Below are 57,671 nucleotides of genomic sequence, written 5' to 3' on the forward strand. Positions count from 1 at the left end.
GTTCGGGCATTCGAATCCTATTCAGCTAAGGAATCTTTCATAACCAGTTCGGTTCAGGTTGCAATAGGATACCGAAACGATTTAATACCGTTTGTTGGATATGATGGGAAAGTTCTGCTACGTTCTTTGCGGTGGCATGGCCTAGGTTTATCAGAACTAGGGCTTGCTTTTCGTGTACGGCCGCATCTCCGATGCGGTAACCTTTTAAACCGCATTGGTCGATTAACCAGCCGGCGGCTAACTTGGTAGTACCGTTGGGTTGAGGATAGTGGGGCATACTAGGGTATTTTTTTGTTAGTTTTGCGGCCAATTCAGATGGAATCACCGGATTTTTAAAGAAGCTGCCGACATTGCCTAATATTTTCGGGTCAGGTAATTTTTGGGATCGAATTTGGCATACTGCGTCTGAAACATCCTTGGCTGTGGCTTGCTGTTTACCACAAAGTTTTTGAAGTACGGCAGCAAGATCGCCATAGTGGATATTCGGTTTGAATATGGATTTTAAAGCAAAAACGACTGATAAGATGACGTAACGGCCTTTACCTTGTTGTTTGAATATGCTTTCTCTGTAGTCGAAGCGGCATTCGGCATTGCTTAGTTCTATGAATTGATTGGTTGTTAAGTCAAAGCAATGTACGGCATGGATGACATCTTTCACTTCGACGCCATACGCGCCGATGTTCTGTATCGGTGAGGCGCCCACGGTGCCGGGAATCAAGCTTAAATTTTCTAAACCGCTTAGACCTGCATTTATCGTATGCAATACGAAGTCGTGCCATATTTCGCCGGCCTGAGCTTCGATATAAACGGTTTCGTTTTCTCGTTTTATTTCTCGTATGCCTTTGTTGGCCATTTTAACAACCAATCCTTCGTAATCTTGCATGAGAAGGATGTTACTGCCGCCGCCGAGCCATAAAACGGTTTCGTGCTGGAAGCAGGGGAGTGTGCATAAATCGGGCAGGTCTGCTGCACTGGTTAATTCGATAAAATGGCGTGCGCGTGCGGGCAGGCCGAAAGTGTTGAAAGGTTTCAAATCGACATTATGCTGAATATTCATCATATTGTGTTCCGTTGCGTGAGGGTACGGCTGTGCTTTTCCAAAAGCCATACTAAAATGATTGCGGCAGAGCTGAGAGAAACGATTAATGTGGCCCAAAATCCGTAAATACCCATGCCGATATTGGCCAGCAGATAGCCGGGCAGCAAGCCGAAGCCCCAGAATGCGATGCCGTGCACAATCATCGGCGCTTTGGTTATTTTGTAACCCCTTAGTGCATAAGATGCAATACATTGAGTGAAATCAGCTAATTGGAATACGGCGGCGAAGAGTAATATGTTTGCTGCCAATGTGATTACACTCATATCTTTAGTATACATGCCTGCTAATGGGTAGCGTAATGTAATGAGGAGCGTTATTGTAAGGGCAGCCAATCCGAAACCGAGTATTAGGGATACGCCGGAGATATAGCGTGCTCGATTGGTTTGCCGCTTGCCGAGTGTATAGCCTACCCTTACTGTTGTGGCGGCTCCGATTGCTTGTGGAATCATATAAATAATGCTGGTCAGGCTGATAACAATTTGTTGGGCTGCAACGTGATCTGCGCCGAATTTGGCGATGAGAAAAACGATAAATGAAAACAAGCTTACTTCTAGGAAAAAAGACAAGCCTATAGGCCAGCCTAAGCGCCAGATTTGTTTAAGAACGGTTGTATTAGGTTTCGAAAAGCTACCAGACAAACCGAATGGTTTGAAATAATTTTGTTTTTTGATATAGAGCCATAAGGTCGATGCATTAAACCAGAATACGATTGCAGAAGCTAAGCCGCAACCGGCACCGCCAAACACGGGCATGCCGAACTTGCCGTATACGAAAACGTAGTTAAGTGGAATGTTTAAGAATAATGCGGCCCAACTTATCCACATGATTAGTTTGGGGCGGTTGAGGCTGGAAGCGTAGGCATGCAACGCGCGATGAAGCATGGCAGCAGGCATTGAGAGTGAAATAAAAAACAGATATTGCCCAAGCATGTTTTCCACATGTTCGGGCAAATTGAGATACCAGATAAAAAGCGGTGCTGAGACCATCAGTAAAACCATACCAATCAGGCCAAGCGCCATTCCGAACCATACCCCTTGTTTGCCTGTTTCTCCGACTTCGGTATGTTTTCCTGCTCCGAATAGTTGAGAAATCATCGGGTTGAGCGCGGTCATAATGCCAAGGAAGGTAATGTAGACGGTGGAGAATGCGGAGCTGCCTAAAGCCACTGCGGCCAAATCGTCTTTTCCGGCCGCGCCTGCCATCACGGTATCGACGAAGCCTACGCCTACCGAGGCGATTTGTGCAAGCATCATCGGTAGTGCAAGGGCTGCTAGCAGTCGGGCTTCTTTCCCTAAAACCGCCCATGAATGGCGGTTGATGTCTAATAACATAAACGATTCCACTGCAAAAATTTTCAGACAGGCATAATGCCTGTCTGAAAAGCTTTGTTATCCGTAATTGAATTATCGGCTGATTACAAACATGTAAAGCATTTCATCCATGAATACTCGGGCGATTTCTTTGTCTTCAAAATAACTTAGCAGAAGCTCGCGTCTTTCGGTTTGCCCTTCGTCATTTTTAAGTAGTACGACGATTTTACCCAGAGTGTAGTAATATTTTTCATGTTCTACATAGACATCCAAAACTTGATTCCACGGCATGTCTTGCTGAATGTAAACTCGATTGTCATCTTCTTTGTAATCGTAGATGGCTGCGGCATGGGCGTCGTAATATAGCCAGCGCAGGCCGATTTTATCCATCATAACCAATAGTCTCAGCCCGTCGGCTGCTTCACGATGTTTGCGGGCCGAGCGCCAGTTGGTAAAAGCAAAACACAGCAGAATCGTTAACAGGCCGAACAGCATGTATTTTTGCGGATGGCCGCCGCCGGCAAGAATGTTCAGCCCGACCAGTAACCACATCAAGCCGAAGCCGGTCGTGACTAAGCCGGATATCATTACGGCGATGGTTTGGTGGTGGGTAAGAGGGTAGATTCGGGGAGACATAAAACAACAAAAAATCAAAACACGTTATCATAACCCATTACAATACATTAAGTGAAAATTTCGATGAATGGATAGGCTCTCAGACAACCGTTTGACCATTATTGTCGGAAGAAAGCAGCAAGTGTCTGTTCAGACAGGCATCTGTGTTGATAAAAGCGGCTACAATATCTAAAACTAAATGACAAACCATTATGACCAATAACCTTACTCTTGTTTCCCTTTTTTTGATTGGCTTTTTTGGCGGCGGCCATTGCGTTGGTATGTGCGGGTCGCTTTCTTCCGCTTTCGCGTTGCAGCTGCCACCGCACATCAATCGCTTTTGGCTGATTTTATTGTTGAATTTGGGGCGAATTACCAGCTATACGGTTATCGGTCTCTTGTTAGGAGCGTTGGGGCAAATCGGTATTTCGCTTGACCAGACCCGTTTGTTGCAAAACGGTTTGTTTCTTGCCGCGCATATTCTTTTGATATTACTGGGTTTGTATTTGGCAGGGCTATCGGGAATGGTGCGCCGAATCGAAGATTTTGGCCGGCCTGTATGGCGCCGACTCAATCCGGTATTGGGTCGATTGTTACCTATCAAAAGCATACCTGCTTGTTTCGGGGTCGGGCTGTTATGGGGTTGGTTGCCTTGCGGTTTGGTTTACAGCGCTTCGCTTTATGCCTTGGGGAGCGGAAATACCGCTCTGGGCGGCCTTTATATGCTGGCCTTTGCATTGGGAACTTTGCCTAATTTATTGGCGATGGGTTGGTTTGCCGCGCAGTTGAAAGGTTTGCTGCAAAAACGCAGTATCCGTTTGATTACCGGCCTATTGATTGCTGTTTGGGCGGTTTGGCAGCTGGTTTGGTTTATTTGGGCTAATATACATTGAATTATTTGTTTCTAAGATAATAAATGTATGTTATGTGTATCCGAACTGAATCAGACTTGTATTTCAGATTGCTGAAACTTACCTAAACCCGTTTAAATTATCTTAAGATTAATATTTATTAACATAGAAAAGACTATGATTCTCAGCCGATAGTGCGTACAAACGCTACTATTTCATTATTAAACGAATAGAAAGAAACATCATGAAAAAATTAACTGCATTGATTTCTATGGCTTTGATTTCCGGTAGCCTGATGGCGGCTCCTATGCCTCCTGCCGAGCAAAACCATGAACCGGCCCAGCCTCAAGCTGCCAAGCCTATGAAACATGAAGCCGACAAGCCGATGAAAGAGCATAAACATCATGCTGCTCCGAAAAAAGCCATGCACAAAAAAATGGTTAAGGCGAAGAAAGTGAAAAGACATCATGCTCCGCGCAAACATGCCATGGCTCGTTAATCTTTAAATAGATTATTAATATTTCTAGATTTTTTAGCATCATGCCTGTCTGAAAATATTTTCAGACAGGCATGATGCTTTGCTATGGCTCGAATCATTTTAAGAGAATGTTTGCCTCTAAGGAAAAGCGGTGATTGAGCGTTTTTTACACATTGATGATATTGTTGCTTCGGCTTCATTTTCGTTACATGATCGGGTTTATTTTTCCTTGTCGCTTGGCTTTTTTTGATAAAGCCAATATAATTCGCTTCCTACGGCGGGTCTCCCTGCATGGTAATTCGGAGCAACGGGTCAGGAGCGGAAGCTAGCAGCCCACTCTGAAGCGTCAGTGCCAGGGGTTAGGCTCGCCGCCCTTATTTTATTAATGCCTGTCTGAAACGTTTTCAGACAGGCATTGGTTTTATCGGTGGTTTTGTTGGCATTGCTATTCGGAAAACCAAGCCTCCAGCTGATTTAAATCTGCCGTCAATTCTTGGGCGTTTTCTCCGCCGAATGCCCGCCATGCAGCCAGATATTTGCTGCCGTTGAGCAGGGTTAATACGGGAATGCCGGCCATGGCCAAATCCATAAATTCTTGGCAGAACCCGCCGCCGTCGGCTTCCATGATGCCAAAACGGTTGATGACGGCCAAATCAGGAGGGTTGTCTTGTAATGCCAGCAGTTCGCTTGCAGCCAGCACCAGTTTGGATGGGTCGAGCCGGCACGATTCCGAATTGTTACCCAAATCTTGAAATATGGGATACAGGCGGCCGCTTTCTATGGCGCGGATACATTTGTCTTTTTCTCCGTTTTCTTTGGTGTATTCTGCGGCAATCAATCCGCCCACCCGCAGCCCTTTTGCTTGTAGGAGTCGGATAAACGCTTCCAGCGCGGCTTGGGCTTCTCGGCTGTCTGCTTCGTGTACGATGGCGGCGAGTCGGATATTCATCGTATTTCTTTCATGATCAGGATTAATCGATTTTCGTTATAAGCCTGATGGGAAAGTTTGTCTATTGTGCCAAAGGCTTATGATATGAGCTGATGCCTGTCTGAAAATAAAAGCATAGGATTGAACGGAAGTCGGACGTTTCAGACAGGCATGGTGCTTAGAGAATCTTTTGGGAATCCAATAAGATGGTAACAGGGCCGTCGTTGCATAAATCCACTTGCATATGTGTTTGAAAATGGCCGGTTTGTACTGCCAATCCTTGCTTGTGCAGCATATCGGCCACTTGGTCGTACCAATGCCGCGCCTGATCCGGTTTGGCTGCGTTGGAAAAGGAAGGGCGTCGCCCGTTGCGAGCATCGGCATAGAGGGTAAATTGCGATACCAATAAAACCGAGCCGCCGATATCTTTCAATGAGAGATTCAGTTTGTCATTGTCATCGGCAAAAATCCGCAAATTGGCGGTTTTTTCGGCAATATAGCGAGCATCGGCTTCTGTGTCGCTTTGACATACGCCGAGCAAAACCATCAATCCGGTCTGGATACTACCGACGGTTTCACGGTGGTTCTGCGTGATAACGTCTACACTGGCTCTGCTGACTTTCTGAATGACCGCACGCATCGACTGTCTCCTATCTGTGCTCTGTTCCGCAAACGCGGCAGGAAGGGTTTTTCTCAAAAGCAAAACGCTGCCATTCGTTGGTTAGCGCATTATAGACTAGCAGGCTGCTATGGGCCGGCGCTCCGATGCCGGTTAAAATTTTCAACGTTTCGGCGGCCTGAGTGCTGCCGATGATGCCGACCAACGGCCCGAATACGCCAAAAACAGCGCAAGCGCCGTCGGAAGCGTTATCGCCGTCAAACAGGCAGGCATAGCAAGGAGCGTCAGGCAAATCCGGCCGATAAACCGCAAGCTGACCTTCAAAGCGAACGGCCGCACCGGAAACCAAGGGCGTCTTGGTGGCGACGCTGGCTCGATTAACCGCTAGTCGTGTCGCAAAATTGTCGCAACAGTCGACAATCACATCAGCTTGCGCAGCCAATTCGTGCAAGCGCGTTTCAGACAGGCGTTCGTTGAAGGCGCTAATCCGAATGCGGTGATTGATGGCAAGAAGGCGAGATCGGGTCGCTTCGACTTTTGCACGCCCAAGATCGGTTTCAGCAAAACAAACCTGGCGCTGCAGATTGGTTTCCGATACCGTGTCATCATCGGCGATGATGATGTGCCCGACACCCGCTGCCGCCAGATAAGGCAAAGCGGCGGAACCGAGTCCGCCGCAACCGACGACCAAAACTGTGGCCACCGAAATTTTTTCCTGCCCTTCAATACCGAGTTCGTCTAAAAGAATATGACGGCTGTAGCGCAGCAAATCATGGTCGTTCATCAGAAAGTAATGCCTTCGTAGCTTTCTTCAAATGAAAAATCACCGCTTTTGCCGCCGGTTTTACTTTCCAAACGGATGTGTGTCATGCTCATAGTTTTGTCTGCGGCTTTGAGCATGTCGTAAATGGTCAGCAGGGCCACGTTAACTCCGGTTAACGCCTCCATTTCCACACCGGTACCGGCTGTAGTGCTGGCCGTAACGGTGGCTTTGACCCGGCTGACATCTAAATCGATTTCAAAATCCACACGAACGTGGGTCAGCCCGATTTGATGGCAAAGCGGAATCAGCGAGCTGGTTTGCTTGGCACCTTGAATGGCCGCCACACGCGCCACACCTAGAACATCCCCTTTTTTAGCCGATCCCTCAGCCAGAATGCGTACTGCTTTTGGGCTCATATTGATATAACCGCTGGCGACTGCCACCCGTTCGGTTGGCGTTTTATCTCCGATATTCACCATATGGGCTTCAGCGTTTTCGTTGAAATGAGTCAGTTCATCAAACATGATCTTTATCCTAATTTGTAAATATTTTGAAATTTAATATGAATATTTAGCATAAAATTTAAGCATAATATTCTACTGGATTTTTGATAAGCCGCCTATGGCGTGGCAAACAAAACCAAGCCTTCTATGCCCTGATTTGCATTATGCTCTCACAACCTCAATGCAATTGTTGTATTTTTTACAAATCTAAAGTTCCGTTAAGCCTTGCCGTAGACCGTTAAGGCGGCTTAACGCCCCTTTTATCTGTTGAGGCGATAATATATTTACGACATTTCAACTGAAATTGTTTCTTTTAAGCTAGAATGCACAAATAAATATTACTTAAATGCTTTAATAAAACAGCGTCGATTCGGCGCTTGTTTTGCATTTTAAAGGCGAACCCTAAGTTTATCCTGTTTCAAGAATTGGCCTTATTACATATGAGATCTATCAGAAAAATTTCTATTTGCTTGGCTGCTGCCTTCTCCTGTATGCCGTTGACTGCCGCTGCACAAGATGTGAATGCCGAGCGAGAGCATTGGGCGCTGCACGCCCGCAACGGTCAGGCTGAATTAGCCGAATCAATCGCTGCTTTGCGCAAACTTTATGCACAAAGTAAAGATACGAAAGTGCGTGCCGATTTGATTGCTTTGTTGGTGCGCCAAGGCAAGCCGGCTGAAGCGTTGGCTGTATGCGGTAGTTGCAAGCCGGTTAATTATACTTCGGATGAGCTGGAAAATTTGGCTAAAGCAGCGCGGGACAATAAACAATTTGCACAATCCGCCGCGCTTTATGCTCAGCTGCAACAAATCGATTCTGGTAAGAAAATCGGCTTTCTAGGTGGCGCGCTGGCCTCTTCGGAAGCAGGAAAATATGCCGAAGCGCGAACCCAAATCAACGAATATCGGCAGCGGTTTGGGAATGATGCGGATATTACTCAGGCGGAAAACTATTTGAAAGACCGTTCGCAAACTTTATCCGAGCGCCTGTTTATCCTCCAAAAACAACTTGAGCAGAATCCGGATAATAAAGACTTGGTTTTGCAGACTTACCGTACGGCCGCACAGTTGCAAGCGTTCCCAGTGCAAGAGTCTCTGACCCAGCGTTACCCGCATCTTTTCACTCAAAAAGACCTGCTATGGTTGAAACTCAGTCAAGCGGTAGGCCAATTGCGTGCAAACCGTGAATCGGGCGATATGGCTCAGTTGGAAATAACCTATCAAAAATTGACCGATGTCGTTAATGAAGCACCCGAAGGCAGCGATTTGAAAATTCACGCCATGCGCGACCGTATGGCGGCGTCTATCGCTTTGGGTAAAGATAAGCAGGCGCTGGAAGATTACAACCTATTGCGCCGTATGGGCGAGCAACCGCAGTATGTTAAAGAACAATATGCCCAAGCTTTGTCGATGAACGGTAATCCGATTACTGCCCGCGCCATTTATGAAGAGATTGCGGCTCAGCAGAAAGCGTCAACAGGTGCCATCTCTCCAACATTGACCGGTCGATTGGTTGAATCCGATGCGGATGCCGGTTATTACACCAAAGCGCAAGAGCGCCTGAAGAATTGGAACCCAAAAAAAAAGGTCTCAGATTTCACACACACCCGAGAAGTAGATAATCCTTATTATAATCAACAGTTTTTCTGGAATGTTCGGCTGGAAGCTTGGAACGGCAATTATAAAAAAGCAATGCAGTTGATGGATTCATGGCTGGCCGAACATCCGGGTGATCCTTGGGCAATGGTTTTGCGAGGAGATTTATCTGCTTGGAACGACCATGAAGACGAGGCGGTTGAATGGTATACGCAGGCTAAAGATTACATTCCTCAGGAAAGCCGGATTTGGGTTGATACGAAGATAGCGGCCGTTTGGATCAATGACGGTAATTGGTCGGCCGTGAAAAAAATGGCTGCTCAGGCGGATCGAAACAATCCGGCATATAAGACATTTTGGGAGCAATATGATAAAGCGCGTGCCGCTCAACTGAGTATCTCGGCGAGCGCGATGAAAGCGACTTCACCTAAAGAGAGTACGGAGTGGGGGCAGAATGCGACGCTTTACAGCCCGCGCAGTATGGGCGGGCATCGGGCGTATATTACGGAGCAATCCGCTTATGTGCCTAACAAAGGTAATCCCTTGCGTGCAGGAAGAGTTGGGGTTGGTGCTGAAATCAGCTTGCATCCGGTGACTATCAATGCAGAAGCAGGCCATGGTACGCAGCTGAATGATAAGGCTTATGTCAACATTGGTGCGGACTACCATGTAAACGAAAGGTTGAGTTTGAGTGCCAAAGCGGCGCATAACAGTGCAAATGTGCCGACTAAAGCGTTGCAGCAAAAAGTTTATGCGGATGAATACAATATCGGTGCCACTTATAGCCATTCTGCGGGCACGCGAGCCGGTATCGGTGCTGGGGTCATGACCTTTGACGATGATAATGTGCGGAAGAGTGTGTATGGATGGGTGTCTCAGGCCTTATATCAACATAACCGCTGGAAACTGGATAGTTCCCTGTGGGCCGATTATAGCCATAATAAAGACATCCCTGCAGCTTATTATTACAACCCGAGAAACAGTAAAAGCCTGAGCGGCAGCGTGACGCTTTCTTACGCATTGCCGCTGGATCATGGTATTCGCCTGAATCAGCAATTGACGGCCGGTTTGGGTCGCTATTGGCAAGCCGGACAGAGCTCGGAAAATACTTGGTTGCTGAAATATGGCCACGATTGGTCTTTGGGTAAGAAGACCAGTATGGGTTATGAATTCGGCCGGAAACAGTCAATTTATGATGGTGCGCCGGAATTTCAGAATTTCGGCAATGTTAATCTGAATGTGAAGTTTAAATAAACTGGTCAGTTTATTATTCAGACAGGCATTGTGCCTGCCTGAAAGCCTTGGTTGTAAACCATCATCTTGATTATCTGATTGAATAGATTTTTATGAAATACGTACGTTTTTTATCTTCTTTAATTTTCATGCTTGGCGTGAGTGTTGCTGCTGCCTCCGAGAATAGCCAATATGGGGTTATGTGTTATCACAATATCGTTGATGAAAGCGTGCCACCGGATACCTCTGTTTCGGCATACGGAGGAATGGATAAGGAATTCAGGCGCCAATATTTTCCCCAGACGATGACGGCGCAGAAATTGGTCAGCCATCTTAACTGGTTGAAAAGCAATGGTTACACGCCAGTAAGTTGGCAGCAAGTGAAAGATGCACGTGCGGGCAAAAGCCGATTGCCGGCAAAACCGGTCTTGCTGACTTTTGATGACGGATACATCAGTTTTTACACAACCATTTATCCTATTTTAAAAGCTTATAATTATCCTGCGGTATTTGCTTTGGTAACCAGCTGGTTGGATGTTCCCGAGAATGGTTACGTTGCCTATGGTAAGCAGAAGTTACCGCGTAAGGCTTTTATTACTTGGGATCAGGTTCGGGAAATGCAGAAAAGCGGCCTGATAGAAATGGCTTCCCACTCACACGACTTGCATCACAGTATCATTGGCAACCCTTTTGGCTCTGAGTTTGCAGCAGCTTTGCCGGGCAAGTATGAAAACGGACATTACGAAACACCTGCGGAGTACCGTCAACGTATTGCCACAGATTTGAGGCGGTCTGCCGACATTATTCAGAAAAACACAGGAAAACGACCTACGGCATTGGTATGGCCATATGGACAGTTTAACCAAGAGGCAACCGAAATCGCACGGCAGGAAGGCTTTGACAGCGATTTTACATTGTATGATTTAAAGTTGAATCAGCCTGAAACTCAGCATGTCGGCCGGTTCTTATTGGAGCAGGAAACCGATTTCGGGGTTATTAAATCTTATTTGTCGGGAGATGGCTTGGAAGAGCCTCAGATAAAGCGGGCGGTTTACGTTAATCTGGATGATCTTTATAGCCCGGATGTCATGCAATTTAACCGTAATTTCGATAAACTGGTTAGTCGAATGGCTAAGCTGGGCGCGAATATCGTATATTTGCAGGCATCTTCAGACGAAAACGGTGACGGGTTGGTGGATTCGGCGTATTTTCCAAACCGTCATCTGAAAGTGAAGGCAGATTTGTTCAGCCGCGTTGCATGGCAGCTGATGACCCGTTCCGGAGTGAAAGTGTATGCCTGGATGCCCATGACGGCGGTTGATTTGGGCAGCGGCTATGATTATGTTTCATTGGGTAAAGGTCTGCGTCGCTTATCTGTTGCCAATGAAAAGAACCGCCGTGCCGTTGCTGAAATTTATGAGGATTTGGCATTTAGCAGCCGTTTTAATGGCATTCTTTTTCAAGACGATACTGTTTTTGCCAATTTTCAGAATACCTTGCCCGAGGGCGTGGAAAATAATGTTGAATACTGGCAGCAGGCGCAAAAAAATAGCGACGATTTAATCGCATATACTGATCAACTTAAAGCCGCGGTTATTAAGTACAGTTTTAATGGTGCCAACGAATTGAAAATTGTTCGAGGTTTATATGCAGGAGCAGCCCTGAGCGATAAATCGCAAGCGTGGTTTGCAGACAGCCTGTCTAAATTTGTAAATCACTATGATTACACTGCTTTGACTTTAACGCCTTATGCGCAAAATGACTTGCAATATAATGCTAAAAATACAGCCAAGTGGATAAACGATGTGGTGAGAAAAGTGAAGAAAACAGAGCTTCCTTTGACCAAAACCATTTTTGCACTTCCGGCTAAAAACGGATACACAGGACAGCCGACTCCTCCTGCAGAGCTGGCTGGTTGGATAAGCAATTTGAAAAAAGAAGGGGTAAAAAATATAGCCTATTACCCTGATGACTTTCTGCAGAATGAGCCAACGCTGAATCTTATAAAACCGGTATTTTCCGTTAAATAAATTTATCTGCCTCAATAAAGACTTTTCAGACAGGCGTTGCATGAAGCCTGTCTGAAAAAAGGCGCACAATGAGCACAAATGCCAAAATATTAAGAGCGAACAACCAATGAAATGGTATGACTATATAGCCGTTTTTGTCATGATGTATCCCGGTGTAATGGCCGTGTACTGGACGATATCCGGCATCATCTATTACATATTCTGGGAGCGCGGAATGCCTGATCCTGATTTTTCTGATCAGGAGGAAATCCCTATGGTTAGCGTATTGATACCGTGCTACAACGAAGCTGACAATCTCAACAGTTCCATACCGCACCTGTTGAACCTCACTTATCCCAATTATGAGCTGGTGTTTATTAACGATGGCAGTAAAGACGATACTTTGAAAATTATCCGTAGTTGGGAAAAAATCTCGGATAAAGTGGTTGGAATCGATCAAGAAAACGGCGGTAAAGCTTCTGCGATGAATAATGGCATGCGCCATGCAAGGGGAAAATACATTGTCGGTATCGATGGCGATGCCGTGCTGGATTATGGTGCCATCGAATACATGATTCAAAGTTTGGAAGATGATCCGAGCTTAGGTGCGGTAACGGGTAATCCGCGTGTACGCAACCGCAGCACCGTTTTGGGTAAATTGCAAGTTGCCGAGTTCAGCTCTATTATCGGTTTGATTAAACGTTCGCAAAGTATTCTGGGCACGCTTTTTACCGTTTCGGGTGTCATTATGTGTATTCGCAAAGATGTGATTGAACACATCGGCGGTTGGAGTGACAACATGATTACTGATGACATTGACGTTAGCTGGAAAACACAAGTGGCCGGCTACAATATCGCGTATGAACCGCGTGCACTTTGCTGGGTATTAATGCCAGAAACTGTGCGGGGACTTTATAAACAGCGTCTGCGCTGGGCGCAAGGCGGTGCAGAAGTCATTTTGAAATATTGCCGTGAAATTTGGTGTCTGAAAAATTTCCGCCTCTGGCCTTTGTATTGCGAATATTTTATTACCTTATTTTGGGCTTATGCCATGTTTGCCTTCATGATCTACGGTTTTATCCAAGTTCTAATGGGGCAGGCCAATTTCACATTGATAGAGGTAAGCGGTTTGATTACCTTTTTAATGTTTATGTTGCAATTCTCTATCAGTATGTTTATTGACAGTCGCTATGAAGGCAATCTCTTCCGTTATTTCATTAGCTGCATCTGGTATCCTTACGTTTTTTGGTTGATTAACAGCCTCACTTTAGTGCATGGCTTTCCAAAAGCCATTTTGCGCGATAAAAAACGCAAAGCAACCTGGGTCAGCCCTGACAGGGGAGTACAGTAGAAATGGGAAAAAACACCATGCCTCAAGAATACCGAAAAAATTTACGCGACCAAATGGTCATTAATAAAGCGCGCAGCGCAACACGGGCTATCAGTGTGAAAAGCTGGTTGATTTTCGCTCTGACATGGACATTATGGCTCGCTGCTGTATATTTCGTATTTAGTGACCATGAGGCCTTGATTTTTAAACCAATTATCGGCGCATGGACATCAATGGATCTGATAAAAGCCGTTGCGATTGTCACGCTTACTCAGCTTAATATTTTGTTTTGTTGGTCTATTCTTACCACATCCCGCATCAGTGCTTTGCGCAATAAACGGCGAACCGTAGCGAGAATCAAAAGTGCGGTTGAGACAACCCGTGAAAAAGTCAGGATTCAAGCGGAAAGTGAGAATCTAAAAAAATAATAATAGAAAATGCCTGTCTGAAACTTTTCAGACAGGCATTTTCTATTATTAAACTAAGCCTACCGTTTATATCTTATGGCAGCCCAAACCCAGATTAATACAAATCCGAAAAACATCAAGCTCCATACAGGTAATGGTATTCCCATTACATACTCACGTACACCGCAATCTCCGAAGCCTCTAATAACCGGTTCCCATAAATCAAATAACGGCCAATCATGCAAACGGAAAGTCCATGGCGCTCCACAGGAAGGTCGTTCTGTTTCGGGCAGGCTTTGCAACCAGATTTGGTAAATCGCCACGCCTAAGCCCCATAATGCAGGAATGCTTATCAAACCGGCGGCCGTAATGCGCCATCCTTTTCGTTTGGTAGGAAGGAGTAATGTCAGCGCAGCAACCAGAGTAACCGAAATCACCGCTACCCGTTGCAAAATACACAGCGGGCAAGGGTTTAGGCCCATAACATACTGTGCAAAGAATGAGCTTCCGGTGCAAAATAAACCTGCAACGAATACCACCAATAAAATCTTGCGATAAGACATGCTTTCCAACTTTCCAAAATTGTTTCAGGCAGGCATTTTACCATTCACTCAGCAAGGGCAGATACCTCTTAACCTATAATTTTCAGTAACAAAGCATTTCAATCAACTTGCTTACAAGATAGGGTGGGTACTGAAAACCACAAAAAATCAAAAATGTTGTAAACATGCAAATCTGTTTTTTGTTTTTTATAACTAATTGAAAAAATAGAATAAAATAAATTTTTGTGTAATAAAACCCACAAAAATTAAGCACTGTTCAGGTGGAAAAAATCGATAAAGTTTGTTTTTTCCAAACGAAGCATTTATATTAGCAGGCATGGAATCGCCGTTAATGGCGGTGAATTCACAGCTTGGGTGGTTTATTAAATACCATTTAAGTTTGTTTTTCTTAACGATAGAAAAGGAATACAGCAATGAAAAAAACTCTGATTGCTCTGTCTCTGATTGCTTTGTCTGGTGCTGCTTCTGCTGAAGTGATTCTGTACGGTCAAATCAAAGCCGGTGTAGAAGTTGCTCAAACAAAAGAACGCACTAACGGTGTTACAACAAAAGATCACACTAAAACTCAAATTGCTGACTTTGGTTCGCGCATTGGTTTTAAAGGTACTGAACACTTGGGTTCTGGTTTAAATGCAATTTGGCAAGTTGAGCAAAAAACCCCTGTTTCTGGTGGTGGTGAGTGGGGCACTCGCGATTCATTTATCGGTTTGGAAGGCGAAAGCTGGGGTAAAATCCGTGCCGGTAAATTGAGCACTCAATTGAATGACATGGATGCGATTGATCCTTGGGAATACAGCAATAGTGCTTTGGGTTTGGGCATGTTTACACGTACTGGTGAGCGTGTGGTTTCTGTTCGATACGATTCACCTGTATGGGCTGGTTTCTCTTTTAATGCTCAATATACACCCCGCGACAATCAAACTAAAGGACGTGGTTCAGCAGATGCTACAGGGCGTGCGTCAGATTCTGCAAATGCTAATGTTGGTGCTTTGAATGATACAGGTGCTTACTATGCGGGTGTGAACTATGAGAATTCAGGCTTCTTTGCTCAATATGGCGGTGCTTATAAGCGATCTGCATATGTAACTTCTAATAACCGAAGCAAATCTGGTCAAGCTCATCAGGTACAAGCAGGTTACGATGCAAACAATATCTTTGCAGCAGTAGGTTATCAATACACTAATGGGTGGGATAGTTTAAATAGCTATAGAGCAGCTTTGGCAGGTGAGAGTGATGCTTATAGTGATAGCACAGGTGATTACACTGCCACAGGAGCAGGCCGTGCAACAGATACTTCTCCTGGCCTGAAAACCCATGAAGTTGCAGCAACCGCCGCTTATACATTTGGTAACGTAACACCTCGTTTAAGTTATGCTCATGGCTTTAAAGGTAAAGGTGCTGGCTTAACTGCTGATCAGCGTCGTTCAACTCAGTATGACCAAGTTGTTGTAGGTGCTGACTATGACTTCTCTAAACGTACTACTGCTATGGTTTCTGCCGGTTGGCTGAAAGCTGGTAAACATGACAAAACCGAAACAACTGGTGGTTTAGTTGGTCTGCGTCATAAATTCTAATCTAAATTAAGGATTAGCTGAAAGAGAGCCTGTTTATAACAGGCTCTTTTCTTATTGTATTTTTGACTTTGAGTTATCCCAGCTAGTTAGAAATGAGAGTCATTAATCCGTTTATTTTGTAAGTTTTATTGAATAAATAGACTTATTTTTAATGAGGGCAGGAGGAAGTAAATTTATATATTTAATAAATTGATTTCATAGTTTTAATAGCTAAAATTTTAGAGTATAGTGAGTTCCGTAATAAAGCGGAATGGTTAGTCATTCAAATCATCTTTGTGTTTTGATGCTTGGATACTGCACCATAAGCGAACAAACCCTATAGCAACTCTGAAAAAGGAACATATACTATGAATAAATGTCCAGTAACTCATTTAACTATGAACAATGGCGCCCCTGTTGTAGATAATCAAAACAGCCTTACAGCCGGCCCTCGCGGACCTTTGCTTTCCCAAGATTTATGGCTAAACGAAAAATTGGGAAATTTTGTACGCGAGGTAATTCCTGAGCGCCGTATGCATGCTAAAGGTTCCGGTGCGTTTGGTACGTTTACTGTTACCCATGATATTTCAAGATATACCTGCGCTAAAATTTTTAGCGAAGTCGGTAAAAAAACAGAAATGTTTGCTCGTTTTACAACCGTAGCGGGAGAACGTGGTGCTGCGGATGCCGAGCGTGATATTCGTGGCTTTGCTCTGAAATTTTATACGGAAGAAGGCAACTGGGATATGGTGGGTAATAATACACCGGTCTTCTTTTTGCGTGATCCGCGTAAATTCCCTGATTTGAATAAAGCGGTAAAACGTGACCCGCGTACAAATATGCGCTCTGCTACCAACAATTGGGATTTTTGGACCTTGTTGCCCGAATCTTTCCATCAGGTAACTATTGTGATGAGTGAGCGTGGTATTCCTGCTTCTTATCGTCATATGCACGGTTTTGGTAGCCATACTTACAGCTTCTGGAATAAAGAGGGCGAACGTTTTTGGGTGAAATTCCATTTCCGTACTCAGCAAGGTATTAAAAATCTGACTAACGAAGAAGCGGCGGAGGTTATCGGTAATGACCGTGAAAGTCATCAGCGTGATTTGTATAATGCTATTGAGCGTGGCGATTTTCCAAAATGGACGATGTATGTACAGATTATGCCTGAAGCCGATGCAGAAAAAGTGTCGTATCATCCGTTTGATTTGACTAAAATCTGGCCGAAAAAAGATTATCCGCTGATTGAGGTTGGCGAGTTTGAATTGAACCGAAACCCGGAAAACTACTTTGCCGATGTCGAACAATCTGCTTTTGCGCCGAGTAATTTGATACCGGGTATTAGCGTTTCACCTGATAAAATGTTGCAAGCGCGCCTATTTAACTATGCCGATGCGCAACGTTATCGTTTAGGTGTGAATCTTAACCAGATTCCGGTTAATGCGCCGCGTTGCCCTGTGCATAGCAATGCTCGTGATGGTTATGGTCGTGTAGACGGTAATTACGGCAGTACCATTGCTTATGAGCCGAATAGTTTTCATCAGTGGCAGGAGCAGCCGCAATATGCTGAACCGCCGTTGAAAATCAACGGAGATGCCGCGCATTGGAATTATCGTGAAGATGATGCGGATTATTTCAGCCAACCGCGTGCATTGTTTAATCTGATGAATGATAAGCAGAAACAGGCATTGTTTAACAATACTGCTGCTGCGATGGGCGATGCTCTGGATTTTATCAAATATCGCCATATCCGAAACTGTTATGCTTGTGATCCTGCTTATGGCGAAGGCGTCGCCAAAGCATTGGGTATGACTGTATCGGATGCTCAAGCGGCTCGTGAAAGCGATCCTGCATTCGGTCTGCCCAGGTTTCTGTAATGTGGTTTGATGTCAGTGAAGTATTGACGGAAATTGTTGATCGTGTTTTATTAAAGCGATAACCATATAAAATGCCTGTCTGAATATATTCAGACAGGCATTTTATATGGTGCGGTTTATGATAAATTCTTTACGGTTTGGAAGGAAAGGAGGGTTTAGTTGTTTTTCAAACTTTCAAAGTTTTCGGGCTTGCATTTTTTAATAATCATGCCTGGCGAGGTCGAACAGGCATGCTTTTGAATCTGAAGATTTTCTGCCGATGTGAGCGTATCAAGCGTATAATAACCAACTATTTGCATCTTAACAGCACAGAGAGAAATTGATGAACCAAGCAACTAAATACAAACGTGTATTGTTAAAATTGTCCGGCGAAGCTCTGATGGGAGGTGATCCTTTCGGTATCAATCGTGAAACCATTATGCAGATTGTCGGCCAGATTAAAGAAATTACAGATATGGGCGTGCAGGTGGGCGTGGTTGTCGGTGGTGGGAATATTTTCCGCGGTGTTTCTGCACAAGCCGGCAGTATGGATCGTGCGACCGCTGATTATATGGGAATGATGGCTACGGTAATGAATGCACTGGCCTTGAAAGATGCGTTTGAATCTTTAGGCGTGAAAGCTCGTGTTCAATCGGCGCTTTCCATGCAGCAGATTGCGGAAACTTACGCTCGCCCTAAAGCCATTCAATATTTGGAAGAAGGTAAAGTAGTGATTTTTGCGGCAGGAACGGGTAATCCTTTCTTTACAACCGATACGGCCGCGGCTTTGCGTGGAGCAGAAATGAACTGCGATATCATGATGAAAGCCACTAATGTTGACGGCGTTTATAATGCGGATCCCAAAAAAGATGCTTCGGCAGTGCGTTATCAAACCCTGACTTTCGATGAAGCACTGATTAAAAATCTGAAAGTGATGGATGCGACTGCTTTTGCACTTTGCCGCGAGCGTAAACTGAATATTGTTGTTTTCGGTATTGGTAAAGAAGGTGCGCTGAAACGTGTTATTCTGGGGGAAGACGAAGGAACTTTGGTTCACAATTAAACGGAGGCGCCTTGCCTGGTTTCAGCTAGGTAAGGCTGACAGTATGAGGGTGTCAAATTGACACCCTAAATTGTATAATTGACAAACGAGCAGGAAGAAAGCTTTTTGATAAATGAAATTTATCTGGCATATTGGATGGTGGTGAAAGAAATTGTTAAGCTGGCATGCTGTTGATACTTGTTGTCAAGCCGAAGGCGCGTTATATTCGGCCTTATTATCCTATCTACAGACCTTTTCATTAGAGAACCAAAAATGATTAACGAGATTCAAAAAAACGCTGAAAACAAAATGCAGAAATCTTTGGAAGTATTGAAAGACAATTTGGCCAAAGTACGTACAGGTCGTGCGCATACCGGTCTGCTTGATCAAGTGGACGTGGAATATTACGGCAGCCCCGTGCCGGTCAGTCAAGTGGCTAACGTAACACTTTTGGATGCCAGAACCATAGGCGTGAAAGTGTATGAGAGCAATATGGCTGCCGCAGTGGAAAAGGCGATACGAGATTCCAACTTAGGCCTGAATCCCGCTGCAATGGGGGATGTGATCCGCGTGCCTATGCCTATGCTGACTGAAGAGCGCCGTAAAGACTTGATTAAAGTGGTGCGCGGCGAAGTGGAGGAAGGGCGTGTTGCTATTCGGAACGTTCGCCGTGATGCCAACAATGAAATTAAACACCTGTCAAAAGAGAAAGAAATTTCCGAAGACGAAGCACGTCGGGCCGAGGAAGCCATTCAAAAGCTGACCGATAAATACATTGCCGAAACCGATAAAATGCTTGCAGTTAAAGAAGAAGACTTAATGGCCGTATAATCTGCCCACCGCCTTATTTTCAGACAGGCTTGCCTGAAGGAGCGAACCGTGAAGAGCAGCACTCAGACCATTTTGGAACATACCCAGATTCCCCGCCATGTCGCCGTGATTATGGATGGTAACGGCCGTTGGGCTAAAAAACGCCTGTTGCCGCGCGTTATGGGGCACAAGCGCGGGCTGACCGTGTTGGAAAACCTGTGTCAACAGTGTTCTGACATGGGTGTGCAATACTTGACCGTGTTCGCTTTTTCAACCGAAAACTGGCGCCGTCCGGAAAGTGAGGTTTCCTTTCTGATGGGCTTGTTTTTGCAGGCGCTGAAAAAACAGGTGCAGAAAATGCATAAGAACGGTATGCGCCTGAAAATAATTGGCGAGCGCAGCCGATTTAATGCTGAAATCAGAAAGGGTATTGAAGAAGCCGAGGCGCTCACTGCAGGCAATGCCGGCCTTACTTTGGTTGTGGCTGCCGATTACGGCGGCCGTTGGGATATTCTGCAGGCGGCTAACCAAGCCATCCGTGCGGGTAAGACGCAATTAACCGAAACCGATTTGGCCGAATACTTGATGCTTTCCGATGCGCCGGAGCCGGATTTGTTCATTCGTACCGGTGGGGAAACCCGTATCAGCAATTTCTTACTCTGGCAAATGGCTTATGCCGAATTTTATTTTACCGACACCTTATGGCCGGATTTTGATGCCGCCGCTTTTAATGAAGCGATTGCTTCGTTTCAAAAACGTGAACGTCGCTTCGGCCGCACTTCCGAGCAATTGCCGCCGCAACAACAACGGAATTAAATCATGTTACAGCGCATTCTGACCGCATTGGTTTTGCTGCCCTTGATGCTCGGCATGTTGTTTTATGCCCCAAATGGCCTGTGGGCTATATTCAGTGGCCTGATTGCCTTGATTGCTTTATGGGAATACAGTCGTCTTTGTAAGATGGACTACGAGCAGAAAATGCCTTATCTCGCAGGTACCGCATTGTTTATGTTGTTTGCTTATTTAGGTAGCTGGCAACTGCCTGCTCTGGCTTGGTGCTTGGTGCTGTGCTTCTGGCTCGTTGCTATGCCTTTATGGTTGCAAAGGAAATGGGCTGTTAAGAATGACTGGAAAGGTATGTTTATCGGATGGTTGCTGATGCTGCCGTTTTGGTTTGCCTTAATCAGTTTGAGAACTGATACCGAATCTGCTTTGTCGCTTTTGGCTATCATGGGCTTGGTTTGGGTGGCGGATAGCTGTGCTTATTTTGTCGGCCGGTCGTTTGGTAAACGAAAAATCGCTCCCTCCATCAGCCCCGGGAAAAGCTGGGAAGGTGCGGCGGGCGGCTTGGTTGGTGCGGTGGTTTATATGCTGCTTGTGCATCGTGCTGGTTGGCTGGATTTCGACGTCGATTGGTTTGGCGTTGTCGGTATCGCCGTTATTTTGACGGTGGTCAGCATTTGCGGTGATTTGCTGGAAAGTTGGCTCAAGCGTGCTGCCGGTGTTAAAGACAGTAGTGCATTATTACCCGGGCACGGAGGCGTGTTTGACCGAACGGATTCTTTATTGGCTGTGTTGAGTGTTTACGCTGCCATGACATTTTTGCTTAGTTAGCTTTTTCAGACAGGCATTGGCTGGATATCAATGCCTGTCTGAAAATGTTAAACCCTTATTTCAGGCAAAAATTACATAATGCCTGCCTGAAAGCGAACCAATACCATGAAACAAGTTCTAACCATACTCGGTGCAACCGGCAGCATAGGTGTGAATACGCTGGACGTGATTGCCCGCCATCCTGAAAAATTTGAAGTATTCGCCTTGGCAGGGCACCGTCAAACTCATAAATTGGCCGAGCAATGTAAAGCCTTTCGGCCGAAATTTGCCGTTGTAGCAGACGAAGCGTGTGCCGCAGAACTGAATGCCTGTCTGAAAACTTTGGATGTGGATACTCAAGTATTGCACGGTGAGCAATCTTTGATTGATGTCGCATCCGCAGCAGAAGTAACAGGTGTAATGGCGGCCATCGTCGGTGCGGCAGGTTTGCCGCCGACAATGGCAGCCGCAGCCGCAGGAAAAACCGTTTATCTGGCCAATAAAGAAACGTTGGTTGTGGCCGGCGCATTGTTTATGGAAACCGCTCGCCGCTCGGGAGCCAGAGTGCTGCCGATTGACAGCGAACATAACGCAATTTACCAAGTTTTGCCCGAACATTACACAGATAGTCTGCACGAGCATGGAATTCAGTCTATTATTCTGACCGCTTCCGGCGGCCCGTTCTTAAACACGGATTTAAATGCTTTTCCCAAAATTACTCCTGAAATGGCTGTAAAACATCCGAATTGGTGCATGGGTAGGAAAATATCGGTTGACTCGGCCAGCATGATGAATAAAGGTTTGGAGCTAATTGAAGCCCATTGGTTATTCCATTGTCCGCCAGATAAGTTGGAAGTAGTGATTCATCCGCAGAGTGTTATCCACAGTATGGTGCGCTATCTTGATGGTTCGGTGCTCGCGCAAATGGGGAATCCGGATATGCGTACCCCGATTGCATACTGCCTTGGTCTGCCGGAGCGCATAGACGCAGGCGTAAAACCGCTTGATTTTCACATGCTTGGTGATTTAACCTTCAAAGCACCCGACTACGATCGGTTTCCTTGTTTGAATCTGGCCTACCAAGCGATGCGGGAAGGTGGCAACGCGCCATGCGTGCTCAATGCCGCAAATGAAGAAGCGGTTAGCGCTTTTCTTGCGGGAAAAATTCGTTTTACCGATCTGGTCCGCGTGGTAGCGTATTGTTTGGATCGGCCGTTTTCCAGTGATGGCGGGAGCGTTGAAAGCCTGTTGGCTCAGGATGCGCAAACCCGTGCCAACGCACAGCAGTTTATTGCGGCATTGAGCCGATAGGAGTTTGAGTTGCTAACGATTATTGCCTTTCTTGCGGCAATTTTATTTTTGGTAAGCCTGCACGAATTTGGTCACTATTTTATCGCCCGCCGCTGTGGGGTGAAGGTGTTGCGCTTCAGTGTCGGCTTCGGTAAACCCTTCTATACCAAGAAAATAGGCGACACGGAATGGTGCCTTGCTCCAATTCCACTGGGCGGCTATGTTAAAATGGTCGACACCCGTGAAGGTGAAGTAGCGGCAGAAGATTTGCCTTACGCTTTTGATAAGCAGCCTCCGGCCAAGCGCATCGCCATCGTTGCCGCAGGCCCGTTAACCAATCTGATACTGGCCGTTTTATTGTTTGGCATTAGTTTTTCTTTCGGCGTTACCGAAGTCAAACCATTTGTCGGTACTGTGGTTAAAGACAGTATTGCGGCCAAAGCGGGCTTCCATGAAGGTGATTTGATTCTGAGTGTCAACGGTGAGCCTGTGAAAGATTGGGTTGATGCTCGCACTAAAATCACCTTGAGTTTGGATGCCGGCAAAGTGGATGTAAGGGTGGTGGATAGCCAGAATCAACCGGCTTTGCGTAGTATTAACATCGCCGGAACGCCGGAAGCGGCGCAGGTTGCCAAACAAAATGGCAATATCGGCTTGGATGCGTTTAAACGTGCCAACCGAATCGGCAAAGTGGTGGATAACAGCCCTGCTGCCAGTGCAGGCCTGAAGAAAGGTGACAGCATCATATCGGTAGACGGTAAGATGACGCCTTCATGGCAAGACTGGAGTGAAATCATACGCAATAGCCCCGGGCAAAAGCTGTTGCTTGGCGTGGTGCGCAACGAAAATAACCTGCAAATCGCCATTCGGCCTGATTCGCAAGAATCCCGCGACCGAAGCCGGTTAACAGGTTACATCGGCGTTTTATCTGGCCTTGATGAAGCTTGGGAGCAAAAAATCAGCCGGAAATATGTCCCATCCGTTGCTGAAGCTTTTGAAATGGGTTGGAGAAAAACCGTAGAATTTTCTACGTTGACCGTCGGATTCTTCGGGAAGCTGATAACCGGTCAAGCATCTATTAATCATATTTCCGGCCCGCTGACGATCGCTGATATGGCGGGGAAAACTGCTGCTATTAGCGTTCAGGCCTATCTGGAATTTCTGGCTTTAGTCAGTGTCAGTTTAGGTGTGTTTAACCTGATGCCAGTGCCTGTGCTTGACGGAGGCCATCTGGTGTTTTATGCCGCAGAATGGTTGCGTGGCAAACCTTTAAGTGAACGTGTGCAAATGATGGGCATACGTTTCGGCATCGCTGCTATGCTGATGTTGATGCTGCTGGCCTTTTTTAACGATATTACCCGTCTGTTTGGATAGAGTTTATGAAACTGAAGAAGATTACCGCTGCTTTAATATTAATGGGTCTTGCGCCGATGGCCTTGGCCGATTTCACGATTAAGGATATACGCATCGAAGGTTTGCAAAGTACAGAGCCTGTAACTGTATTTTCCTATCTGCCTGTGAAAATAGGTGATACCTTTACCGATGCTCGCGGTGAAGAAATCATCAAAGAGCTTTATGCAACAGGATTCTTTGATGATGTCAGGGTAGAAACGCTGGGCGATCAAGTCTTGCTGACGGTGGTAGAGCGTCCTACTATTAGCGACTTGACCATTACCGGTGCCAAAGTGCTGCCTGCCGATACCATCAAGAAAAATCTGACTTCATTCGGCTTGGGCCAATCCCAGCCTTTTAGTCAAGCCAAATTGAATCAGGCTGTTGCCGGTTTGAAAGAAGAATATATCAATCGTGGCAAACAAATGGTCAGCATTACGCCGACTGTGAATAAGTTGGCGCGCAACCGTGTGGCCATTGACATTAAGATTGATGAAGGTAAAACCACTAAAATTGCCGATATCCATTTTGAGGGAAATGAAAAATATTCCGACCGCCGTTTGTTGAAACAGATGTCGCTTAGCGAAGGTGGTATGTGGAGTTGGCTGACCAAAAGTAATCAGTTTAACCAAGAAAAATTCAATCAAGACATGGAGCGCTTGAGCGATTTTTATCAGAACAACGGCTATTTTGATTTCCGTATCCTTGATGCGGATGTACAAACCGATGAGCAGGATAAAACCAAACAGACCATCAACATCAAGCTGCACGAGGGCGAGCGTTATCATTGGGGTAAAGTGACCATTGAGGGCGATACCAACGAAGTGCCGAAAGAAGACTTATATAAACTTCTCAGAATGAAAGAAGGAAAATGGTATGAGCGCGAGTTGATGGTGGAAAGCCTAAAAGATATCCAAAATAAAATGGGCAGTGCGGGTTATGCCTACAGTGAGGTAAACGTACAGCCCCGCCCGAACCCCGAAACCGGTAAGGTGGATTTCGTTTTGCTGGTTAATCCCGGCCGCAAAGTTTATGTAAATGAAATCAACATTACGGGCAATAACAAAACGCGCGACGAAGTAATTCGTCGTGAGCTACGCCAGTTGGAATCGGCGCCTTATGATACTTCTAAGCTGGAACGTTCGAAAGAGCGTGTTGAGTTGTTGGGGTATTTTGATAACGTGAAATTCGATTCGAAACCTGTTGAAGGTACGCCTGACCAAGTGGACATCAATATGAGCGTAGAAGAGCGTTCTACCGGCTCCCTTGATTTGAGCGCAGGTTGGGTGCAGGATACCGGTTTGGTGGTTTCGTTTGGTGTGGCGCAAGACAACTTGTTTGGAACCGGCAAATCTCTTTCTGCTCGGGTTTCTCGCAGTAAAACCACTCGCAATGCTTCTCTCTCCTTCACTGATCCTTACTTCACGCCCGATGGCATCAGTTTGGGTTATGATTTGTACGGTAAAATTTATGATCCGCGCAAATCGGATACAAGTACCCAGCAACAGTATAAAACGACTACGTTTGGTGCCGGCGTTAGAACAGGCATTCCTGTGACCGAATATGACCGTATCAACTTAGGATTGTCTCCGGAGCATTTGAAAGTAAATACTTATCCGAATGCGCCGAAACGTTACCGCAATTTTGTTGAAAAATACGGTACTTACAATAGTACATCGGATAGTGGTTCGTTTAGCGGATGGACATTGAAAGGTACTTTGGGCTGGGGGCGTAATAAAACCGACAGTGCGTTGTGGCCTACTCGTGGCTATTCGACCGATGTGAACCTTGAGGCCGGCTTGCCGGGCGGGGATTTGCAATATTATAGTTTGACCCACAACCAGAAATGGTTCTTCCCTCTGAGTAAGAATCTGACCCTGATGTTGGGCGGCAATATAGGTTATGCCGATGGTTATGGAAAAACCAAAGACTTGCCGTTCTTTGAAAACTTTTATGCCGGTGGTTTAGGTTCGGTGCGCGGCTATGAGAGCGGTACTTTGGGGCCTAAGGTGTATGATCGGGAAGGAAATAAAGTTAGTTATGGCGGTGACAAAATGGTTGCCGGTACAGCGGAATTGCTGTTCCCGTTCCCTGGTGTGAAAGACAGCCGTACGGTACGTTTGAGCTTGTTTGCAGATGCGGGTAGCGTGTGGGACGGTAAAACGTATACTGATTCCGATAACGACACTTACTATAGCAATAATAATACTCAAAATGTGTATGGCTTGGGCAGTTCGCATCATTCTACCTTTAAGGAAGAATTGCGCTATTCTGCTGGGGTTGCCGTTACTTGGATTTCGCCTTTAGGCCCAATGAAGTTTAGTTATGCCTATCCCATCAAGAAAAAATCTACGGATGAAATCCAACGTTTCCAATTCCAGTTAGGTACAACATTCTAAGTACAACTAAAAATGATAAAGGTTGATTTATGAGCAGAATCCATTCCGTTTTTCGGATTACGGCGATTGCGGTATTAGGCTATTGTTTTGCTGCCAATGCGTTGGCTGAAGGCGTGCAGAAGCTGGGTTTTATCGACACGGAACGTGTTTACCGAGAATCTAAACAGGCGCAGCGCATTCAGAGCACCCTTCAAAATGAGTTTGCTTCCCGCCAGAAAAAACTTCAGAAAATGCAGCAGGAAGGCGAAGCGCTAGAAAAACGGTTGGCTGAAGGAAAAATACCAGCAGCCGAGCGTGAAGCGGCTATGAAGAAGTTGGCCGAAATGATTCAGGAATTCCGGTTGGAGCAGGCAAAACTTACCGAAGATTATAATCTGCGCCGTAATGAAGAATTTGCCGCCTTACAGCAAAATGCCAATCGTGTTATTGTGGATTTGGCCAAAAGAGAAGGTTATGATCTCATTCTGCAAGAAGCGGTTTATGTGACCGGGAAATTTGATATTACCGACCAAGTTATTAAGCTGCTGAATCGGTAGTTTCAGACAGGCATTCGACCGCCAATGCTTTTCACAGTCGTTTCATATTTGGTTTGATGAAAAGCGGTTTATGATTTGTCGGTTTTGTTTTCTTGATTTAGAAGGCAGATATGAAGTCTTATACGTTATCTCAAATCGTTGCCGAACTGGGTGCTGAATACCGGGGTGAAGACGTTACTATTACCGGAGTGCGTCCGCTTGATAATGCTCAACCTGAACATATCGGTTTTTTGGCTAATCCTAAATACAAGTCAGCTGTTGTGGACAGTGCGGCAGGGGCGGTAATTGTCAGCTCAAAAATGGCGGATGAATTTTCCGAACGGAATCTGATTATTGCTCCAGATCCTTATTTGTATTTCGCCAAAGTTGCCAGGTTGTTTTCACCAGTGGTAAAAGCTCGAGCGGGCGTGCATCCCACGGCAGTGATCGAGCCGTCGGCCAGGGTTCCTGCAAGTTGTGAAATCGGTGCGCATGCTTATATCGGTGCCAATACGGTACTGGGTGAAGCCTGTCGAATTTTAGCAGGAGCAGTGGTGGAGCATGATTGCCAGTTGGGAGACGGGGTGGTTATTCATCCCAATGCCGTTATTTATTACGGCTGCAAACTGGGTAATCGCGTCGAGATTCACGGAGGCAGTGTTATCGGAGCAGACGGTTTCGGCTTGGCGTTTGCAGGAGATTCTTGGTTCAAGATTCCTCAGACCGGCGGCGTTACTTTGCACGATGACGTGGAAATCGGTGCCAATAGTATGATAGACCGCGGTGCGATGGCCGATACGGCGGTCGGCCGTGGTACCAAGATTGATAACCAAGTTCAGATCGGCCATAACTGTCAAATTGGCGAACATACCGTTATTGCCGCCTGTGCGGGGATTTCCGGTAGCACCAAAATTGGTTCTTATTGCATTATCGGTGGTGCGGCGATGTTTGTCGGCCATATCGAAATTGCCGATAAAACCACTATTGGCGGAGGGACGGCAGTAACCCATTCCATTAAAGAATCGGGTTACTATGCTACCTGCTATCCGTTGCAAACCCACAAAGATTGGGCGCGCAATGCGATACATATACGACATCTAAGTGAAATGTCTAAAAAAATTAAACAAATTGAAAAAGATATAACGATGTTACAGGCCGCATCAGAAAAAGCGTAATATGCGGCGGCCACTCATACTTTAGGATAAAAATAATGGAAATCAAATTACCAATTGATGTGCGCGACATTCAAAAAATTTTGCCACATCGCTTTCCTTTCCTGTTGCTTGATCGAATTACTGCCGTTGAGCCGGGAAAGACTTTGTCGGCTTATAAAAACGTCACGTTTAACGAACAATTTTTCCAAGGGCATTTTCCAGAATCCCCCGTTATGCCGGGTGTTTTAATGATTGAGGCTATGGCGCAAGCTTGCGGCGTATTGGCCGTTTTTACACAAGGAAAGACTGAGCGGAGGGAAGGTGAAATTACCTTGTTCGCCGGTTTGGACAATGTTCGTTTCAAACGCCAAGTTATCCCGGGAGATCGTCTTGATTTCCGCGTTGAGCTGCTTAACTATAAACGCGGCATCGGTAAATTTCACGCAGTTGCTACCGTAGACGGGCAGCTGGCTGTAGAAGCCGATATTATGTGCGCGCAACGCATTGTCGAATAATCTATGCTTGTCTGAAAAGATTTCAGACAAGCTTTCTACCGCGAATAAGGAAAAAGCATGAGCTTGATTCACCAAAGTGCGATCGTCGATCCGAAAGCTGAGTTGGATAGCAGTGTGAAAGTCGGTCCTTATACTGTTATTGGCCCGCATGTGCGTATCGGGGCCAATACGGAAATTGGCTCGCATGTCGTGATTGAAGGTCATACCACTATTGGCGAGAACAACCGTATTTTCCAATTCGCATCGCTGGGTGCCCAACCTCAGGATAAGAAGTATCAAAATGAGTCTACCCGCTTAATCATCGGCAACGGCAATACCATTCGTGAATTTACCACCTTCAATACCGGTACGGTTACCGGTATCGGTGAGACACGCATCGGCGATGATAATTGGTTAATGGCATATGTGCACATTGCTCATGATTGCGTTATCGGCAACCATACTATCTTTGCGAACAATGCCTCATTGGCAGGCCATGTTACTATTGGTGATTGGGTCATACTGGGCGGTTACACGCTGGTTTTCCAGTTCTGTATTATTGGGGAGCATGCCATGACGGCGTTTGCTGCCGGCGTGCATAAAGATGTTCCGCCGTACGTCATGGCGGCTGGTTATCGTGCCGAACCTTCTGGCCTTAACACCGAAGGAATGCGCCGTCGCGGTTTTACGCCCGAGCAAATTGCTAATGTCAAACATATATACAAGTTGATTTACCGTCAAGGCCTGGGCTTTGAAGAAGCTCGCCAACAAGTGCTCGCACTGAGCGACACTGCGGTTGAGTTGAATGTATTCAAACCATTTTTTGAAAATTCCACCCGAGGTATTATCCGTTGAATACAATTAAGGGTAATATGCCTGTCTGAATATCTTTATCTGTTAAATATCCTGCTTACTTAAAATGAACTATTCATAAAAAAAAGGTCTGTTATAAGATATGATGTAAATATCTATTATAGATAACTACGGCGTTCAATCGGATGCATCGTTCATGAATATGTCATGCAATAGCGTCAATATAATTTTTCAAATATATGATATAGAGTTTTTGGTAAGTCATTATAAAATCAGCGCCCGGAGTGTGGATGTGGGAATTGCTTTATAGTTTGTAAAGTATATTTTATTAGTTTATTGATTAATATATTATAATTATCGATATTTAAAATATCAATAGTGATATCTTTAGTAATTATTAATGCGTGTCGGTGCTGCTGGCATGTGATTTCAGGATAGTCATCATGACGAACATTAATGTTTCAGGAGCTCCTCTAAAAAAGCTAGCCATTATCGGAGCCGGCGGGCATGCTAAAGTGGTTATGGAAACCGCCATACTCATGAAACAATGGACTGAAATCGCTTTTATTGATGATTTTCACAATAGTCGTAAAGAATTTATGGGTTTCCCGCTGTTAGGTGATAGCAGTTTGCTTGGACAAAGTGTAATGCCTAATGAGTATGATGTGGTTGTCGCTATCGGAGATAATGATACTCGAGGTCGTGTTTTTGAATTGGCCGAGGAGCAAGGTTTTTCTTTACCTTGTATTTACCACCCCACCGCCGTCATTAGCATGTCGGCAAAAATCGGTGCGGGCAGTGTATTTTTTGCACAAACCGCCGTTAATGCGGAAGTCAGCATTGGAAAAGGCGCCATTATCAATACTTCTTCATCCGTTGATCATGACAGCGTTTTAGGCGATTTTGTTCATGTCAGCCCGGGTGCACGCTTGGCCGGCAATACTTCTGTCGGTGATTTTAGCTGGGTAGGCATCGGCAGCTGCACGCGTGAGGGCAGTGCTATCGGCCGTCATTGTGTGATTGGTGCCGGCGCGTCTGTGGTTAGTGATATTCCTGATGGCATGACTGCCGTTGGCATTCCGGCTAAACAGCTGGTCAAACGATAAGCGATTGCCTATTTCTTCATGGAATGACTTTCTTCTAGGGTAGCTGCTTGATAAAATACCCAATTATTTATTCAACATTTCCTTTATGACATTAGGCCCATCTCCTATTATTGCCATGTGTGCCGGCGAAGCCTCTGGTGATTTGCTTGGTGCGCATTTAATCCAAGCGTTAAAAGAGCGTTGCCCTGATGCCCGCTTTGTTGGTATCGGCGGGCCAAAAATGTTGGCGCTGGGTTTTGAGAGCTTGTATGAGCAGGAAAAGTTAGCCGTACGCGGTTTTATTGAAGTGGTTCAACGCCTGCCTGAAATCTTAAAAATCCGTACCGGTTTGATTCGGCAGATGCTGGATTTAAAGCCTGATGTTTTTGTTGGTATTGATGCGCCCGATTTCAACCTGGGCGTAGAGGCTAAACTCAAACAAGCCGGTATTCCCACCTTGCATTACGTCAGCCCTTCTGTGTGGGCATGGCGGCGCGGGCGCGTTAAGAAAATCGTACGGCAAACCAATAAAGTGCTTTGCCTTTTTCCGATGGAGCCGCAGCTTTATACCGATGCCGGAGGGCAGGCGGAATTTATAGGTCATCCTTTGGCAGAAACCATGCCGATGGATACCGACCAAAATGCTGCACGAGATGCCTTAGGATTACCACGGGAAATTCCCGTATTTGCTTTATTGCCCGGAAGCCGAGTCAGCGAAATCGATTATATGGCGCCGATTTTTCTTGAGGCGGCATGTTTGCTGCAGCAACGTTATCCTTTGGCGCGCTTTGTTTTGCCGGCGGCTACCGAAGCAACCCGCAGTCGTTTGCAACATCTATTGGCAAAATCAGAATTCAGCCGGCTCGATGTTTTGATGATAGGCGCTCATGCTCGGCAGGCTGCCGTTGCTGCGGATGTTGTTATCGTAACCAGTGGCACGGCTACCCTGGAAGTGGCGCTGTGCAAGCGTCCTATGGTTATCAGTTATAAGATTTCTCCGTTGACTTATGCTTATGTTCGGCCGCAGATTAAAGTTCCTCATGTTGGATTGCCTAATATTTTACTAGGCAAAGAGGTGGTACCTGAGCTGATGCAAGATATGGCCAAACCTGAGTTTATTGCATTGGCGGTTTCCCAGTGGTATGAGTCGCCCGAACGGATTGCTTCGCTTAAGTCTGACTTTTGCCACTTGCATGACATTCTGAAAAAAGATACCGCGCATCTTGCTGCTCAGGCTGTGCTCGATGAAATGGGAGAGAAGTAGGCGAGGGCATCCTTTCATTGATGTTTACACATATTTTATTTTGAAAGCAACGTTACGATAGATTCTTTGATTGCTTTGACGTTTCTGCTTATTGAAAAAAGCCTGTCTGAATTATTCAGACAGGCTTTTGGGTTTTAGAACCAGAATTAATCGTTCCAAACCAAGAGTGCATGATTGCGTTTTCCGCGACGTAGAATGGTGTATCGGCCGAAGCGTTTGAATTCATCAGTAATCAAATACGCATCATCCGGTTTTTCCGGTGTATGTTGCGGATTATTCAATACTGCTGCGGTGCCATTCAGCATAACCGCGCCGCTGCTTACAAAACCGCGCGCCTCTTTGTTGGAAGCGGCTAAGCCCGATAAAACCAACGCTTCCACCACATTGAGGCTGCCGCTGACTTGGAAAGCTGGCAGACCATCTAAGGCAAGTTGCTCGAAGTCCGATTCGGTCAGATTGCTTTGATCTTCGGCAAACAGGCTTTCGGAAATGCGTTGTGCCGCTTCCAAAGCCGCTTCGCCGTGAATCAGGCGGGTCATTTCTTCGGCCAAAATGCGTTGCGCCTCGGGTTTGGTGCCGCTGGCTTTGTCTTTGGTTTCGATGGTTTCGATGGTTTCGATGCTGAGGAAGGTGAAATATTTTAGAAATTGATAGACATCGGCATCGGCCACTTTCAACCAGAATTGATAAAACTGATAGGGTGATGTTTTTTGAGCATCCAGCCATACCGCCCCGCCTTCGGTTTTGCCGAATTTGGTGCCGTCGGATTTGGTAACCAAAGGCAGGGTCAGGCCGTAAACCGTGGCTCTATTCAAACGGCGGGTCAGGTCAATGCCGTTGGTAATATTGCCCCACTGATCGGAACCGCCGATTTGCAATAAGGCATTGTGGCGCTTATTCAGTTCTGAAAAGTCATAGCTTTGCAGCAAAGTATAAGCAAATTCGGTAAACGAAATGCCCACGTCGTCGCGCTCGATGCGTTGTTTGACCGATTCTTTGTTCAACATGGCGTTGACGGAAAAATGCTTGCCGATATCGCGCAAGAAGCTCAGGCAATTCATATTGCCGAACCAATCGTGGTTGTTGGCCATTACCGCCGCATTTTCGCCTTCAAAGTTTAAAAATGGTTTGAGCTGGTTGCGGATTTTTTCCACCCAGCCGGCAACGGTTTCGGCAGTATTGAGGCTGCGCTCGGTGGCTTTGAAGCTGGGATCGCCTATCATGCCGGTTGCCCCGCCGACCAGTGCAATCGGCGTGTGCCCTGCTTGCTGGAAGCGGCGCAAAGCAAGTACGGGAAGTAAGTGGCCGATATGCAGGCTGTCGGCAGTGGGGTCAAAGCCGCAGTAGAGCGCGATTTTTTGTTCGTTTAATAAAGCGTCTAAGGCTTCGATGTCGGTGGTTTGCGCGATTAAGCCGCGCGCTTGAAGGTCTTGGATAACGGATTTCATCGGGTTTTCGTCTGTTTTATATTAAAGATTAATCTGAATGGCGGGCGGCATTAGGTGTGGCGTATTTTTTCAGACAGGCATCAAACATTAAACAAGAAATGCATTACATCGCCATCTTGGACGATATATTCTTTGCCTTCCACACGCATTTTACCGGCTTCTTTGGCTTTGGCTTCGCCGCCGAGCGCAACGAAATCATCATAGGCAATCACTTGGGCACGAATGAAGCCGCGTTCGAAATCGGTGTGGATAACACCGGCGGCTTGAGGGGCGGTGTCGCCTTTGTGGATGGTCCATGCGCGCACTTCCTTTACACCGGCGGTAAAGTAAGTTTGCAGACCGAGTAAGTCGTAACCGGCACGGATGAGGCGGTTTAAGCCGGGTTCTTCCAAGCCCATTTCGGAAAGAAATTCGGCTTTTTCTTCATCTTCGAGTTCGGCGATTTCGCTTTCCATGGCGGCGCATACGGCGACAACCGGCGCGTTTTCTCTGGCGGCCAGTTCTTTCAAGCGGTCGAAGTGGGGGTTGTTTTCAAAGCCGTCTTCAGCCACATTGGCAACATACATGGCGGGTTTGGCTGTTAGCAGAAAGAGAGAGCGGAGTAAAACCAATTCTTCGGCATCCAGCTTGAATGACCGGACGGGTTTGCCCTCGTTAAGATGGGGCAGCAGCTTTTCCAGCAGGGCAATCAGTTTTTGTGCGTCTTTATCGCCTGATTTGGCGCGCTTGCCTTCACGTAGAATGGCTTTTTCTACGCTGGCTAAATCGGCCAATGCCAATTCGGTGCCGATGGTTTCGATGTCGGCAATCGGATCGACCTTGCCGGATACGTGGACGATGTTGTCATCGTCAAAGCAGCGCACTACGTTGACGATGGCATCGGTTTCTCGGATGTTGGCCAAAAATTGGTTGCCCAACCCTTCGCCTTTGCTTGCACCGGCGACCAAACCTGCAATGTCGACAAATTCAACAATGGCAGGCTGAACGCGCTGCGGGTTGACGATTTTCGATAATTCGGCCATGCGAGGATCGGGTACTTCGACGATGCCGACGTTGGGTTCGATGGTGCAGAAGGGGTAATTGGCCGCTTCGATGCCGGATTGGGTAAGGGCGTTGAATAGGGTGGATTTGCCGACGTTGGGTAGGCCGACGATGCCGCATTTTAAGCTCATTTTGCTTCCTGAAAAATAGGTAAAATTTAGCAGGTGATTGTAGCATATTTCGGCTTTCCTTTGGTTGGTGCGGCGGATTTGCTCTGGCATAAAGCCTGTCTGAATTTTTTCAAGCAGGCTTTATCAGTAGGTTTTTTCGTGTTGTTTTTGATACGGAAATAAAGCAGTTGGATAGGATATCGTAGAAAGAGAACTTTCCATTGTAGATGAAGCAGGTATTTGGTGCGGGCCAAAGTGAAATGGGTAAGCGAAAAATAAATGCCTGTCTGAAAAATGTTTTCAGACAGGCATGGATAATACGTTTGTTTTGCGGTTTTAAATGCGCATGGGCATTACGATGTATTTGAAATTCGGATTGTTGGGAATCGTGAAGAGTGTGGAGCGGTTGGCATCGCCAAAGGCCAGTTGCATGTCTTCGGCATGAACATTGCGCAAGACGTCCATCAGGTAGCCGATGTTGAATCCGACTTCCAATTCGTCGCCCTGATAGGCGATTTCCAATTCTTCACGGGCTTCTTCTTGTTCGTTATTGCTGCACACAACGCTCAATAAACCGGGTTTCAGGTTCAGGCGGGCGCCGCGGAATTTTTCGTTGGCGAGAATAGCCGCGCGTTCGAGTGCACCGAGAAGCTGGGTACGGCTCACCAAGAAGATTTTGTCGTTATCCAACGGAATGACGCGATTAAAATCAGGGAATTTACCGTCAACTACTTTGCTGACAATCACGGTGTCGTTGCAACGGAAGCGTACTTGGTTGTTGAGCAGTTCTACCGTAACAGGCTCGTTCGGATGGTTGAGGAGCTTGAAGAGCTCGAGTACGGTTTTGCGGGGCAAAATCACCTCGGCGGCCGGCAAGTTGGCATCGATAGTGGTGGAGGAATAGGCAAGGCGGTGGCCATCGGTCGCGACGAGTCGCAGCTGATCGCCGTCGGTCTGCATCAATAGTCCGTTGAGATAATAGCGGATGTCTTGTACGGCCATGCTGTATTGTACCTGCGAAAGCATGTTTTTAAAGGCATCTTGGGGCAGGCTGAAAGCAGTGTTGATTTCTTCGCCTACGCTCATCAGCGGAAAGTCTTCGGCGGGCAAGGTTTGCAGGTTGAAACGGGATTTGCCGGCTTTCAGGGTAAGGCGGTTTTGCGCCCAGTCTAATGCGACCAAAGCGCTTTCCGGTAAGGCGCGCAAAATGTCTTGCAGTTTTTTTGCATTGGTGGTGATGCGGAAATCGCCGGCATCACTTTGCGGGCCGGTGGTATTAATCTGAATTTCCAAGTCGGTTGCCAGAATATTGGTTTGGCCGTGTGCATTTTCCAATAAAACGTTCGACAGAATCGGCAAAGTATGGCGCCGCTCGACAATGCCGGTAACGGCTTGTAGGGGCTTTAGTAGGGCATCGCGTTCGGCTTGTAGAATCAACATGAAGTATACCTTTTGAATTTAAATAATTAATTTTGAATTAAAATCAAGAGTTTTTCGTAGTCTTGCGCCAGTTCGGGGTCTTCGTGGCGCAGCTTGGCAATGGTTTTGACGGCATGCATAACCGTAGTATGGTCGCGACCGCCGAAGGCATCGCCGATGGCCGGCAGGCTGAGATTGGTTAATTCTTTAGTTAGGCTCATGGCAACTTGGCGCGGGCGGGCAATGTTACGCGTGCGTTTGGCGCCAATCATCTCGCTGATTTTAATACGGTAATGTTTGGCTACGGTATCCATGATTAAATCGGCGGTAATGATTTTATAGGCGCTGGCCACAATATCTTGCAATGCTTCGGCCGCCAAATCGATATTGATGCTTTTCTTCAGGAAACGGCTACGTGCTTCCACGCGTTTGAACGCACCTTCCAATTCGCGCACATTCGAACGGATGTGTTTGGCAATGAAGAAAGCAGCCTGCTCGTCAAGCGTTACACCGGCAGTTTCGGCTTTTTTCTGCAAAATGGCAACGCGCATCTCCAATTCGGGCGGTTCGAGCTCTAGCGTCAAACCCCAAGAAAACCGCGATTTCAAACGGTCGTCCATATCTTCGATTTTGGTCGGCAATACGTCGCAGGTCAGAATAAGTTGCTTTTTCTCGTTGTGGAAGTGATTGTAAAGATAGAAAAATTCTTCCATCGTACGCTCTTTACCTTTGATAAACTGAATGTCATCAATGATTAAAAGATCGTATTGTTTGTATTGTTGCTTGAATACATCGTAGCCGTTGTTGCGTACGGCATTCATGAAGCTGCGGATGTAGTCGTCGGAATGCATATACCGTACTTTGGCTTCGGGCCTGTTTTTTAATAAGGCATTGCCAATAGCTTGCACCAAGTGGGTTTTGCCCAAGCCGGTACTGCCGTACAGAAAAAACGGATTGTAGCCTTTACCCGGATTTTCGACGATGGATTGGGCGGCGGCGGCGGCAATACGGTTGCCTTTACCTTCCACCAGGGTGTCGAAAGTGTAGTCGGGCGACAGGTTGGTTTGTGAATAAAACTGTTGATTTTTTTCTTTGTTTTTCTCTGCTGTCTTGGCTTTGTTTTTTTGGGGCGCTTCGGCTTTTTTTTCAGATTTTTCAGATACCGATAGATTTTTCATCCGCTCGGCCACAATATCGGCTGCGCTGGCTTTCATTTTTTTGCGAGCCGGCGTGTCTTGCGGGTTTTCAGACAGGCTTTTGCTTCGAGATTCGACCGTATCGGTTTTGCTACGGAAATGTTCGGGCTGGCTTGCATTTGCGTTGGATCGGCCGGCACGTTCAAATTTTTGCCCTTTGCCTGTTTTGAAAACGAAAGGGTGCATTTCGGGTGCGAAATCGGCACGGGCGTTTTCTATGGTTTGGGCAAACTCTTTTTTCAACATATTGACCGCAAATTGGTTTTTTCCATATACCACCCAAAGGCCGTTTTCTTCGCCCACGGTCAATGGCGCCACCCAAGTATCGTATTGGTGCGGCGTCATATTTTTATATAGGCGGTCAAGGCATAAAGGCCAGAATTCAGCAAGAGTCATGGGTTTATCCGTAGCAGAACTAGGCTTATCGGCAGGTGTGTAAAGATTCGGCCGATTATACCGAAATTTGTGGATAACTGCTATCGGAAGTGTGCGGCTGCCGGTGTTGCCAAATGGTATTTGATTGCAGGTAGGTGCCAGGATACTTGTTTATATTGATTGACAAAATATTGGGTTTGGTGTGTAATTCAACGTTTAATATCCAGATTAATTTTAGGAATTAATATGAAACGTACTTTCCAACCTTCCGTAACCAAGCGCAAACGTACCCACGGCTTCTTGGTTCGCTCTAAAACCCGTGGCGGTCGCGCCGTATTGGCAGCGCGTCGTGCCAAAGGCCGTAAACGCCTGGCTGTTTAATGCGTTTGGTGCTGCTTTGAACAGGCGCTTTAGCAAGCAATGCCGCTTATTAAAAACGGAAGAATTTTCTTCCGTTTTTGCTTTAAAAAAACAGCGGAGCCGGACGCTGTTGCAAGTTTTACAATCAGATGACAACCCGTACGGGCATGCTCGTTTGGGTTTAGTGGTGGGTAAAAAAGCTGCTAAGCGGGCAAACCGGCGCAATTACATGAAGCGTGTGATCCGAGAATGGTTTCGTCGCCATCAGCATGAGCTGGCACCTTGTGATTTTGTGGTGCGGGTGCGCCAAAGCTTCGATGCAGCCCATGCGAAAGAGGCGAAGATTCAGCTGGCGCAGCTGATGTTGCGAAGAAAGTCTTGATTGTGCTGCTCAGGCTATTTATTGGGTTGATTAAGTTTTACCAGTATTGCATTAGTCCGCTTATTCCGCCGCGTTGTCGCTACTCGCCGACTTGTTCGCAATATGCGCTGGAGGCAGTGAGCAAATATGGTGTTTGGAAAGGCGGCTGGCTGGCGTTGAAGCGCATTTGCCGTTGCCATCCCTGGGGCGGACATGATCATGATCCCGTTCCTTGAGCCGCCTATTTTTTCAAGAAATAAGGCATTGCGGAGTAATAGATTACCTCCTGTATCAAACAAACATACACAAACCGTATTTATCTGCTATCCTTTCAGAATTTTAGAAAATCCCATAACCCTCCTTTAGGAACAAACACACGATGGACTTCAAAAGACTAACCATGTTTTTTGCCATTGCTTTGCTGATTATGCTTGGCTGGGAACATTTTTTTCCTACGCCCAAGCAGCCGCAGACTGCCGCGGTACAGCAGCAGCAAAAAACGCCGTCGGCCGAACTTTCGCTTTCCCCTACTGTGCCGGTAACGGTTACGACTGATATGGTAAAAGCCGTTATTGATGAAAAAAGCGGCGATTTGCGTGGGCTGACGTTATTGAAATATAACGCTACCGGCAACGAAAACAAAGATTTTGTATTGTTTAACGACAGTAAAGACAATATTTACATCGCCCAATCCGACTTGCAGGATATTGGCGGGCAGAGCCTGTTGAAGGATGTGAGTTTTAGTACGGCACAAAAACAATACAGCTTGAACGGCGATAAAGTGGAAGTGCGCTTGAGCGCGCCTGCAAAAGATGGTTTGCAAATAGATAAGGTTTATACCTTCAAAAAAGGCAGCTATCTGGTTGATGTGCGTTTCGACGTGACGAATTTAAGCGGTAAACCTTTCAGGGCGCAGGCGGTTTATAAAGTTGTGCGCGACCACAATGCGCCGGAAGGCTCCGGCTACTTTACTCAAACTTATACCGGCCCGGTAGTTTATACGCCGCAAGGTAAATTCGAGAAAGTAAGCTTCAAGGATTTGGACAGTGATTTTAATTCGGGTACCGATCAAGCGGAATATGTTCGCCGGGCCAATACCGGTTGGGTGGGCATGATTCAGCATTATTTTATGGCTACTTGGATTTTGCAGCCTAAAGACGGTGCGACTGTCTGTGTTTCGGGTTGTCAGCTTGATGTCAAACGCCGTTCCGATAATCTTTATTCCTCCGGTGTGACGGTTCCTTTGCAGGAAATGCAGAATGGTCGGAAATACAGTTTCCCAATGGGTTTGTATGCTGGCCCTCAGTTGACTGATGTGATTCGCAACGTGGCTGATAAACTGGAATTGGTTAAAGATTACGGGCGTGTTTATTATCCGGCGACAGGTTTGTTCTGGCTGTTGGAAAAATTGCATGGCTGGGTAGGCAATTGGGGTTGGTCGATTATTCTGTTGACCATTATTGTAAAAGCCGTTTTATACCCGTTGACTAATGCGTCTTACCGTTCGATGGCCAAGATGCGTGCGGTGGCGCCTAAGTTGGAGGCTTTGAAACAACAGTATGGCGATGACCGTATGGCCCTGCAGCAGGCAATGATGCAGATGTACCGCAGTGAGAAAATTAACCCGTTGGGCGGTTGTTTGCCGATGTTGCTGCAAATTCCGGTCTTTATCGGTCTTTATTGGGCGGTGTTTGCGTCGGTGGAGTTGCGCCAGGCGCCTTGGATGGGTTGGATTACCGATCTCAGTCGAACCGATCCTTATTTTATCTTGCCGCTGATTATGGCTGGAACAATGTGGTTCCAAACTACATTAAATCCGCCACCGGCAGATCCGATGCAGGCGAAAATGATGAAAGTAATGCCGATTGCTTTTTCTGTGATGTTCTTCTTCTTCCCGGCAGGCTTGGTGCTTTACTGGGTGGTGAATAATATTTTAAGTATCACGCAGCAATGGTATATCAATAAGGCGATTGCCAAGCAACAAGCTATGGGTGAAGTATTGGATAAATAACTCTGCTCTCTAGATAAATGCCTGTCTGAAAATATTCAGACAGGCATTTTTTGTTTATGCGGGTTTGGCGGTTATGATTTGACCAATGGTATTCTTAAATTATAGATGTCATTTAACCTTTGATAGTTATGGGGGAGGAGGATTGTTGATGGTGTTGCTTTGGCTGCATCATCATGCGAGGGGTGAATCAGTATGCCTGTCTGAAAGTTTTTTCAGACAGGCATTTTCCTGAAATACTCAGTATCGAGGTTATTGAAGTAATAGGCTTGGCTATACGGTTTGCGAGTATTGGATTTTGCTTTCTCGATGACGCAGGTGATAGTCGAAAATCATCGCGATGTTGCGGATAAGGAAGCGACCTTTGGGGGTAACGGTCAGTCCGTCGGGGTGTAGCCGCAGGAGACCGAGCTGTTCTTGTTGCGCCAGGTCTTGCAATTCCGTTTGGAAATATTGGTGGAAATTGATGCCGAAAATGTCTTGATAAACCTGAAAATCGAGTGAAAATCGACACATTAAGTCTTGAATGATGTTGCGGCGGAGGATGTCGTCCTGATTAAGTTGATAGCCTCGTGTGATAGGTAGGTGACCGGAGTCAATCGCCGAATAATAAGCATTGATGTCTTTTTCATTCTGGCTGTAGGTGCTGCCGATCTTGCCGATGCCGGAAACCCCGATGGCGATCAGATCGCAATCGGCATAGGTGGAATAACCTTGGAAGTTGCGCTGTAAACGGCCTTCATGCAGCGCAACGGTTAATTCGTCGGTGGGTTTGGCAAAGTGATCCATACCGATAAATTCATAGCCGCGGCTGGTTAGAGTTTGTACGGCATATTGGAGGATATCCAGCTTTTCTTCGCTATTGGGTACGGCTTGGGTGTCGATTCGGCGCTGAGGCTTGAAAAGATGGGGTAGATGGGCGTAATGGTACAGGGCCAGGCGATCGGGGTCGAGGGAAAGCGTAGTTTCAAGTGTCGGTTTGATGCGTTCAAGCGATTGATGGGGTAAGCCGTAGATTAAATCCACGCTAACCGATTTGAAGCCGGCTTCTCTTGCCGCTTCGATGATTTCGCGTGTTTCGGCGACGGTTTGGATGCGATTGACCGCTGTTTGTACTTTAGGATCGAAATCTTGTATGCCAACGCTCATGCGGTTGAACCCGAGTTTTTTTAAATGAAACACGGTGTCACGGCTGACTTTTCTCGGGTCTATTTCGATTGAGTACTCTCCGTCGGGGCTTAATTGGAAATGCTCGGCAATGGTGGAAAATACGTATTCCAGTTGGTCGTTGCTTAAGAATGTGGGCGTGCCGCCGCCGAAATGCAGTTGAGATAGGAGATGGCGGCCTTTTAAATGCGGGGCTAGTAATGCCATTTCGCGAGCGAGATATCGGATGTATGTGTCGGCACGGGATTTGTCTTTGGTGATGATTTTGTTGCAGCCGCAGTAATAGCAGATGGTGTTGCAGAACGGGATGTGAATATAGAGGGACAGCGGTTTGTTGAGTGCGCCTATTTGACGCAACTCAAGCGCTTTGATGTATTCGTTTTCGCCCCATTGTGCGTTGAAACGATCGGCGGTTGGGTAAGAAGTGTAACGTGGCCCGTTGGCAGGTAGGCTGGCGATGAGGCGTCGGTCGAATTCCGGCCGGTCTGCGTTTTGAATCGGGAAGGTTTTCATTTTAAGTAGTTTTCCGTAGTCAAAAAATTATCCGTTTGGTAGAATGAAGATATTATGATAAGCGTGCCTTGATATGCGTCAACCTCTCATATCGTAACAGGCGATAACAAGTGTCGGCCCTCATAAAGGGTGGCAAATTGGGTATGTATTTTATGACTGCACACACGAACCCTGTGGTTAAAACTTTATGTTCCTCATGTTCGCTTCGTGAACTGTGTATGCCGGTAGGTTTGATGCCTTCTGAGTTCGAACAATTAGATTCTATTATCAGGCAAAGCCGCCGATTGAAAAAAGGTGAGTTTTTGTTTCGCACTGGGGAAGTGTTTACTTCCCTGTATGCGATTCGTACTGGCTTTTTTAAGACAACGGTCGCCAGCCAAGACGGGCGGGATCAAGTAACCGGATTCTCCATGTCGGGAGAACTCATCGGAATGGATGGAATCTGTTCGCATACTCATACTTGTGACGCCGTGGCTCTGGAAGACAGCGAAGTGTGTGAAGTGCCGTTTACTCATATGGAAGAGCTCGGGCAGAAAATTCCCAGTATTCAAGCGCATTTTTTTCGTTTGATGAGCCGAGAGATTGTTAGAGATCAGGGTGTGATGCTGTTATTGGGCAATATGCGAGCAGAAGAGAGGATTGCCGCATTTTTATTAAATTTGTCGCAACGTCTTCAAGTCAGGGGTTTTGCAGCCAATGATTTTATCCTGCGGATGTCGCGCGAAGAAATTGGTAGTTATTTGGGACTGAAGCTGGAAACTGTTAGCCGTACGTTGTCTAAATTCCATCACGATGGTTTGGTTTCGGTGGAGCATAAGCATATCAAACTGTTAAATCCTGATGCGCTCAAGCAAATGGTTTCCGGTTGTGTGCATGCAGTTGAGTAATCCTGCAGTTATGAAAGAACGCTAAATGCCTGTCTGAAATTTCAGACAGGCATTTGATTTGGAAAATCAGATTGAGAAATCTTCTTCGATAGGCTCGTATAACAATTTATCGATTTTTTCTCGAGTCAGGCCGGGCACAAACATGCAAAGAAACTCATATGTATAGCCGCGTAGATAAGAATCTGGCCGCAGGGTAATGGCGGTATAGGAAGGTTCGAATAAATGGGAAGCATCTATCATCTGCAAGCCTTGGTCGGCATTTCGGTCAAAGGCCATCTGCGCCATGATGCCGACGCCTAAACCAAGCTTCACATAAGTTTTTAACACTTCCGTATCGGCGGCAGCCAATACGACATTTAAATTTTCTATGTTCGCTTTGTTAAAAGCATGGGAAATACTGGAATTGCCATTAAAAGCGAATTCGTAAGTAATCAGCGGATGGGCGGCAATGTCTTCTAATGTGATAGGCCCCGCTTTATTTAATAAAGGATGACCATCAGGAACGACGATGCCATGAGTCCATTGGGCGCATGGCAGGCTGCGTAGCTCATCAAAATTTTCCATGGATTCGGTGGTAATCGCAAAATCTGCCTCTCCCGATAAAACCATTTGCGCGATGGCGGAAGGGCTGCCTTGTTTGATGAAAAGTTGAACTTTAGGATAAAGCTTAACGAATTCGGCAATGATATTGGGCAAGGCATAGCGTGCTTGAGTATGCGAGGTGGCAATAGTCAACAAACCGCTGTTATGGTCGGTGAATTCTTTACCGATATTTTTGATGTTGTGAACGTCATGTAATACCCGCTCCGCCAGTTCAAGTACGGCCTTGCCCGGAGGGGAAACGGAAACAATACGCTTGCCGCTGCGAATAAAAATCTGCACACCCAGCTCTTCTTCCAGCAAACGAATTTGTTTCGAAACGCCCGGTTGAGATGTGAAAAGGGCATCGGCAGCGGCTGAAACATTCAAATTATGTCGGTATACTTCCAGTGCGTAACGCAGTTGTTGTAATTTCATGGTTTGTAATCATTCGGAAGGTTTGTGGGCTGTGAACGACAAAGGGCAGATTAATTTAGCACATTTTGCGTTTATTGCGGTGATTGGCTAAGTTTCGGAGGTCAAAGATTTTGTTTTTAATGAAGTTATCTCTCCAATTGATAGAAACGTAACGGGCAATAAATAGATTGTTCATGTTGCTTTTGTACAACTTCAATCAGGCATGTCGGACAATTTGCTTTTAAATAAATGACACGAAGTTGATTTTTCGGCATGATTCATAACTAGGAAGCGGGCTTTTAAGCAGTCGTATGAAAAATTTCGCTATTGACAGTTTGTATAGGGCTTTTTATAGTACAAACCTGAAATATCCGAATTGCTGCGGCTAAGTGCTGTAGCCTGTATATTGTGATGTGCATCAGAAAGCCGGAGGGCTACTGTTGTACGGCAATCTTTAGATGAGGGAATAATAATGACCAAACAGCTTAAATTAGGTGCTTTGATTGTTGCCGCTATTGCGTCCGGCAACGTTATGGCAAGCGAACCGCACGGTAAAGATGGTTATGTAATCAGCCGCCAATCCCATGAAATCGTACGCAACAACTACGGCGAATGCTGGCGTGACGGTTACTTTGATAAAGACTCTCAAGGTCGTGTAGAGTGTGGTGATGCTGTTGCTGCCGCTCCTGTGGCTCCTCAGTACGAAGAAGAAACTGTAGCATTGTCTGCTAAATTCTTGTTCAACTTCGACAAATACAACCTGCGTCCGGAAGCTACCGAAACGTTGAACAATCTGGCTACCCGCTTGTCTGATGCTCGCGTTGAAAGCGCGCGCGTTGAAGGTCATACCGACTTTATGGGTAGCGAAGAATACAACCAAAAACTTTCTCAAGAACGTGCTAACGTTGTGGCTAACTACTTGGTTAACCGCGGTGTGGCTGCTTCTAAAGTTAGCGCTGTTGGCTTGGGTGAAACACAAGCCCGCATGACTGAAACTTGCCAAGCTGAAGTAGCTAAACTGGGTAAAAAAGTTTCTAAAGCTAAACGTCGTGCAGCTCTGATTGCATGTATCGAACCTGATCGTCGCGTAGACGTTAAAATCCGTACTTTGGTTACTAAACAAGTGGCTGAAGGTCAAGCTGCTCAAGGCGAGCGCTCTGATGTGGATAACGGTTGGCATCCAGTTCCTCCCGAAAACAAATATCACGGCTTTACCCGTGAGGAAATCAAAAAATAATTTTTGGTTTGATAGGAAAACCCTGCGCAATAGCGTGGGGTTTTTCGTATTTTCTAGGGAAACGTATTACAATATATAAAGAAGCATATATTGTCATAACTGGATGGGCTAAAGATTTTAATGACGGAATTTGAATTTATCCGAACCTTTTTGCTAAGTCAGCAAGATGAGGATGTTTTGCTGGGTATCGGTGACGATGCGGCAATTGTAAGGCCGAGAACCGGATACGATTTATGCTTCAGCAGTGATATGTTGGTTTCAGGCAGGCATTTTTTTGCCGAGGTTGCTCCGGCTGACTTGGCGCACAAGGTGCTGGCAGTAAATGTGTCGGACATGGCGGCTATGGGCGCAACACCGCGGTGGGTTTTATTGAGTGCGGCGTTTCCTCAGTTGGATAAAGATTGGCTGAAGACTTTTTGCGGTTCTTTATTCAAGCAAATGCGTCGATATGGTATTACGCTTATCGGCGGCGATACAACCCGAGGGGATTTGGTTTTTAATATTACGATTATCGGTGAACTGCCGTGCGGTTTAGGGCTGAAACGGTCGTCGGCCAAAGTAGGGGACGATATTTGGGTTTCCGGTAGCGTTGGCATGGCGGCGGCGGCTCTTGATGGCTATTTGGGTAAAATACGTTTACCTGAAAAGGTGTGGCAGGCATGTAAGACAAAGTTATTGCGGCCTGTGCCGCGAGTGGATTTGGGAAAGTCGTTATTAAACTTGGCACATGCGGCGCAGGATGTTTCCGACGGTTTAGCTCAGGATTTGGGGCATATTTTGGATGCTTCCGGTGTTGGTGCTCAATTGTGGGCGGATCAGCTTCCTGTGTTGCCTGACTTGAGAAATTGCGTTGAAAAAAGAGATTTGCTTAAATGGCAGTTGAGCGGGGGCGATGATTATGAATTGTTGTTTACCGCGCCGGAAGCTTTAAGAAATCAAATTTTGACGGCAAGCGAAATCTGTGCGACACCGGTTACCCGTGTGGGAAAAATTTTGTCGGAAACTGGGCTGCATATTTCCGACGGTGCTGGCTGCGAAATCCGGCTGGATAAAATGGGATTTGATCATTTTGACTGAGTTTAAACCGACATTCAAATGGATCTGGCAGCGCCCGGTGTGTTTTTTGGGCTTTGGTTTCGGTACGGGTTTGTCGCCTGTGATGCCCGGAACTGTAGGTACGCTGCCGGCATTGCCGCTGACCTTTTTGTTGGTCAAACTAGGTATTTCTGGCGGCTGGTTTTTATTGTTATGTACTTTGTTGTTTTGGGTTGGTATTTGGATTTGTGATGTAACCGAGCGCGAATTGGGGTTGCAGGATTACGGCGGCATTGTATGGGATGAAATCGTAGCCATGATGCTGGTGTTGATTTGGGTGCCCCTGTCGCCGGGCTGGTGGATGGCCGCTTTTGTGGCATTCCGTTTGTTCGATATGTTGAAGCCATGGCCGATAAGGTGGTTTGACCGGCGTGTGCACGGTGGCTTTGGGATTATGTTGGATGATGTGATTGCCGCAGGGTTTTCGGTGTTGGTGCTGAGTGTAGCCCGGGTGTTTGTGCCTGTCTGAAAAGGAGGATGGATATGATGAGTGATCCGATAGAAGTGATTGTCGAACCTTGCTATCTGGCGGAGCAGAGTAGCTTGATGAATGACCGTTATGTTTTTTCTTACCATATTAAGATCCGCAATCTGGGTAGCGAAGTTGTGACTCTGAAAAATCGCTGCTGGGAAATTACTGATGCGCATGGCGGCGTGGAAACTGTTTCAGGGAAAGGCGTGGTTGGCGAGCAGCCGACTTTGTATCCTGGAGATGATTTTGAATACAGCAGCGGCACGCACTTATCTACGCCGTGGGGCAGTATGCAGGGTCGTTATGAGTTTGAAGATGATAGCGGCGAGCGCTTTTGGGTGCAGATTCCGCCGTTTGATTTGAAGGCGAATATTACTGTTCAATAAGATTGAACTGATATTAAGTGGAAAATTTCAAAAATAATCGAGTTTTGAAAACTAAATTTTGATTGGAGCAGTTTGTATACAATCTAACGAAAGAGAAGGCTGTCTGAAAAAGGTTTTTCAGACAGCCTTTTTCCTATTTTTGAGTCGGATAAGCGTAGATATTCTGTTACAAAAGGTTAACCTTGGCTTGCATTAGTTAATGCCTTATGCTGAAATGGCACAAACCTGTGCTGGATGGCGGGCCCGGTCGATTTTTAATCGAGTGGTTTTGCGATATTTCCAGTTTGATTAAAAGAGTGTGTTTTTTATCGGGAGGAGCTTAATGGAAGGTCTGAAACATTTCTTTGATGTGGTAGGCGGTTGGGTTTGGGGGCCGGTTATGCTGGTTTTCTTGGTTGGCACTGGCGTTTTGCTGACTGTTCGTTTGATGGGTTTGCAGTTTTCCATGTTGCCTTATGCGTTAAAGTTGGCTTTTTTCCCGCATCCGAAAAAGGATGACGGCACGGATCATGAGGGCGATATTTCACATTTCGGTGCTTTGATGACGGCACTGTCTGCCACCATCGGTACCGGTAATATCGCGGGGGTTGCGACGGCGGTGATTTCCGGTGGCCCCGGTGCTGTATTTTGGATGTGGATGACGGCGATTTTCGGCATGGCGACCAAATACGGCGAGGGTGTGCTGGCGGTGAAATACCGAATCACCAATGCTCGCGGTGAGATGTCGGGCGGGCCGATGTATTATATTGAGCATGGCTTGAAACAAAAATGGTTGGCCATGCTGTTTGCTTTGTTTGGCACTATTGCTTCTTTCGGTATCGGCAGCTCGGTGCAGTCGAATTCGGTTGCGCAGGCCGTTCATGCGAGTTTCGGTATTGATCAGATGTATACCGGCGTTGTGTTGACCATATTGACGGCTATTGTGGTCTTGGGCGGCATCCGCAGTATTGCTACGGCGTCTTCTTTTATCGTGCCGGCAATGGCGGTGTTTTATGTGGTCGGTGGCTTGGTGATTATTGCTTTGAATTTGGATAAGGTTGCGCCTGCGGTCAGTATGATTTTGAATGATGCGTTTACCGGGCAGGCGATTGCGGGCGGTGCCATCGGCTCTGTTATCCGTTACGGTGTGGCGCGCGGTGTATTTTCCAACGAGGCGGGTATGGGTTCGGCGCCGATTGCGGCGGCGGCGGCTAAAACCGACCATTCTGTGCGCCAAGCGCTGGTATCGATGACCGGTACTTTCCTTGATACGATTGTGGTGTGTTCTATTACCGGTATTGTTTTGGTTATGGGTTTAACTCATGGTACGGAGTTTACCCCGTTGCTTGGCTCCGACGGGAAAGCGCTGACCGGTGCGGTTTTAACCAGTAAAGTGTTTGACCATCTGTTGCCCGGGCCGGGTGGTTGGGTGGTTACCATCGGCCTGATTTTCTTTGCTTATTCTACGATTCTGGGATGGTGTTATTACGGTGAGAAATGCGCGGCTTATGTGTTTGGCGATCGTTCGGCCAATATTTACCGTGTGATTTATGTGGCTACGGTCATGGTGGGTACGGTTGCCAGCTTGGACTTGGTTTGGGCGGCGGCGGATGCGTTCAACGGTCTGATGGCGGTGCCTAACTTGATTGCGCTGGTTTTGCTTTCCGGTGTGATTGTGCGGGAAACCAAAGATTTCAAAGCCAAACGTGCCAGCGGCGAATTGCCTTAATTGGTTAAGCTGCCTGTAATGCCTGTCTGAAAAACCTTTTCAGACAGGCATTATTATTGGCCTGCCGATTTACAAGAAGAATGTTATACAGTATCATTTCCGCTGCTTTTTACCCGTAATTCGAACGATATTATGAATCTTTTATTAACCGGCTTGTTCCAACGCCTGCTGCTGGCCGCCCTTGCTCTGATGATTTTATGGGGCATGTATTTTTGGGCTGTTGCCGAATGAGTATCCACATTAATAATTTAACGGTCAGTTACCGTCGCAAACCGGCGGTGCATCATCTGGATATGACGTTTGACGACGGTTCGATGTGGGCGATTTTCGGGCCAAACGGAGCGGGCAAGTCTACGTTGCTCAAGGCGGTTATGGGTTTGCTGAAACCGGATACCGGAACAATCGAATGGCAGGGGATGTCGCGTAGTGATATCGCGTATTTGCCGCAACAATCGGACATCGACCGTAACCAGCCGATGACTGTCTTGGAGCTGGCGGCGATGGGTTTGTGGTATGAAATCGGTTTTTTCGGCAGGGTAAATGCCGACCAGACTGCGCGCATCAAACAGGCCTTGGCTCGGGTGGAAATGACGGATTTTGCCGATAGGCAGATTGCTCATTTGTCAAACGGCCAGTTTCAGCGGGTTTTATTTGCTCGCATGTTGGTGCAGGATGCCAAATTTTTGCTGTTGGACGAGCCGTTTAATGCGGTGGATGCGCGTACGACTTACGCTTTGCTCGAAGTTTTGCGGCAATGCCACCATGCGGGGCAGGCGGTGATTGCGGTGTTGCACGATTACGAGCAGGTGCGTGCCTATTTCCCGAATACGCTTTTGATTGCGCGGGAAAAAGTGGCGACAGGTAAAACGGAAGACGTGTTGACCGACGATTATTTACAGAAGGCCGGGGCGTTGATGCAGCAAGTGGACGGTGCCGAATGGTGTGCCGCGTGAAACAATATTTTCAGACAGGCAAAGTATTTTGATGCTTGTCTGAAAGCGAAAGAATATGAATTTATACGAATTGTTGGTTGCTCCATTTGCTGAGTTCGGCTTTATGCGCTATGCGCTGGCTTCCGTTGTGTTCCTTGCTTTGTCGGGTGCGCCGGTTGGTGTTTTTTTGGTTATGCGCAGGATGAGCTTGGTTGGCGATGCGCTTGGCCATGCCGTTTTGCCCGGTGCGGCGGTGGGATATATTGTCGGCGGTTTGAGCCTGCCTGCCATGAGCTTGGGCGGTTTTGCGGCTGGAATGATGATGGCGTTGCTTGCAGGGCTGGTCAGCCGCTTTACTCAATTGAAAGAGGATGCCAACTTTGCCGCTTTTTATTTAAGCAGTTTGGCAATTGGCGTGGTATTGGTTAGCCAGAATGGCAGCAATATCGATTTGCTGCATTTGTTGTTCGGTTCGATTTTGGCGGTGGATTTGCCTGCGCTGCAATTGGTTGCAACGAGCGCCAGCATTACGATTGTGGCACTCGCCGTGATTTATCGCCCTATGTTGATGGAGAGCATCGATCCCTTGTTTTTGAAGGCGGTCAACGGCAAAGGCGGCTTGTGGCATATGGTTTTCCTGATTCTGGTGGTGATGAATCTGGTTGCCGGCTTTCAATCGCTGGGCACGCTGATGTCGGTCGGGCTGATGATGCTGCCGGCCATTACCGCCAGATTGTGGGCGCGCAATATGGGCATGCTGCTGTTTTTGGCCAGCCTGTTTGCTTTGCTGTGTGGTGCCGGCGGTTTACTGTTTTCTTATTATGTAGAAATACCGTCGGGGCCCGCGATTATTTTGTGGTGCGGCGCTTTGTATTTGATTTCCATTGTTTTCGGCTTGGAGGGCGGCTTGGTATCGAAATTGTTGCGCCACCGAAAGCACCATATTTATTAAACGAAAATCTAAAGGAGCAAAATAATGAAACATTGGAAAAAAGGATTGCTGGCACTGGCTTTGTCTGGTTCGGTATACGCTGCGCCGATTCCGGTTGTGTCGAGTTTTAGCATATTGGGCGACGTTGCCAAGCAAGTCGGCGGCGAGCGTGTGGCTGTGCAGAATCTGGTCGGCAACGATCAAGACCCCCATGCTTATAATGTAACGAGCGGCGATATTAAAAAGATTAGTGCTGCCAAATTGTTTTTGATGAACGGTTTGGGTTTGGAAAAAGCAGAATTGGTGCGCGCGGCCAAGCAGAATAAGGTTGCTTATGCCGAGGCGGCGGCAGGCATCAATGCCATGAAAATGCCGGAGGAGGCTGAAGAAGGCCATCACCACCATCATCATGAAGGCGACCATCACCACGGAGAATATGATCCGCATGTGTGGACCGACCCTGTGTTGATGCAAAAATATGCGTCAAACGTAGCCGACGCGTTGATTAAAGTCGACCCTGCCGGCAAGGCTTACTATCAGCAACACTTGGCCGCTTATCAAGGCGAATTGAAAAAATTGGATGCCTATGCCGCTCAGAAATTTAACGAAATTCCGAAAGCCAAGCGCAAAGTGTTGACCAGCCACGATGCTTTTTCCTATATGGGTAAACGCTACAGCATTCAATTCATCGCGCCCCAAGGTGTGAGCGAAGATGCCCAGCCTTCTGCCAAACAAGTGGCGGGGATTATTCGTCAGGTGAAGCGCGAAGGCATCAAAGCGGTGTTTACAGAAAATATTAATGATCCGCGCATGGTGGAACGCATTTCCAAAGAAACAGGCGTTGCGCTTGGTGGAAAATTGTATTCGGATGCTTTGAGCAACGGCGCCCCTGCCAACACTTATATCAATATGTATCGCTATAATGTGGATGAAATCAGCCGTGCGATGAAATAAAACGGTGTCGACTATCATTAATGCCTGTCTGAACATTTTCAGACAGGCATTATTCGCATCAGAAGCGAGCTATTACGATATGAAATGGCAGCGATAGAAATGCTTGCAAGATTGGAGCGGGCTTGCGCTCGGCGATTTACGGAGCAATCGAATTTTTTGACTGTAAATTGAAAAAATAAAGGTTTTATTTCTTGACTTTAACCTGAAAAAAGCGTTTAATTACGACATTGAATTTACACGCCGATTTGACACAGCTTGCGGGCGTTTTAAACAGCTAAAGCGTACAGAGTTTTTCATTTAAGCTGTTATATTTTGGCCCGTTTGTGTGTAAGCACAATCGGGCTTTATTCTGTTTGAGGCGGACGGCAGGGCAAGTAAATGGATAATATGATTGTTTTGGATAATGTTGGCAAGCGCTACCGTAGCCGTGATAACAAAGGTTGGTTTACCGCGGTGGAGCCGACTCATCTCGAAATCAGGCAGGGCGAGGTTTTCGGCTTGATGGGTTATTCCGGTGCGGGTAAATCGACTTTGCTGCGCCTGATTAACCTGCTGGAGCGGCCCGATAGCGGCACCGTAACGGTGGGCGGGCAGAAATTGACCGAGCTTTCTGCCGTCGAATTGCGCCGGGCGCGGCAGAATATCGGCATGGTGTTCCAACAATTCAACTTATTGAGCAACCGTACTGTGGAAGACAACGTGGCTTTCCCATTGGAAATCGCCGGCTGGGACAAAGGCAAAATCCGGCAGCGGGTAGCCGAATGTCTGGAAATTGTTCGGTTGGGCGACAGAGCCAAGCATTATCCTGCGCAATTATCGGGCGGGCAGAAGCAGCGCGTCGGCATTGCTCGTGCGCTGGCGCCCAATCCGGGCGTGATTTTGGCCGACGAGCCGACTTCTGCGCTTGATCCGGCCACTACCCGAAGCGTGTTGGCTTGTTTGGAAGAGATTAATCAGAAGTTTAATGTTACGATTGTTATCGTAACTCATGAGATGAGCGTCATTCGGCGTTTGTGCGATCGCGCGGCTCTGCTGCATAACGGTAAGCTTTTGGAAATCGTAGATGTGAAAAACAACCAGATTCATGCTCGCTCGGAAATCGGTTGTGAGTTAATCAGGGAAGATTGAATATGGCAGACGAAACCTTTGCCCAAGCATTCGACAATCTGTGGGATATGAAGGCTGAAATTCTTAAGGCAGCTTGGGAAACCTTGATTATGTTGGGCATTTCCGTGCCGGTTTCTGTGCTGTTCGGCACGCTGCTCGGCATCGGGATGTTTGCCAGCGGAAACCATATGCTGTTTTACAATTCGACCCTTAATAAAATTCTGGATAATACGATTAACCTGATACGCGCCTTTCCTTTTGTGATTTTGATGGTGGCGATGGGGCCGTTGACCTTGCTGCTGATTGGTAAAAGTATCGGCCCGTTTGCGGCTTCGTTGATTTTGTCGGTTTCCGGCATGTTTTATTTCGCCCGGCTGGTTGAGCAGAATTTGCGCGAAGTGCCGCGCGGCATTATTGAAGCGGCCACCAGTATGGGCGCTTCTCCGGCGGTGATTATTTTTAAAGTGCTGCTTTCCGAGGCGCGCTCCGGTATGGTGCTGAGCATTACCGTATTGAGCATCGGCCTGTTATCATACAGCGCGGCGGCGGGGATGATTGGCGGCGGCGGATTGGGCGATTTGGCCGTACGTTATGGTTACCATCGTTTCCAAACGGATATAATGATATTTATCGTGGCCGTTTTGGTGCTGGCCGTGATTCTGATTCAAAGCTTCGGTAACTGGATTGCGCGTAAATTAGACAAGCGGTAAAGCATGATGATGCCTGTCTGAAAACCGCCAAATGTTTTCAGACAGGCATTGAATTGATATGTGCGACAGAATATATTTAATGATATTTTTAAGGAGTTTAATATGAAAACCAATGTGTTATTGCTCAAAACCTTATCTGCCGGCGTGGTTGCTTTTGCATTGACCGCTTGCGGCGGACAAAAAGAAGCGGCGCCAGCAGCCGCTTCCGGAGCTTCTGCCGCTTCGCAGGCCGGTGCTCAGAAAAGCAAAATCGTATTCGGCACAACTGCCGGCGATTTCGGCGATATGGTGCGCGATCAGGTTAAACCGGCGTTGGAAAAAGAGGGATATCAAGTGGAATTGGTGGAGTTTACCGATTACGTTCGCCCCAACCAAGCGCTGGCGCAAGGCGAATTGGACATCAATATTTTCCAACATAAACCTTATCTGGACGACTTCAAAAAAGAGCACAAACTGGATTTGACAGAGGTGTTCCAAGTGCCGACCGCGCCGCTGGGGCTTTATTCGGGCAAGGCAAAATCATTGGATGACGTGAAAGACGGCAGCAGTGTTTCGGCTCCGAACGATCCTTCTAACTTTGCTCGTGCGTTGGTTATGTTGAACGAATTGGGCTGGGTTAAGCTGAAAGACAATGTTAATCCGCTGACTGCGTCGAAAAAAGACATTGCGGCCAATCCGAAAAATATTCAGATTGTTGAATTGGAAGCGGCGCAACTGCCGCGCAGCCGTCAAGATGTTGATTTCGCCATTATCAACGGCAACTATGCGACCAGCTCCGGCATCAAGCTGACTGAAGCTTTGTTCCAAGAGCCGAGCTATGCTTATGTGAACTGGGCTGCCGTGAAAACCGCCGATAAAGACAGCAAATGGGTGAAAGACATCGAGGCCGTTTACAATTCCGATGCCTTTAAAAAATACGCGCAAACCCGTTTTGCCGGTTATAAATATCCCGAAGCATGGGGTATGAATGCGGCGCAAGGCGCTAAAGCGGAAGCGGCTTCCGTTGCCGCCGCATCGGCCGCATCCAAATAAATTGAAAAAGCAGACTGCGCTCCGGGTAGGGGCGCAGTTTTTTATTGGCTGTTTGTTTTGACTGCCACGTATTTTCCGCTGAATACGGCAACCAATTGGTCTTCCGAATACATTTCGGTTTTCAGCGTGATTTTTCCTTTGCCCGTTGTGTTTAGGCTGGTGTGTATTTCTTGCCAAGCCTGCGCGTTTTCGATTTGGGTGCGGATAAGGAGATCGCTTGTGGCCGGGCGCAGGTAACGGGTTTCGCCGGTTTGTATCACGATATTGCCGGCTGCTGCGGGGCAGTTGATATGTACGGCAGACCAGCCGCACAGGGTGGCGCCGAGAGCGATGCTGCCGCCGAAAACCGTGTTTTTGTGGTTATGGTTTAGGCGGTATGGCATCAGCAGGGTAACGGCTTGGGGCGTGCAGTCGATAACCTGAATGTCTAATGCCTGCGCGGCCGGGATGTTTTGGCGGAGGAAGGTTTGCAATTCTGCTGCGGTCATGGCATCGGAAAGATTGATTGACGGTGTGTCGATTATAGCGTGAAACCGAAGGCTGTCTGTAGAGTTGGATAAGGGGCATTTGAATCGGAACAAGGTTGAAGAAGCTGTTGGATAAAAAAGCCTGTCTGAAAATCGTTTTCAGACAGGCTTTGTGTGTTTAGCAATAGTGTTTTAAGGCTTGGGGTCGGTCAGCAGAATGTGTGCGTTAGGTTCTGACCAGAGCAGCTTGGCTGTTTGGCGCAGGCGGGTTTGGATAATGCTGTATTTCAGCTGGGGCAACTCGCGTATATAGCGCGCATCGCCGTATTTCTGATGGCTGAGGGCCAGCCGTTCCAGCCAGACTTCGGGGTTTTGGTGGCGGCGCTCTTCCTGTTCGGCAAATAAACGTTGCAGGTTTTCGGCTTCGTTTCGGCTGATGTCTTCCGGCATGCTTTGTAAAATGCGCTGGGCGGCCTGCCATAGCTCTTGGGCGCGTTGCGGCTCGGCCCTGAAATAAAGCTGGTTTTCCACCAGATTGTGTTCGGGGTCGGGCTGGGCGGTGAATTTCAGGCTGTAAGTGCCTTGCAGGCGGCCGCGCAATTCGTTTTTCAGACGGGCATTGGCTAGGTTGACCAACAAAGGAATCTGCTCGGAGGTTTCGGGTGTCCAGTTGTAGAAAGGCTGCCATGACCAAGCGCTGACGTCAGTGTGTTTGTCGTCGGCAATCGGTATGCGTTGCACGATGCTGCCGCTAACGGGCTGGAGCACGGTATTTCGGGCCGGAGAACGCGGTATGGTTGCCAGATATTGCGCAATCAGCGGCTTCAGGTTTTGCGGCGCTTGGGATGTAACGATGTAATAAGCGGCCGGCGCTTTGTTGAGCAGCTGCCATTGGTGCAGCAGTGCTTCGTTGCTGAGGGAGGCGATTTCTGCATTGGCAGGCGGTTCTTCATATTCGCTGCGGCCATAGTGCAGATTGAATTCGGCGGTTTCCTGTTTGCCGGGCACGGAATCAAGGAATACGGGTCGGCGGGCCGCTTCGATTTGTAACAGGCTGCGCCATCTGCTGTCGTTTCTATCCGGATTTTGATAGGCCCGATACAGCTGCAGCAGATTTTCAAAAGCGGCGTTGGGTGCGTTGCCGGTAAAGATTTGATGGTAGGGTGTGATTTGATAATCTAATTGGGTTTTGTGCTGCGCTTTCCATAAGGAAAACTGGGTTGCAGACAGGCCTTTGGGCGGGGTTTTCCAGATGATTTCCCCTGCCAAGTGGGCTTGCCAAGCGGTAAGGTTGTTTTGCAGATAACCGGTTTGGGTAATGATTTTGAGATAGGTTTTGTCGCCTGCCGCCGGATTCTGCAAAACAACGGCCGTATCACCGTTTTCCAGCTGCATGATTTCGGTTTTTGCGGCTGCGTCGTATTGGCCGCCGGTCATTTTGCCGGTAACGGCCGGTGCTGTGAATAAGGCATCGGTAGTGGGTGCATCGGTTGTCGGCACGGTGCGGCGGCTGGCAACGTTGGCGGGTGTGGTGTGCTTGTGCGGGTGTGGTACGGCAAGCAGGGCGTCGGGATTTTCCGACAACCGGTCAAGTTGGCCAACCGGAGGCAGACTAATCGGGTTCAGACCCGGCGCTTGGGCTTGGATGAGTTTATCGTTAGCATTCAGCCATTGCCGGATGCGTTCGTTGACATCGCGGCTGCTGATTTTATACAAGGCGGGGCGTACGGCTGCGGTGTGTTCGGCGGGGGTACGCAGCGGCTTTCCGTTGAACAGGGTGTCTTGAATTTGCGGCAGCAATTCGTCGGGATTGTCGGAAAAGCCGGATTGTTTTTGGCTCAGCCGCAGAAGTTCGCTGAAACGGCGACGGTAGGCGGCGATTTCGTTGTCGGTGGCAGGCTCGGCAAGTATGCTTTTGCGTAGTGTCAGTAGCGTGCGCAAGGCTTCTTCATGGCCGTCAGGGGTGGTTTGGGTAAGCCAGCCTACGAAGCCGGTGCGGCTGCCCAAGTTGCCGCTGCGCAGGGTAAGCTGTTGCACGTTGGGCGGCAGGTTTTGTTTTTGCAGGCGCAGATTGATGATATAAGCGGCAAAATTGTCTAACAGGCGCTCATACTCGCCTTGAGCCGTATTGGCGCGGGTGGCGGTGTTGGGAAAACGGAAGATTAAGTTTAATTCGCTTTCGGTATTGTCTTTGTCTTGCAGTTGGTCGATGTGCCAGCCGTGTTGGAGTTTCGGTTCGTATTCTTCCGGTAATCGGGTCGGTAGGGCGCGGGCGGGTAGGCTGCCTAAGTGTTTTTCCAGTGCGGCGCGAACGGATTTGGCAGGTAAGCTGCTAATCACGACCAAGGTGGCGTTGTTCGGGGCATACCATTTTTTGTGAAACGCGCTGAGTGTGCCGACTTGCATGGTGTCGATGGAAGCGGCGTCGCCAATCGGGCGGTAGCGGGCTTCGCGCGAGCCGTTTTTCAAACTGGCGGTACGCTGTTGCGCCATGCGCTCCTTCAGGTTTTGTAGGGTGCGGTTTTCGCCTTGAATGATTTTTTGTTCTTGTTGCCAGTCTTCGGCTTTGAAGTTGCGCTCTTGTATGAATTGCTTCATGACGATGAGGGCTTCGTCGAGCTGGTGGCGGCCTTTGGGCGGGGTAAGCATGTAGCGCGTGTATTCGTGCGCGGTTTGGGCGTTATAGTGGCGGCCCATCTGCCAGCCTTGTCGGCTTAAGGTTTCGGCGATACCGAGCGGGAATTCGGGGCTGCTGCGAAAGGCCATATGCTCGAGCATGTGGGCGCCGCCTTTTTCTTCCGGGGCTTCGTCGTTGGTGCCCGCTTGTACTTGCAGGCGCAATTCCAACCGTTTGCCGGCATTCGGGGTTTGCAGAATGTGGTAGTGTAAACCGTTGGGTAGGGTGCCTTGGCTGTAAAGGGTTTCTGCGGCGAAGGCGGGCATGGCGACTATGATGGCCGCTACGAGGATAAGGAATAAAGGGTTCATAACGTAATGTGCTCGTTCAGACAGGCTTCTGCGGTAACTGTCTGATATTTGAAATGGTTATCTTAGTTGTTTTAATGCGCTTGATTTATCAGCGCTTTTATTTTAATGGCTTTTGGTTTTTTGCGGGTGAAAATATTTCAAATAAATACTGTAAAAGTTGAACGGATAGGATTTTGAGTGAAGCGATGTAAATTGAAAAATGGGAAAT

At 47.1% G+C, this 57,671-nt stretch carries 53 protein-coding genes and 1 other RNA gene; 38 read left to right on the top strand and 16 right to left on the bottom strand.

What is annotated here, in order from left to right; translation table 11 throughout:
- Positions 1–37: 37 nt before the first annotated feature.
- The 3 genes from murB to Q4A84_RS01985 all read right to left on the bottom strand — a co-directional run bounded on the left by murB (position 38) and on the right by Q4A84_RS01985 (position 3,045).
- Positions 38–1,060 carry a UDP-N-acetylmuramate dehydrogenase gene (murB, locus tag Q4A84_RS01975; protein WP_303087252.1) on the bottom strand — a complete coding sequence of 341 codons (1,023 nt, stop codon included), beginning with the start codon at positions 1,058–1,060 and terminating at the stop codon, positions 38–40.
- Positions 1,057–2,430, bottom strand: a complete 1,374-nt coding sequence (locus tag Q4A84_RS01980) for an MATE family efflux transporter (RefSeq protein WP_303087253.1) — start codon at positions 2,428–2,430, stop codon at positions 1,057–1,059. Before Q4A84_RS01980 ends, murB begins: the two co-directional genes overlap by 4 nt.
- Before the next feature lie 72 nt (positions 2,431–2,502).
- A complete protein-coding gene (locus Q4A84_RS01985; protein ID WP_303087254.1) occupies positions 2,503–3,045 on the bottom strand; it encodes a hypothetical protein in 543 nt (180 codons plus the stop codon).
- A gap of 191 nt (positions 3,046–3,236) precedes the next feature.
- Between Q4A84_RS01985 and Q4A84_RS01990 the strand changes: the two genes are divergently transcribed.
- The 3 genes from Q4A84_RS01990 (at position 3,237) to ffs (ending at position 4,726) form a co-directional block, all read left to right on the top strand.
- Positions 3,237–3,917 (top strand): sulfite exporter TauE/SafE family protein, encoded by a 681-nt coding sequence (locus tag Q4A84_RS01990; RefSeq protein WP_303087255.1) that lies wholly within the window; start codon positions 3,237–3,239, stop codon positions 3,915–3,917.
- A gap of 202 nt (positions 3,918–4,119) precedes the next feature.
- Positions 4,120–4,374: a hypothetical protein gene (locus tag Q4A84_RS01995; protein ID WP_303087256.1), complete on the top strand. Its 255-nt coding sequence runs from the start codon at positions 4,120–4,122 to the stop codon at positions 4,372–4,374.
- Positions 4,375–4,629: 255 nt separating this feature from the next.
- Positions 4,630–4,726, top strand: an RNA gene (gene ffs / locus Q4A84_RS02000) — signal recognition particle sRNA small type.
- A 72-nt stretch (positions 4,727–4,798) separates the two neighbouring features.
- Here the strand turns inward: ffs and Q4A84_RS02005 are convergent.
- The 4 genes from Q4A84_RS02005 to moaC all read right to left on the bottom strand — a co-directional run bounded on the left by Q4A84_RS02005 (position 4,799) and on the right by moaC (position 7,187).
- Positions 4,799–5,302, bottom strand: coding sequence for a DUF2478 domain-containing protein (locus Q4A84_RS02005; RefSeq protein WP_303087257.1), 504 nt, complete (start codon positions 5,300–5,302; stop codon positions 4,799–4,801).
- A 157-nt stretch (positions 5,303–5,459) separates the two neighbouring features.
- Positions 5,460–5,921 carry a D-aminoacyl-tRNA deacylase gene (dtd, locus tag Q4A84_RS02010; protein ID WP_303087258.1) on the bottom strand — a complete coding sequence of 154 codons (462 nt, stop codon included), beginning with the start codon at positions 5,919–5,921 and terminating at the stop codon, positions 5,460–5,462.
- Between the two features lie 10 nt (positions 5,922–5,931).
- Positions 5,932–6,684: a HesA/MoeB/ThiF family protein gene (locus Q4A84_RS02015; RefSeq protein ID WP_303087259.1), complete on the bottom strand. Its 753-nt coding sequence runs from the start codon at positions 6,682–6,684 to the stop codon at positions 5,932–5,934.
- Positions 6,684–7,187: a cyclic pyranopterin monophosphate synthase MoaC gene (gene moaC, locus Q4A84_RS02020; RefSeq protein WP_303087260.1), complete on the bottom strand. Its 504-nt coding sequence runs from the start codon at positions 7,185–7,187 to the stop codon at positions 6,684–6,686. Before moaC ends, Q4A84_RS02015 begins: the two co-directional genes overlap by 1 nt.
- A gap of 419 nt (positions 7,188–7,606) precedes the next feature.
- On the opposite strand from moaC, the gene pgaA reads away from it, so the two are divergent.
- The 4 genes from pgaA (at position 7,607) to Q4A84_RS02040 (ending at position 13,761) form a co-directional block, all read left to right on the top strand.
- Entirely contained in the window at positions 7,607–10,015 is a 2,409-nt protein-coding gene (gene pgaA, locus Q4A84_RS02025) for a poly-beta-1,6 N-acetyl-D-glucosamine export porin PgaA (RefSeq protein WP_303087261.1), read from the top strand.
- 92 nt (positions 10,016–10,107) lie between these two features.
- Positions 10,108–12,024 (top strand): poly-beta-1,6-N-acetyl-D-glucosamine N-deacetylase PgaB, encoded by a 1,917-nt coding sequence (gene pgaB, locus Q4A84_RS02030; protein ID WP_303087262.1) that lies wholly within the window; start codon positions 10,108–10,110, stop codon positions 12,022–12,024.
- Positions 12,025–12,130: 106 nt separating this feature from the next.
- Positions 12,131–13,354 carry a poly-beta-1,6-N-acetyl-D-glucosamine synthase gene (pgaC, locus tag Q4A84_RS02035; RefSeq protein WP_303087263.1) on the top strand — a complete coding sequence of 408 codons (1,224 nt, stop codon included), beginning with the start codon at positions 12,131–12,133 and terminating at the stop codon, positions 13,352–13,354.
- Positions 13,355–13,371: 17 nt separating this feature from the next.
- Positions 13,372–13,761 carry a hypothetical protein gene (locus tag Q4A84_RS02040; protein ID WP_303087264.1) on the top strand — a complete coding sequence of 130 codons (390 nt, stop codon included), beginning with the start codon at positions 13,372–13,374 and terminating at the stop codon, positions 13,759–13,761.
- Positions 13,762–13,820: 59 nt separating this feature from the next.
- On the opposite strand, the gene Q4A84_RS02045 is transcribed toward Q4A84_RS02040, so the two are convergent.
- Positions 13,821–14,303 carry a disulfide bond formation protein B gene (locus Q4A84_RS02045; protein ID WP_303087265.1) on the bottom strand — a complete coding sequence of 161 codons (483 nt, stop codon included), beginning with the start codon at positions 14,301–14,303 and terminating at the stop codon, positions 13,821–13,823.
- A 413-nt stretch (positions 14,304–14,716) separates the two neighbouring features.
- Between Q4A84_RS02045 and porB the strand changes: the two genes are divergently transcribed.
- The 15 genes from porB (at position 14,717) to lpxB (ending at position 31,563) form a co-directional block, all read left to right on the top strand.
- Positions 14,717–15,877, top strand: coding sequence for a trimeric porin PorB (gene porB / locus Q4A84_RS02050; RefSeq protein ID WP_303087266.1), 1,161 nt, complete (start codon positions 14,717–14,719; stop codon positions 15,875–15,877).
- 347 nt (positions 15,878–16,224) lie between these two features.
- The gene (locus tag Q4A84_RS02055; protein WP_303087267.1) at positions 16,225–17,733 is read left to right on the top strand and encodes a catalase; all 1,509 of its coding nucleotides are present in this window, start codon (positions 16,225–16,227) and stop codon (positions 17,731–17,733) included.
- Positions 17,734–18,055: 322 nt separating this feature from the next.
- On the top strand, positions 18,056–18,775 hold the full coding sequence (pyrH, locus tag Q4A84_RS02060) for a UMP kinase (protein WP_303087268.1): 720 nt from the start codon (positions 18,056–18,058) through the stop codon (positions 18,773–18,775).
- 252 nt (positions 18,776–19,027) lie between these two features.
- Complete coding sequence (gene frr, locus Q4A84_RS02065; RefSeq protein WP_303087269.1) at positions 19,028–19,585, top strand: ribosome recycling factor; 558 nt, start codon at positions 19,028–19,030, stop codon at positions 19,583–19,585.
- A gap of 48 nt (positions 19,586–19,633) precedes the next feature.
- Positions 19,634–20,380: an isoprenyl transferase gene (locus tag Q4A84_RS02070; protein WP_303087270.1), complete on the top strand. Its 747-nt coding sequence runs from the start codon at positions 19,634–19,636 to the stop codon at positions 20,378–20,380.
- Positions 20,381–21,178 (top strand): phosphatidate cytidylyltransferase, encoded by a 798-nt coding sequence (locus tag Q4A84_RS02075; protein ID WP_303087366.1) that lies wholly within the window; start codon positions 20,381–20,383, stop codon positions 21,176–21,178.
- A gap of 105 nt (positions 21,179–21,283) precedes the next feature.
- Entirely contained in the window at positions 21,284–22,468 is a 1,185-nt protein-coding gene (gene ispC, locus Q4A84_RS02080; protein ID WP_303087271.1) for a 1-deoxy-D-xylulose-5-phosphate reductoisomerase, read from the top strand.
- A 9-nt stretch (positions 22,469–22,477) separates the two neighbouring features.
- Positions 22,478–23,821, top strand: a complete 1,344-nt coding sequence (rseP, locus tag Q4A84_RS02085) for an RIP metalloprotease RseP (protein ID WP_303087272.1) — start codon at positions 22,478–22,480, stop codon at positions 23,819–23,821.
- A 5-nt stretch (positions 23,822–23,826) separates the two neighbouring features.
- Positions 23,827–26,238, top strand: a complete 2,412-nt coding sequence (bamA, locus tag Q4A84_RS02090) for an outer membrane protein assembly factor BamA (protein ID WP_303087273.1) — start codon at positions 23,827–23,829, stop codon at positions 26,236–26,238.
- A 29-nt stretch (positions 26,239–26,267) separates the two neighbouring features.
- On the top strand, positions 26,268–26,774 hold the full coding sequence (locus Q4A84_RS02095) for an OmpH family outer membrane protein (protein WP_303087274.1): 507 nt from the start codon (positions 26,268–26,270) through the stop codon (positions 26,772–26,774).
- A 110-nt stretch (positions 26,775–26,884) separates the two neighbouring features.
- Positions 26,885–27,928 (top strand): UDP-3-O-(3-hydroxymyristoyl)glucosamine N-acyltransferase, encoded by a 1,044-nt coding sequence (gene lpxD, locus Q4A84_RS02100; RefSeq protein ID WP_303087275.1) that lies wholly within the window; start codon positions 26,885–26,887, stop codon positions 27,926–27,928.
- Between the two features lie 35 nt (positions 27,929–27,963).
- Complete coding sequence (gene fabZ, locus Q4A84_RS02105) at positions 27,964–28,422, top strand: 3-hydroxyacyl-ACP dehydratase FabZ (RefSeq protein ID WP_303087276.1); 459 nt, start codon at positions 27,964–27,966, stop codon at positions 28,420–28,422.
- 57 nt (positions 28,423–28,479) lie between these two features.
- Positions 28,480–29,256, top strand: coding sequence for an acyl-ACP--UDP-N-acetylglucosamine O-acyltransferase (gene lpxA / locus Q4A84_RS02110; RefSeq protein WP_303087277.1), 777 nt, complete (start codon positions 28,480–28,482; stop codon positions 29,254–29,256).
- A gap of 401 nt (positions 29,257–29,657) precedes the next feature.
- Positions 29,658–30,320, top strand: coding sequence for an acetyltransferase (locus Q4A84_RS02115; protein ID WP_303087278.1), 663 nt, complete (start codon positions 29,658–29,660; stop codon positions 30,318–30,320).
- Between the two features lie 85 nt (positions 30,321–30,405).
- On the top strand, positions 30,406–31,563 hold the full coding sequence (gene lpxB / locus Q4A84_RS02120; protein WP_303087279.1) for a lipid-A-disaccharide synthase: 1,158 nt from the start codon (positions 30,406–30,408) through the stop codon (positions 31,561–31,563).
- Positions 31,564–31,709: 146 nt separating this feature from the next.
- On the opposite strand, the gene tyrS is transcribed toward lpxB, so the two are convergent.
- The 4 genes from tyrS to dnaA form a co-directional block, all read right to left on the bottom strand.
- Positions 31,710–33,011 carry a tyrosine--tRNA ligase gene (gene tyrS, locus Q4A84_RS02125; RefSeq protein ID WP_303087280.1) on the bottom strand — a complete coding sequence of 434 codons (1,302 nt, stop codon included), beginning with the start codon at positions 33,009–33,011 and terminating at the stop codon, positions 31,710–31,712.
- 80 nt (positions 33,012–33,091) lie between these two features.
- The gene (gene ychF / locus Q4A84_RS02130) at positions 33,092–34,183 is read right to left on the bottom strand and encodes a redox-regulated ATPase YchF (RefSeq protein WP_303087281.1); all 1,092 of its coding nucleotides are present in this window, start codon (positions 34,181–34,183) and stop codon (positions 33,092–33,094) included.
- A 315-nt stretch (positions 34,184–34,498) separates the two neighbouring features.
- Positions 34,499–35,602 (bottom strand): DNA polymerase III subunit beta, encoded by a 1,104-nt coding sequence (gene dnaN / locus Q4A84_RS02135; protein WP_303087282.1) that lies wholly within the window; start codon positions 35,600–35,602, stop codon positions 34,499–34,501.
- 26 nt (positions 35,603–35,628) lie between these two features.
- Positions 35,629–37,173, bottom strand: a complete 1,545-nt coding sequence (dnaA, locus tag Q4A84_RS02140) for a chromosomal replication initiator protein DnaA (RefSeq protein ID WP_303087283.1) — start codon at positions 37,171–37,173, stop codon at positions 35,629–35,631.
- A gap of 225 nt (positions 37,174–37,398) precedes the next feature.
- On the opposite strand from dnaA, the gene rpmH reads away from it, so the two are divergent.
- The 4 genes from rpmH to yidC all read left to right on the top strand — a co-directional run bounded on the left by rpmH (position 37,399) and on the right by yidC (position 39,884).
- A complete protein-coding gene (gene rpmH, locus Q4A84_RS02145; RefSeq protein ID WP_019958174.1) occupies positions 37,399–37,533 on the top strand; it encodes a 50S ribosomal protein L34 in 135 nt (44 codons plus the stop codon).
- A gap of 16 nt (positions 37,534–37,549) precedes the next feature.
- On the top strand, positions 37,550–37,894 hold the full coding sequence (gene rnpA / locus Q4A84_RS02150; protein ID WP_303087367.1) for a ribonuclease P protein component: 345 nt from the start codon (positions 37,550–37,552) through the stop codon (positions 37,892–37,894).
- 2 nt (positions 37,895–37,896) lie between these two features.
- A complete protein-coding gene (yidD, locus tag Q4A84_RS02155; RefSeq protein WP_303087368.1) occupies positions 37,897–38,109 on the top strand; it encodes a membrane protein insertion efficiency factor YidD in 213 nt (70 codons plus the stop codon).
- 143 nt (positions 38,110–38,252) lie between these two features.
- Entirely contained in the window at positions 38,253–39,884 is a 1,632-nt protein-coding gene (gene yidC / locus Q4A84_RS02160; RefSeq protein ID WP_303087284.1) for a membrane protein insertase YidC, read from the top strand.
- 270 nt (positions 39,885–40,154) lie between these two features.
- Here the strand turns inward: yidC and hemN are convergent, their stop codons facing one another.
- On the bottom strand, positions 40,155–41,561 hold the full coding sequence (gene hemN, locus Q4A84_RS02165; RefSeq protein ID WP_303087285.1) for an oxygen-independent coproporphyrinogen III oxidase: 1,407 nt from the start codon (positions 41,559–41,561) through the stop codon (positions 40,155–40,157).
- Between the two features lie 152 nt (positions 41,562–41,713).
- Here hemN and fnr point away from each other — a divergent pair, with 152 nt between their 5' ends.
- Complete coding sequence (gene fnr, locus Q4A84_RS02170) at positions 41,714–42,448, top strand: fumarate/nitrate reduction transcriptional regulator Fnr (protein ID WP_303087286.1); 735 nt, start codon at positions 41,714–41,716, stop codon at positions 42,446–42,448.
- Between the two features lie 66 nt (positions 42,449–42,514).
- Here the strand turns inward: fnr and Q4A84_RS02175 are convergent, their stop codons facing one another.
- The gene (locus tag Q4A84_RS02175; protein ID WP_303087287.1) at positions 42,515–43,465 is read right to left on the bottom strand and encodes a CysB family HTH-type transcriptional regulator; all 951 of its coding nucleotides are present in this window, start codon (positions 43,463–43,465) and stop codon (positions 42,515–42,517) included.
- Between the two features lie 451 nt (positions 43,466–43,916).
- Here Q4A84_RS02175 and Q4A84_RS02180 point away from each other — a divergent pair, with 451 nt between their 5' ends.
- The 11 genes from Q4A84_RS02180 to Q4A84_RS02230 all read left to right on the top strand — a co-directional run bounded on the left by Q4A84_RS02180 (position 43,917) and on the right by Q4A84_RS02230 (position 54,008).
- The gene (locus Q4A84_RS02180) at positions 43,917–44,681 is read left to right on the top strand and encodes an OmpA family protein (protein WP_303087288.1); all 765 of its coding nucleotides are present in this window, start codon (positions 43,917–43,919) and stop codon (positions 44,679–44,681) included.
- A gap of 120 nt (positions 44,682–44,801) precedes the next feature.
- A complete protein-coding gene (gene thiL / locus Q4A84_RS02185) occupies positions 44,802–45,758 on the top strand; it encodes a thiamine-phosphate kinase (RefSeq protein WP_303087289.1) in 957 nt (318 codons plus the stop codon).
- Positions 45,751–46,245, top strand: a complete 495-nt coding sequence (locus Q4A84_RS02190; protein ID WP_303087290.1) for a phosphatidylglycerophosphatase A — start codon at positions 45,751–45,753, stop codon at positions 46,243–46,245. The genes thiL and Q4A84_RS02190 overlap by 8 nt, the downstream gene beginning before the upstream one ends.
- A 14-nt stretch (positions 46,246–46,259) precedes the next feature.
- Positions 46,260–46,634 carry a Co2+/Mg2+ efflux protein ApaG gene (apaG, locus tag Q4A84_RS02195; RefSeq protein ID WP_368389550.1) on the top strand — a complete coding sequence of 125 codons (375 nt, stop codon included), beginning with the start codon at positions 46,260–46,262 and terminating at the stop codon, positions 46,632–46,634.
- 322 nt (positions 46,635–46,956) lie between these two features.
- On the top strand, positions 46,957–48,342 hold the full coding sequence (locus Q4A84_RS02200) for a sodium:alanine symporter family protein (RefSeq protein ID WP_303087291.1): 1,386 nt from the start codon (positions 46,957–46,959) through the stop codon (positions 48,340–48,342).
- Between the two features lie 227 nt (positions 48,343–48,569).
- Positions 48,570–49,295: a metal ABC transporter ATP-binding protein gene (locus Q4A84_RS02205; RefSeq protein WP_303087292.1), complete on the top strand. Its 726-nt coding sequence runs from the start codon at positions 48,570–48,572 to the stop codon at positions 49,293–49,295.
- A gap of 55 nt (positions 49,296–49,350) precedes the next feature.
- Positions 49,351–50,226, top strand: coding sequence for a metal ABC transporter permease (locus Q4A84_RS02210; protein WP_303087293.1), 876 nt, complete (start codon positions 49,351–49,353; stop codon positions 50,224–50,226).
- Positions 50,227–50,250: 24 nt separating this feature from the next.
- Positions 50,251–51,159, top strand: a complete 909-nt coding sequence (locus tag Q4A84_RS02215; protein WP_303087294.1) for a metal ABC transporter solute-binding protein, Zn/Mn family — start codon at positions 50,251–50,253, stop codon at positions 51,157–51,159.
- A 387-nt stretch (positions 51,160–51,546) separates the two neighbouring features.
- Positions 51,547–52,287 (top strand): methionine ABC transporter ATP-binding protein, encoded by a 741-nt coding sequence (locus Q4A84_RS02220; protein WP_303087370.1) that lies wholly within the window; start codon positions 51,547–51,549, stop codon positions 52,285–52,287.
- Positions 52,288–52,289: 2 nt separating this feature from the next.
- Positions 52,290–52,976, top strand: coding sequence for a methionine ABC transporter permease (locus Q4A84_RS02225; RefSeq protein WP_303087295.1), 687 nt, complete (start codon positions 52,290–52,292; stop codon positions 52,974–52,976).
- A gap of 102 nt (positions 52,977–53,078) precedes the next feature.
- Entirely contained in the window at positions 53,079–54,008 is a 930-nt protein-coding gene (locus Q4A84_RS02230) for a MetQ/NlpA family ABC transporter substrate-binding protein (RefSeq protein ID WP_303087296.1), read from the top strand.
- Between the two features lie 41 nt (positions 54,009–54,049).
- Here Q4A84_RS02230 and Q4A84_RS02235 read toward each other — a convergent pair whose 3' ends face one another.
- On the bottom strand, positions 54,050–54,496 hold the full coding sequence (locus Q4A84_RS02235) for a YiiD C-terminal domain-containing protein (protein WP_303087297.1): 447 nt from the start codon (positions 54,494–54,496) through the stop codon (positions 54,050–54,052).
- Positions 54,497–54,667: 171 nt separating this feature from the next.
- On the bottom strand, positions 54,668–57,463 hold the full coding sequence (locus Q4A84_RS02240; RefSeq protein WP_303087298.1) for a M16 family metallopeptidase: 2,796 nt from the start codon (positions 57,461–57,463) through the stop codon (positions 54,668–54,670).
- Between the last annotated feature and the right edge of the window lie 208 nt (positions 57,464–57,671).

Source organism: Neisseria sp. (assembly GCF_030527965.1).
Classification (GTDB): Bacteria; Pseudomonadota; Gammaproteobacteria; order Burkholderiales; family Neisseriaceae; genus Neisseria.

Coding starts and splice junctions, on each gene's coding strand:
- pgaB (WP_303087262.1), top strand. CDS start 10,108: ATGAAATACGTACGTTTTTTATCTTCTTTAATTTTCATGCTTGGCGTG.
- pgaA (WP_303087261.1), top strand. CDS start 7,607: ATGAGATCTATCAGAAAAATTTCTATTTGCTTGGCTGCTGCCTTCTCC.
- Q4A84_RS02200 (WP_303087291.1), top strand. CDS start 46,957: ATGGAAGGTCTGAAACATTTCTTTGATGTGGTAGGCGGTTGGGTTTGG.
- pgaC (WP_303087263.1), top strand. CDS start 12,131: ATGAAATGGTATGACTATATAGCCGTTTTTGTCATGATGTATCCCGGT.
- Q4A84_RS01985 (WP_303087254.1), bottom strand. CDS start 3,045: ATGTCTCCCCGAATCTACCCTCTTACCCACCACCAAACCATCGCCGTA.
- lpxB (WP_303087279.1), top strand. CDS start 30,406: ATGACATTAGGCCCATCTCCTATTATTGCCATGTGTGCCGGCGAAGCC.
- lpxD (WP_303087275.1), top strand. CDS start 26,885: ATGAAGTCTTATACGTTATCTCAAATCGTTGCCGAACTGGGTGCTGAA.
- Q4A84_RS02220 (WP_303087370.1), top strand. CDS start 51,547: ATGATTGTTTTGGATAATGTTGGCAAGCGCTACCGTAGCCGTGATAAC.
- Q4A84_RS02015 (WP_303087259.1), bottom strand. CDS start 6,684: ATGAACGACCATGATTTGCTGCGCTACAGCCGTCATATTCTTTTAGAC.
- dtd (WP_303087258.1), bottom strand. CDS start 5,921: ATGCGTGCGGTCATTCAGAAAGTCAGCAGAGCCAGTGTAGACGTTATC.
- dnaN (WP_303087282.1), bottom strand. CDS start 35,602: ATGTTGATTCTACAAGCCGAACGCGATGCCCTACTAAAGCCCCTACAA.
- Q4A84_RS02040 (WP_303087264.1), top strand. CDS start 13,372: ATGCCTCAAGAATACCGAAAAAATTTACGCGACCAAATGGTCATTAAT.
- fabZ (WP_303087276.1), top strand. CDS start 27,964: ATGGAAATCAAATTACCAATTGATGTGCGCGACATTCAAAAAATTTTG.
- Q4A84_RS01995 (WP_303087256.1), top strand. CDS start 4,120: ATGAAAAAATTAACTGCATTGATTTCTATGGCTTTGATTTCCGGTAGC.
- hemN (WP_303087285.1), bottom strand. CDS start 41,561: ATGAAAACCTTCCCGATTCAAAACGCAGACCGGCCGGAATTCGACCGA.
- Q4A84_RS02005 (WP_303087257.1), bottom strand. CDS start 5,302: ATGAATATCCGACTCGCCGCCATCGTACACGAAGCAGACAGCCGAGAA.
- Q4A84_RS02235 (WP_303087297.1), bottom strand. CDS start 54,496: ATGACCGCAGCAGAATTGCAAACCTTCCTCCGCCAAAACATCCCGGCC.
- fnr (WP_303087286.1), top strand. CDS start 41,714: ATGACTGCACACACGAACCCTGTGGTTAAAACTTTATGTTCCTCATGT.
- Q4A84_RS02240 (WP_303087298.1), bottom strand. CDS start 57,463: ATGAACCCTTTATTCCTTATCCTCGTAGCGGCCATCATAGTCGCCATG.
- Q4A84_RS02205 (WP_303087292.1), top strand. CDS start 48,570: ATGAGTATCCACATTAATAATTTAACGGTCAGTTACCGTCGCAAACCG.
- ispC (WP_303087271.1), top strand. CDS start 21,284: ATGAAACAAGTTCTAACCATACTCGGTGCAACCGGCAGCATAGGTGTG.
- Q4A84_RS02055 (WP_303087267.1), top strand. CDS start 16,225: ATGAATAAATGTCCAGTAACTCATTTAACTATGAACAATGGCGCCCCT.
- dnaA (WP_303087283.1), bottom strand. CDS start 37,173: ATGACTCTTGCTGAATTCTGGCCTTTATGCCTTGACCGCCTATATAAA.
- apaG (WP_368389550.1), top strand. CDS start 46,260: ATGATGAGTGATCCGATAGAAGTGATTGTCGAACCTTGCTATCTGGCG.
- pyrH (WP_303087268.1), top strand. CDS start 18,056: ATGAACCAAGCAACTAAATACAAACGTGTATTGTTAAAATTGTCCGGC.
- lpxA (WP_303087277.1), top strand. CDS start 28,480: ATGAGCTTGATTCACCAAAGTGCGATCGTCGATCCGAAAGCTGAGTTG.
- Q4A84_RS01990 (WP_303087255.1), top strand. CDS start 3,237: ATGACCAATAACCTTACTCTTGTTTCCCTTTTTTTGATTGGCTTTTTT.
- ychF (WP_303087281.1), bottom strand. CDS start 34,183: ATGAGCTTAAAATGCGGCATCGTCGGCCTACCCAACGTCGGCAAATCC.
- Q4A84_RS01980 (WP_303087253.1), bottom strand. CDS start 2,430: ATGTTATTAGACATCAACCGCCATTCATGGGCGGTTTTAGGGAAAGAA.
- bamA (WP_303087273.1), top strand. CDS start 23,827: ATGAAACTGAAGAAGATTACCGCTGCTTTAATATTAATGGGTCTTGCG.
- Q4A84_RS02175 (WP_303087287.1), bottom strand. CDS start 43,465: ATGAAATTACAACAACTGCGTTACGCACTGGAAGTATACCGACATAAT.
- Q4A84_RS02215 (WP_303087294.1), top strand. CDS start 50,251: ATGAAACATTGGAAAAAAGGATTGCTGGCACTGGCTTTGTCTGGTTCG.
- moaC (WP_303087260.1), bottom strand. CDS start 7,187: ATGTTTGATGAACTGACTCATTTCAACGAAAACGCTGAAGCCCATATG.
- yidC (WP_303087284.1), top strand. CDS start 38,253: ATGGACTTCAAAAGACTAACCATGTTTTTTGCCATTGCTTTGCTGATT.
- rpmH (WP_019958174.1), top strand. CDS start 37,399: ATGAAACGTACTTTCCAACCTTCCGTAACCAAGCGCAAACGTACCCAC.
- Q4A84_RS02115 (WP_303087278.1), top strand. CDS start 29,658: ATGACGAACATTAATGTTTCAGGAGCTCCTCTAAAAAAGCTAGCCATT.
- murB (WP_303087252.1), bottom strand. CDS start 1,060: ATGATGAATATTCAGCATAATGTCGATTTGAAACCTTTCAACACTTTC.
- Q4A84_RS02225 (WP_303087295.1), top strand. CDS start 52,290: ATGGCAGACGAAACCTTTGCCCAAGCATTCGACAATCTGTGGGATATG.
- porB (WP_303087266.1), top strand. CDS start 14,717: ATGAAAAAAACTCTGATTGCTCTGTCTCTGATTGCTTTGTCTGGTGCT.
- frr (WP_303087269.1), top strand. CDS start 19,028: ATGATTAACGAGATTCAAAAAAACGCTGAAAACAAAATGCAGAAATCT.
- Q4A84_RS02230 (WP_303087296.1), top strand. CDS start 53,079: ATGAAAACCAATGTGTTATTGCTCAAAACCTTATCTGCCGGCGTGGTT.
- tyrS (WP_303087280.1), bottom strand. CDS start 33,011: ATGAAATCCGTTATCCAAGACCTTCAAGCGCGCGGCTTAATCGCGCAA.
- Q4A84_RS02095 (WP_303087274.1), top strand. CDS start 26,268: ATGAGCAGAATCCATTCCGTTTTTCGGATTACGGCGATTGCGGTATTA.
- Q4A84_RS02180 (WP_303087288.1), top strand. CDS start 43,917: ATGACCAAACAGCTTAAATTAGGTGCTTTGATTGTTGCCGCTATTGCG.
- thiL (WP_303087289.1), top strand. CDS start 44,802: ATGACGGAATTTGAATTTATCCGAACCTTTTTGCTAAGTCAGCAAGAT.
- Q4A84_RS02210 (WP_303087293.1), top strand. CDS start 49,351: ATGAATTTATACGAATTGTTGGTTGCTCCATTTGCTGAGTTCGGCTTT.
- Q4A84_RS02045 (WP_303087265.1), bottom strand. CDS start 14,303: ATGTCTTATCGCAAGATTTTATTGGTGGTATTCGTTGCAGGTTTATTT.